At 33.3% G+C, this 53,468-nt stretch carries 52 protein-coding genes and 1 riboswitch (1 of these 53 only partly in view); of the genes, 15 read left to right on the top strand and 37 right to left on the bottom strand.

The features are described 5' to 3' along the window. Nucleotides 1–59, bottom strand: partial view of a YitT family protein gene (locus tag DWY01_RS03010; RefSeq protein ID WP_117992955.1) — the 5' end (the start) only. It extends 826 nt beyond the left edge of the window; only the first 59 of its 885 coding nucleotides appear in the window; the start codon lies at nucleotides 57–59; its stop codon lies off the left edge, out of view. A gap of 103 nt (nucleotides 60–162) precedes the next feature. Beyond that, nucleotides 163–260: riboswitch (purine riboswitch) on the top strand. 5 nt (nucleotides 261–265) lie between these two features. On the opposite strand from DWY01_RS03010, the gene DWY01_RS03015 reads away from it, so the two are divergent. From DWY01_RS03015 to DWY01_RS03030, 4 genes are all read left to right on the top strand, one after another. Beyond that, on the top strand, nucleotides 266–1,636 hold the full coding sequence (locus tag DWY01_RS03015) for an NAD(P)/FAD-dependent oxidoreductase (protein WP_117992958.1): 1,371 nt from the start codon (nucleotides 266–268) through the stop codon (nucleotides 1,634–1,636). Between the two features lie 102 nt (nucleotides 1,637–1,738). Further along, nucleotides 1,739–4,288, top strand: coding sequence for a PD-(D/E)XK nuclease family protein (locus DWY01_RS03020; protein WP_117992961.1), 2,550 nt, complete (start codon nucleotides 1,739–1,741; stop codon nucleotides 4,286–4,288). Beyond that, the gene (locus DWY01_RS03025; protein ID WP_117992963.1) at nucleotides 4,288–7,398 is read left to right on the top strand and encodes an exodeoxyribonuclease V subunit beta; all 3,111 of its coding nucleotides are present in this window, start codon (nucleotides 4,288–4,290) and stop codon (nucleotides 7,396–7,398) included. Before DWY01_RS03020 ends, DWY01_RS03025 begins: the two co-directional genes overlap by 1 nt. A gap of 48 nt (nucleotides 7,399–7,446) precedes the next feature. Continuing rightward, a complete protein-coding gene (locus tag DWY01_RS03030; protein ID WP_117992966.1) occupies nucleotides 7,447–8,778 on the top strand; it encodes an NCS2 family permease in 1,332 nt (443 codons plus the stop codon). Nucleotides 8,779–8,806: 28 nt separating this feature from the next. On the opposite strand, the gene DWY01_RS03035 is transcribed toward DWY01_RS03030, so the two are convergent. Beyond that, a complete protein-coding gene (locus DWY01_RS03035; RefSeq protein WP_117992968.1) occupies nucleotides 8,807–9,469 on the bottom strand; it encodes an AAA family ATPase in 663 nt (220 codons plus the stop codon). A 63-nt stretch (nucleotides 9,470–9,532) separates the two neighbouring features. Here DWY01_RS03035 and DWY01_RS03040 point away from each other — a divergent pair, with 63 nt between their 5' ends. After that, on the top strand, nucleotides 9,533–10,315 hold the full coding sequence (locus tag DWY01_RS03040; RefSeq protein WP_117992971.1) for a Cof-type HAD-IIB family hydrolase: 783 nt from the start codon (nucleotides 9,533–9,535) through the stop codon (nucleotides 10,313–10,315). Between the two features lie 23 nt (nucleotides 10,316–10,338). On the opposite strand, the gene DWY01_RS03045 is transcribed toward DWY01_RS03040, so the two are convergent. From DWY01_RS03045 to DWY01_RS03055, 3 genes are all read right to left on the bottom strand, one after another. Then, complete coding sequence (locus DWY01_RS03045) at nucleotides 10,339–10,647, bottom strand: hypothetical protein (protein WP_117992973.1); 309 nt, start codon at nucleotides 10,645–10,647, stop codon at nucleotides 10,339–10,341. A 100-nt stretch (nucleotides 10,648–10,747) separates the two neighbouring features. Beyond that, the gene (locus DWY01_RS03050) at nucleotides 10,748–11,650 is read right to left on the bottom strand and encodes an AEC family transporter (RefSeq protein WP_117992975.1); all 903 of its coding nucleotides are present in this window, start codon (nucleotides 11,648–11,650) and stop codon (nucleotides 10,748–10,750) included. Nucleotides 11,651–11,730: 80 nt separating this feature from the next. Continuing rightward, nucleotides 11,731–13,878, bottom strand: coding sequence for a Tex family protein (locus DWY01_RS03055; protein WP_117992978.1), 2,148 nt, complete (start codon nucleotides 13,876–13,878; stop codon nucleotides 11,731–11,733). Between the two features lie 135 nt (nucleotides 13,879–14,013). On the opposite strand from DWY01_RS03055, the gene DWY01_RS03060 reads away from it, so the two are divergent. Beyond that, nucleotides 14,014–14,448 (top strand): LytTR family DNA-binding domain-containing protein, encoded by a 435-nt coding sequence (locus DWY01_RS03060; protein WP_117992980.1) that lies wholly within the window; start codon nucleotides 14,014–14,016, stop codon nucleotides 14,446–14,448. Further along, complete coding sequence (locus DWY01_RS03065; RefSeq protein WP_117992983.1) at nucleotides 14,445–15,152, top strand: hypothetical protein; 708 nt, start codon at nucleotides 14,445–14,447, stop codon at nucleotides 15,150–15,152. Before DWY01_RS03060 ends, DWY01_RS03065 begins: the two co-directional genes overlap by 4 nt. A gap of 169 nt (nucleotides 15,153–15,321) precedes the next feature. On the opposite strand, the gene DWY01_RS11870 is transcribed toward DWY01_RS03065, so the two are convergent. From DWY01_RS11870 to prfA, 5 genes are all read right to left on the bottom strand, one after another. Further along, nucleotides 15,322–15,456, bottom strand: a complete 135-nt coding sequence (locus DWY01_RS11870) for a hypothetical protein (protein WP_256372080.1) — start codon at nucleotides 15,454–15,456, stop codon at nucleotides 15,322–15,324. Nucleotides 15,457–15,553: 97 nt separating this feature from the next. Continuing rightward, the gene (locus DWY01_RS03070; protein ID WP_117992985.1) at nucleotides 15,554–16,420 is read right to left on the bottom strand and encodes a methionyl aminopeptidase; all 867 of its coding nucleotides are present in this window, start codon (nucleotides 16,418–16,420) and stop codon (nucleotides 15,554–15,556) included. A gap of 106 nt (nucleotides 16,421–16,526) precedes the next feature. Next, a complete protein-coding gene (locus DWY01_RS03075) occupies nucleotides 16,527–17,096 on the bottom strand; it encodes a ferritin family protein (RefSeq protein WP_117572828.1) in 570 nt (189 codons plus the stop codon). A gap of 96 nt (nucleotides 17,097–17,192) precedes the next feature. Continuing rightward, the gene (gene prmC, locus DWY01_RS03080; protein ID WP_117992988.1) at nucleotides 17,193–18,041 is read right to left on the bottom strand and encodes a peptide chain release factor N(5)-glutamine methyltransferase; all 849 of its coding nucleotides are present in this window, start codon (nucleotides 18,039–18,041) and stop codon (nucleotides 17,193–17,195) included. Beyond that, a complete protein-coding gene (gene prfA, locus DWY01_RS03085; RefSeq protein WP_199519854.1) occupies nucleotides 18,041–19,108 on the bottom strand; it encodes a peptide chain release factor 1 in 1,068 nt (355 codons plus the stop codon). The genes prmC and prfA overlap by 1 nt, the downstream gene beginning before the upstream one ends. A 174-nt stretch (nucleotides 19,109–19,282) precedes the next feature. On the opposite strand from prfA, the gene DWY01_RS03090 reads away from it, so the two are divergent. After that, nucleotides 19,283–20,707: a glucosaminidase domain-containing protein gene (locus DWY01_RS03090; RefSeq protein WP_117992993.1), complete on the top strand. Its 1,425-nt coding sequence runs from the start codon at nucleotides 19,283–19,285 to the stop codon at nucleotides 20,705–20,707. Here DWY01_RS03090 and DWY01_RS03095 read toward each other — a convergent pair. The 5 genes from DWY01_RS03095 to DWY01_RS03115 form a co-directional block, all read right to left on the bottom strand. Beyond that, a complete protein-coding gene (locus DWY01_RS03095) occupies nucleotides 20,700–20,906 on the bottom strand; it encodes an MATE family efflux transporter (RefSeq protein WP_243001952.1) in 207 nt (68 codons plus the stop codon). The two genes, DWY01_RS03090 and DWY01_RS03095, sit on opposite strands and share 8 nt — an antisense overlap. Before the next feature lie 291 nt (nucleotides 20,907–21,197). Beyond that, nucleotides 21,198–22,229 (bottom strand): SIS domain-containing protein, encoded by a 1,032-nt coding sequence (locus tag DWY01_RS03100; RefSeq protein WP_117992997.1) that lies wholly within the window; start codon nucleotides 22,227–22,229, stop codon nucleotides 21,198–21,200. Between the two features lie 189 nt (nucleotides 22,230–22,418). After that, on the bottom strand, nucleotides 22,419–23,531 hold the full coding sequence (locus DWY01_RS03105) for an SIS domain-containing protein (protein WP_117992999.1): 1,113 nt from the start codon (nucleotides 23,529–23,531) through the stop codon (nucleotides 22,419–22,421). 83 nt (nucleotides 23,532–23,614) lie between these two features. Next, nucleotides 23,615–24,355, bottom strand: coding sequence for a GntR family transcriptional regulator (locus DWY01_RS03110; RefSeq protein ID WP_117993002.1), 741 nt, complete (start codon nucleotides 24,353–24,355; stop codon nucleotides 23,615–23,617). A 9-nt stretch (nucleotides 24,356–24,364) separates the two neighbouring features. Continuing rightward, the gene (locus DWY01_RS03115; protein ID WP_117993005.1) at nucleotides 24,365–25,069 is read right to left on the bottom strand and encodes a GntR family transcriptional regulator; all 705 of its coding nucleotides are present in this window, start codon (nucleotides 25,067–25,069) and stop codon (nucleotides 24,365–24,367) included. 364 nt (nucleotides 25,070–25,433) lie between these two features. Here DWY01_RS03115 and deoC point away from each other — a divergent pair, with 364 nt between their 5' ends. The 3 genes from deoC (at nucleotide 25,434) to DWY01_RS03130 (ending at nucleotide 28,846) form a co-directional block, all read left to right on the top strand. Then, nucleotides 25,434–26,090 (top strand): deoxyribose-phosphate aldolase, encoded by a 657-nt coding sequence (gene deoC, locus DWY01_RS03120; protein ID WP_117993007.1) that lies wholly within the window; start codon nucleotides 25,434–25,436, stop codon nucleotides 26,088–26,090. Nucleotides 26,091–26,174: 84 nt separating this feature from the next. Beyond that, on the top strand, nucleotides 26,175–27,509 hold the full coding sequence (locus tag DWY01_RS03125) for an MATE family efflux transporter (protein WP_117993010.1): 1,335 nt from the start codon (nucleotides 26,175–26,177) through the stop codon (nucleotides 27,507–27,509). Beyond that, nucleotides 27,506–28,846, top strand: coding sequence for an MATE family efflux transporter (locus DWY01_RS03130; protein ID WP_117993012.1), 1,341 nt, complete (start codon nucleotides 27,506–27,508; stop codon nucleotides 28,844–28,846). Before DWY01_RS03125 ends, DWY01_RS03130 begins: the two co-directional genes overlap by 4 nt. A gap of 16 nt (nucleotides 28,847–28,862) precedes the next feature. Here the strand turns inward: DWY01_RS03130 and DWY01_RS03135 are convergent, their stop codons facing one another. The 3 genes from DWY01_RS03135 to DWY01_RS03140 form a co-directional block, all read right to left on the bottom strand. Beyond that, the gene (locus tag DWY01_RS03135; RefSeq protein WP_117993015.1) at nucleotides 28,863–29,519 is read right to left on the bottom strand and encodes a Crp/Fnr family transcriptional regulator; all 657 of its coding nucleotides are present in this window, start codon (nucleotides 29,517–29,519) and stop codon (nucleotides 28,863–28,865) included. Nucleotides 29,520–29,662: 143 nt separating this feature from the next. Further along, nucleotides 29,663–29,839 (bottom strand): hypothetical protein, encoded by a 177-nt coding sequence (locus tag DWY01_RS11490; RefSeq protein WP_158553643.1) that lies wholly within the window; start codon nucleotides 29,837–29,839, stop codon nucleotides 29,663–29,665. A gap of 95 nt (nucleotides 29,840–29,934) precedes the next feature. Beyond that, nucleotides 29,935–30,387 (bottom strand): DUF3284 domain-containing protein, encoded by a 453-nt coding sequence (locus DWY01_RS03140; protein ID WP_117993017.1) that lies wholly within the window; start codon nucleotides 30,385–30,387, stop codon nucleotides 29,935–29,937. Between the two features lie 52 nt (nucleotides 30,388–30,439). On the opposite strand from DWY01_RS03140, the gene DWY01_RS03145 reads away from it, so the two are divergent. After that, nucleotides 30,440–31,192: a TatD family hydrolase gene (locus DWY01_RS03145; RefSeq protein WP_117993019.1), complete on the top strand. Its 753-nt coding sequence runs from the start codon at nucleotides 30,440–30,442 to the stop codon at nucleotides 31,190–31,192. A gap of 21 nt (nucleotides 31,193–31,213) precedes the next feature. On the opposite strand, the gene DWY01_RS03150 is transcribed toward DWY01_RS03145, so the two are convergent. The 15 genes from DWY01_RS03150 to DWY01_RS03220 form a co-directional block, all read right to left on the bottom strand. Then, nucleotides 31,214–31,567, bottom strand: a complete 354-nt coding sequence (locus DWY01_RS03150) for a Spx/MgsR family RNA polymerase-binding regulatory protein (protein WP_117993022.1) — start codon at nucleotides 31,565–31,567, stop codon at nucleotides 31,214–31,216. A 1-nt stretch (nucleotide 31,568) separates the two neighbouring features. After that, nucleotides 31,569–32,525: a ribose-phosphate pyrophosphokinase gene (locus DWY01_RS03155; RefSeq protein WP_117993024.1), complete on the bottom strand. Its 957-nt coding sequence runs from the start codon at nucleotides 32,523–32,525 to the stop codon at nucleotides 31,569–31,571. A 30-nt stretch (nucleotides 32,526–32,555) separates the two neighbouring features. Beyond that, complete coding sequence (locus DWY01_RS03160) at nucleotides 32,556–33,557, bottom strand: bifunctional N-acetylglucosamine-1-phosphate uridyltransferase/glucosamine-1-phosphate acetyltransferase (protein ID WP_117993027.1); 1,002 nt, start codon at nucleotides 33,555–33,557, stop codon at nucleotides 32,556–32,558. A gap of 90 nt (nucleotides 33,558–33,647) precedes the next feature. Beyond that, complete coding sequence (locus DWY01_RS03165) at nucleotides 33,648–34,997, bottom strand: hypothetical protein (protein WP_117993030.1); 1,350 nt, start codon at nucleotides 34,995–34,997, stop codon at nucleotides 33,648–33,650. Between the two features lie 28 nt (nucleotides 34,998–35,025). Further along, nucleotides 35,026–35,637 (bottom strand): ComF family protein, encoded by a 612-nt coding sequence (locus DWY01_RS03170; protein WP_147332152.1) that lies wholly within the window; start codon nucleotides 35,635–35,637, stop codon nucleotides 35,026–35,028. Then, complete coding sequence (locus tag DWY01_RS03175) at nucleotides 35,634–36,800, bottom strand: helicase-related protein (protein ID WP_117993035.1); 1,167 nt, start codon at nucleotides 36,798–36,800, stop codon at nucleotides 35,634–35,636. Before DWY01_RS03175 ends, DWY01_RS03170 begins: the two co-directional genes overlap by 4 nt. A gap of 38 nt (nucleotides 36,801–36,838) precedes the next feature. Beyond that, nucleotides 36,839–38,005 carry an aminotransferase class I/II-fold pyridoxal phosphate-dependent enzyme gene (locus DWY01_RS03180; RefSeq protein WP_117993037.1) on the bottom strand — a complete coding sequence of 389 codons (1,167 nt, stop codon included), beginning with the start codon at nucleotides 38,003–38,005 and terminating at the stop codon, nucleotides 36,839–36,841. Between the two features lie 241 nt (nucleotides 38,006–38,246). Then, a complete protein-coding gene (rpmE, locus tag DWY01_RS03185; protein WP_003865737.1) occupies nucleotides 38,247–38,456 on the bottom strand; it encodes a 50S ribosomal protein L31 in 210 nt (69 codons plus the stop codon). 114 nt (nucleotides 38,457–38,570) lie between these two features. After that, nucleotides 38,571–40,265, bottom strand: coding sequence for a M3 family oligoendopeptidase (locus DWY01_RS03190; RefSeq protein WP_117993039.1), 1,695 nt, complete (start codon nucleotides 40,263–40,265; stop codon nucleotides 38,571–38,573). Nucleotides 40,266–40,309: 44 nt separating this feature from the next. Further along, complete coding sequence (locus DWY01_RS03195; RefSeq protein ID WP_003865735.1) at nucleotides 40,310–40,501, bottom strand: hypothetical protein; 192 nt, start codon at nucleotides 40,499–40,501, stop codon at nucleotides 40,310–40,312. Then, nucleotides 40,501–41,484 carry an ABC transporter ATP-binding protein gene (locus DWY01_RS03200; protein WP_117571433.1) on the bottom strand — a complete coding sequence of 328 codons (984 nt, stop codon included), beginning with the start codon at nucleotides 41,482–41,484 and terminating at the stop codon, nucleotides 40,501–40,503. The genes DWY01_RS03195 and DWY01_RS03200 overlap by 1 nt, the downstream gene beginning before the upstream one ends. A 2-nt stretch (nucleotides 41,485–41,486) precedes the next feature. Beyond that, the gene (locus tag DWY01_RS03205) at nucleotides 41,487–42,506 is read right to left on the bottom strand and encodes an ABC transporter ATP-binding protein (protein ID WP_117993041.1); all 1,020 of its coding nucleotides are present in this window, start codon (nucleotides 42,504–42,506) and stop codon (nucleotides 41,487–41,489) included. A 15-nt stretch (nucleotides 42,507–42,521) separates the two neighbouring features. Continuing rightward, nucleotides 42,522–43,433 carry an oligopeptide ABC transporter permease gene (opp4C, locus tag DWY01_RS03210; RefSeq protein ID WP_117993044.1) on the bottom strand — a complete coding sequence of 304 codons (912 nt, stop codon included), beginning with the start codon at nucleotides 43,431–43,433 and terminating at the stop codon, nucleotides 42,522–42,524. Between the two features lie 13 nt (nucleotides 43,434–43,446). Next, nucleotides 43,447–44,430, bottom strand: coding sequence for an ABC transporter permease (locus tag DWY01_RS03215; RefSeq protein WP_117924511.1), 984 nt, complete (start codon nucleotides 44,428–44,430; stop codon nucleotides 43,447–43,449). Nucleotides 44,431–44,611: 181 nt separating this feature from the next. After that, nucleotides 44,612–46,324, bottom strand: a complete 1,713-nt coding sequence (locus DWY01_RS03220) for an ABC transporter substrate-binding protein (RefSeq protein WP_117993047.1) — start codon at nucleotides 46,322–46,324, stop codon at nucleotides 44,612–44,614. Nucleotides 46,325–47,104: 780 nt separating this feature from the next. Here DWY01_RS03220 and DWY01_RS03230 point away from each other — a divergent pair. Continuing rightward, the gene (locus tag DWY01_RS03230; protein ID WP_117993052.1) at nucleotides 47,105–47,626 is read left to right on the top strand and encodes a DUF5662 family protein; all 522 of its coding nucleotides are present in this window, start codon (nucleotides 47,105–47,107) and stop codon (nucleotides 47,624–47,626) included. Here DWY01_RS03230 and glmS read toward each other — a convergent pair whose 3' ends face one another. From glmS to rsmG, 4 genes are all read right to left on the bottom strand, one after another. Further along, entirely contained in the window at nucleotides 47,627–49,432 is a 1,806-nt protein-coding gene (glmS, locus tag DWY01_RS03235) for a glutamine--fructose-6-phosphate transaminase (isomerizing) (protein ID WP_117993054.1), read from the bottom strand. Between the two features lie 236 nt (nucleotides 49,433–49,668). Next, complete coding sequence (locus tag DWY01_RS03240; protein ID WP_117993057.1) at nucleotides 49,669–50,547, bottom strand: ParB/RepB/Spo0J family partition protein; 879 nt, start codon at nucleotides 50,545–50,547, stop codon at nucleotides 49,669–49,671. Nucleotides 50,548–50,550: 3 nt separating this feature from the next. Next, complete coding sequence (locus DWY01_RS03245; protein WP_117993059.1) at nucleotides 50,551–51,327, bottom strand: ParA family protein; 777 nt, start codon at nucleotides 51,325–51,327, stop codon at nucleotides 50,551–50,553. Between the two features lie 2 nt (nucleotides 51,328–51,329). Then, entirely contained in the window at nucleotides 51,330–52,031 is a 702-nt protein-coding gene (gene rsmG, locus DWY01_RS03250; RefSeq protein ID WP_117993062.1) for a 16S rRNA (guanine(527)-N(7))-methyltransferase RsmG, read from the bottom strand. A gap of 136 nt (nucleotides 52,032–52,167) precedes the next feature. Here rsmG and DWY01_RS03255 point away from each other — a divergent pair, with 136 nt between their 5' ends. Both DWY01_RS03255 and DWY01_RS03260 read left to right on the top strand, forming a co-directional pair. Then, nucleotides 52,168–52,755 (top strand): DUF4230 domain-containing protein, encoded by a 588-nt coding sequence (locus DWY01_RS03255; protein ID WP_117993064.1) that lies wholly within the window; start codon nucleotides 52,168–52,170, stop codon nucleotides 52,753–52,755. A 2-nt stretch (nucleotides 52,756–52,757) separates the two neighbouring features. After that, complete coding sequence (locus DWY01_RS03260; RefSeq protein ID WP_117993067.1) at nucleotides 52,758–53,402, top strand: GTP pyrophosphokinase family protein; 645 nt, start codon at nucleotides 52,758–52,760, stop codon at nucleotides 53,400–53,402. The last annotated feature ends 66 nt before the right edge of the window (nucleotides 53,403–53,468 follow it).

Genomic DNA, 53,468 nt, shown 5'->3' on the forward strand with positions numbered 1-53,468 from the left:
GCAACTATAAAGTTTCCAAGTAAAATCATTATCAATTCATGTATTTTATTTGTATTCATAAGCATACCTCTTCTCGCCTAAATGATTATAGCATTTTTTCCTATAACAACGCATTTTTAATATATACATTTTTTTAATTTATCGCTTGCAATAAAGATACTTTATCCGTATAATAGTCCGGGTTATATAAGTTCATGATATGGTTGAACGTTCATACCTACTACCGAAAACAGTAGACTATAGCTTTCAAGCAGGAGGAAAAAAGATGCAATACGATATCATTATTATTGGAGCTGGGCCTGGAGGAATCTTCTCAGCATATGAGTTATTAAAAAACAAACCTGAATTAAAAATTGGTGTATTTGAAGCTGGTGCACCATTAAACAAAAGAAAATGTCCAATTGATGGAAAGAACATCAAATCTTGTATTCACTGTAAATCATGTGCCATTATGAACGGTTTTGGTGGAGCTGGTGCATTTAGTGATGGAAAATATAATATCACAAATGAATTTGGTGGAAACCTATATGAATATGTAGGTGAACAGGAAGCTATTGATTTAATGGAATATGTCGATGAAATCAACTGCAAAATGGGTGGAGAAAAAACTCGTCTATACGCAAATTCTGATGCAGCTATCGCTAAAAAATGTCTTCAAAATGACCTTCACTTATTAAAGGCAAAGGTTCGTCACTTGGGAACAGACATTAACTATGTTGTTCTTGAAAATTTATATAATGAATTAAAAGAAAAAGCTGATTTCCACTTCTTTAAACACATTGATATGGTTAATAAAGTAGAAGATGGATTTGAAGTTATTTGTGGTGAGGAATCATATACAGGTAAACAATGCATCATCTCAACAGGTCGTTCAGGAAGTAAATGGATGGAATCTGTATGTTCAAATCTAGATATCGAGACAAAGAGTGATCGTGTAGATATTGGCGTTCGTGTTGAATTAAATGCCGATACATTCTCAGAATTAACAGATTCTTTATATGAATCAAAAATTGTATATCGTTCAAAGAAATACCAAGACCGCGTTCGTACATTCTGTATGAACCCTAGAGGAGTTGTTGTAAACGAAAATACAAACGGTATCATCACAGTAAATGGACATAGCTATGAAGATCCAGCTCGTTTTACAAACAATACAAACTTCGCTTTATTAGTATCAAATCATTTTACTGAGCCATTCTCACAAAGTAACCAATATGGTGAAAGCATCGCCCGTCTATCCAATATGCTAGGTGGTGGCGTTATCGTTCAACGTTTTGGTGATTTAATTCGTGGACAACGTTCTACTCCAAGTCGTATTGCACAAGGATTCGTAACTCCTACATTGAAGGCAACTCCAGGAGACTTATCTCTAGTTATTCCTAAGCGTCAACTAGATGACATTATCGAAATGATTTATGCCCTTGATAAAGTATGTCCATCAACAGCTAGTGATGATACATTACTATATGGTGTTGAAGTTAAATTCTACAACATGCAAGTAAAAGTTGATAAGAACTTAGAAACAAAACACAAAGGATTATTCGTTATTGGTGACTGCTCAGGTGTAACGCACTCACTAAGTCATGCCAGTGCATCTGGTGTATATGTCGCAAGACATATTGCAGAAAATCTATAATATACAAAGTGGATCGTGTGATCCACTTTTTTTCATTAACTCCACAGTTAATAACTCTCGAGTTAATCATAATAATGATATAATAATCTAGGTGATAATTTTATGATACAAATTCCAGATAACAGTACAATATTAGCTCCGGCTACCCTACATTTATCTTTATACAAAGAAATTCTAAAACAAAAAAAAGATTGCCTAGGCATACAAGTGTTAACTTTATCAAGCTGGCTATCTTCTTTTTATCATGGACAACCAAAATCAGATATTGAATTACTTTATTTATATAAAGACGCATTAAAAAATATATCTGTACAAAATGCCTTCTACTCAAGTAAAGAAGACTATGACTTTTTAAATGCTTGTTTAGACTTTATTAAAATGGCTAAAACCTACCAAATTCATGATTTTCCTTGTTCAACCCAAAAAGAAAAGGATTTAAATGAAATTTTAAATCTTCTTTATCCTATCGAAATAAAAGAAGACCAAACAAAAAACGTTCTTTCTAAATTACCAGATTTAGAAAATATTTATATTCTAAAGAAAGAATATTCCCAATTAGATAATTATTGGATTCAGACATTAATCTATCATGGGGCAAAGTGGCTAGGTGAAAAACAACTATTAAATACGCACTACTACAGTGTTGCCAATGCGCGAAAACAAATGGAAGTCATTGCGAATCTAATCATTGAAAATAATTATACAGCCGATGATATCTTTATCGCATTAAATAACGCCAATGATGAGAATGTTTTAACCCAAATTCTTTCCGCTCATAAAATTCCATTCACAACCATGCAAGAAGTTCATACAACATCTATATATAATGAATGGATCAGCTACTTAACATGGGCAAAAGACATGGATTTAAAGAGCTTTATCAATTTAGTTCAAATTTTATACCCAAACGACGACTATCTTATTCAATATTACACATTGTTTCCCGAACAATTCTTAAAATTTGAACCCCACCTAAGCATCCTTTCCTATGAAGAAAATGAAATTATTGATTCATATCAATTCACATCGTATCAAAGGCTTGAACAACAAACATTAGAATGGATACAAAACCATGCTTTCTTATTTAATGATTTAGATTTTATTCAAATCGCAAAACACATTCAAAATCTACATGAACAAGTTACAAGAGAAGATCTAAATGCTTTTAATGAAGTCATTTCTCTAGTTCAAGATATTCATACTTACATTCATAGTACAAATGATTTAAGTATCTTGATTCACCAGATTCAAAACCTTTCTGCAAACCAGAAGGCAAGCTTTATTGAAGGAATTTTAATCGGATCAAGACAAGATGTGACTTTTTTAAGACCCATTGTCTTTTTAACCGGAACAAATGCGAATTCATTCCCTTCTTTAAAACTGCATTCCGGCATTTTTGATGAAGCTTATGTAAAAAACACAGCACTTCCTGATTTGGAAACACGTATTCAGCATCAACAAACGCAAATCTTTGATTGTTTATCCTTATGCGAAACACTCTATGTTTTATATCCACAAAGCGACTATCAAGGAAAGAATTATGAGCCAAGCTCAGAAATAGAAAATTGGCTTAAAACAAAATCAACATTTATCACAACTCCAGATTCCTTTAATTGGATTACGCCAAACATTGATTTAGATACTAAAACAGCTCAATCTATATTCTTCAAGGATGATCATTTTAAAAGTTCCATTTCACGACTGGAATCCTATGCTCGCTGTCCTTTTTCTCACGCCCTTAAATATGGCTTATATTTAAAAGAAAAAGAGGATATTACTGATATTCGTATACGTGGAAGTATTTTACACCATGTGCTTGAGGTCATCTCTAAAGAAAAAAGTGATTACACTTCTTTATCTAAGGAAGAAATCCATGACTATGTTGAAAAAGAATTCTCATTCGCTAAAAAAGTACTTCTGCAACAAGTCACATGGTTTAATTCCCAAATAGAAGAGATTACAGAAAAGCTTGTTTTGATTTTCGAACAATTACACAATTTTGAATCCAACTGGCATATGAGTATTGATAAACAAGAACATAAATTTTCTTATTCCTATCCATGGAATGAATTTACGATTGATCTATATGGATATATCGATCGTATTGATAGTTCAAATACATCCTTCTGTATCTTTGACTATAAATCGAGTGACAAAGATATTAAGCTTACAGAATTTGAATCCGGACTTTCTTTGCAGCTAGCCACATATACCTTAGCTTATGAAAAGGAATCCCATTTAATTCCTGTGGGGTGCTTCTATATTGCCTTAAAAACAACACCAGAAGCATTGACATATGGTAAATTAAACTATCGTAAAAAGATTCCCGAATTGTCTGTTACAGATGAAAAAGAGGTTCTTGATACATTTAAAGTTAACCGCAGACTTAAAGGATGGCATTTTAGTGATGCGAGTATTTATTGTGATAACACCAAACAATATCTACCTACTAAAAGAGATAATCCAAGTCTAGAAAAGGTTAAAGATGAATGGACGCAAGTAGTTGATAGTTTACTAGAAGATATTTCCAGCGGACAAGCCTTGCCAAACCATGTGGCCGATGCCTGTAAATATTGTGCTTATAGATCCATTTGTAGAAATCTTGCAAATGAAGTTGAGCCGAAGCTTCGCGTAGAAAAGGAGGAAGAATAATGGATTTTTCTATACCCCAACAAAGAGCCATTGATATAAGAAATACAAATGTCGTTGTTTCAGCAAGTGCAGGAAGTGGAAAAACCGCTGTATTAGTCGAACGCTTATGTCAGCTGGTACTAAAAGACCATATTTCTATCGACTCTATCTTGGCCATGACCTTCACAAAGGATGCAGCAGCAGAAATGAAGGCTCGTTTACTTTCAAAATTAAAAGAACAACCCCAAACTGAATACATCCTGCAACAAATGGCTTTATTAGAAACTGCTAGTATTTCAACCATTGATAGCTTCTGTTTGTCAATTGTACAAAATTATTACTATAAAATCCCCATCTCATACACGATGTCAAAGCAAACCGCATCCAGTGCACAAACTCGTATTGCCTTTGAAAATGCCTATAAACATGCGATTGAAGCTCTAGATTTAAATGCGTATACCCAACTAAAAATGTATTTTCATTCTTTTGGCAAAACCGAAGAAGATATCCAAAGGTATATTGAAGATATTTTGGCTATTCTTAATTCAAAATCCGAAGACGATGCCAAAGTCTGGATCAAAAATATCCAAGCATCTTATACTTATTTAAATCCAACATTAATGGAATATGCCTTAAAATATTTTCATAACCACTGTCTAGCTATGTCCGAAATCTTAGATGAAGTTATTCCTATGATTACAAAATCTGAGGATTATGAAATCAAACAGGATTATCTATCGAAGTGTTTAAATGCTTCAACTTATTCGGATTTTAAAGCACAGTTCGAGCTTTATTTAAAAAATACAATTGTATTTAAAAAGACAATCGACAAAGTGGATTATTCTAAATATCAAACTTCTTTCAAAGATCACGAAACAAGTATTGTCGAAAATTTATTTGATGAAGAATTTTATCTTAAAGACATTCAAAGTCATAAACATTTAATTGATACCTTATTTGAATTAACTAATAAAGTTAAGTTGTACTTTCAATTAGAAAAGAAAAAAATGGAAGTCATTGACTTTAATGATATGGAACATTTTGCCTATCAACTCCTTCAAGATCCTATGATCAAAGAGGAAATGTACAATAAATATCAAATGATTCTTGTTGATGAATTCCAGGATACCAATGAGCTACAAGAAAAAATCATAGCGTCTTTCTGTCACGAGAACAATGTATTTCGAGTGGGTGATATTAAACAGTCTATTTATGGCTTTCGTCAGGCGAATCCTAAAATTATGCAAAATTGGATGAAAATGAAAGATATTAATAATACGCCTTTGTTGCTGCAAGAAAATTATCGTTCTAACGCAAGTGTGATTGAATTCAACAATGATTTCTATAGTAAAATCATGAACAATGAATTGTTAGGCCAGCAATTTGAAGATATCGATATTGCCAATGTAGGAACCGATGGACAAAAAGAACAACCTCAATATCCTGTGCGTTTCTTATATACGGAATATAAAGATGATGAAGGCAATAAAGCTACCATCAAAAAGAACCACAACGAAAATCGTTTTGATTTAATTGCCCATGATATCATAGAAAAACACAAAGAGGGAATTCCATATAAATCTATGTGTGTGCTAACACGTAATCATGCTCCACAGGAAAAATTAAAAGCTGTTTTTGAAGCCTACAACATTCCGGCTATGATTACTATTGATCATGGATTTTATACAAATCCTGCCATTCAAATCGTGATTTCTACATTAAAAGCCATAGAAGATCTTACAGACGACATTTCTTTATGTGCTTGTTTGATGTCACCCTTATTCAATGTACCTTTTTCTAAGATTGCGAATTGCTGCATTGACAAAGAAAAGGGATCATCGTTATTTGTAAGTATCAAAGAACAAGATTTTATGAAGTCTTTCTTTGAGTTATACGCAAATAAAAATAAAACAATTATGCAGCTTCTTCAATATATCTATGCCTACAATGATTTTTATTATGCATCCACAACAATTCAAGATAAAAATAATTTAGATTATTTATTAGAACTAGCAGGTCAATATGAAAATCAGAATGACATTCATGGTTTTGTCCTACAATTGTCAAAGGATGCCAACCAAGATCAAACACAAGAAGCAAGTTTATATGGTGAAGAAGATGATGTGGTTCAAGTAAAGACAATGCATCAATCAAAGGGTCTACAATTTCCTATTGTATATATTCTTTCACAACACGAACAAAGAGATAAGCATGGAAATTCGTGTATCTTACTCGATTCTACTTTAGGACTTTCTTTAAAGGGATTAAGCAATGACTATAAGTTAAAGTATAATTCAATTTATCATTTGGCCCTACAAACAAAAAAAGAATTAGATGATTTAGCCGAAGAAATGCGTGTATTCTATGTTGCGACAACGCGTTCTCAAAAAGAGCTTGTGATTGTGGATACAATACAAAGACTAGAGGATTTTTACAGTCCTTTAAATGCTTATACTTTATTAGAGGATGAAAGCTATACAGGATGGCTTTTGCATACTTACGCAAATCAAATTAATTCGTTAGTGGTTTTTGACAAAAAAGATGATTTATATGAAAGACCATTAAAGGTGCGTCAAAACAACAAATCCTATACGCTTCCTGTATACACAAAAACATCAAGGGCATTCTCAAGTCAAACAGCAAGCAGTGCCAAAATAAAATTGAATTGGAAAGAAGTAACATTGTCAAAGAATATAGGTACACTTCGTGGTACTTTATTCCATGAAATTGCTGCTCAATGTTCTTATCCCTATCAAGAAGAAGAAATTATTTCTTATGCGAATTCTTATGGCTATCCATTAAAGGATTATGATACCAAACAAATTCTTGCCTTAAATGAAGATTCAATGTATCAAGCTTGGATGAATGAAAAGCATGTATTTGAACAAAGCTATATTATCGAAGAAAAAAATCAAGTTGTTCATGGCTTTATGGACTTCGTTGTCTATAAAGAAAATGAGATTATTATCGTTGATTTTAAAACAGATACAGTAAACAACGAACAGGAACTCATTGAGTTATACACAATTCAGCTTCAAACTTACAAGCAAGCTATGAAAAAAATAACGGATTTACCTATAAAAACATATATTTACTCTTTTTCTCTATCAAAGTGCATCTATTTAGAATAACTTATGCTACAATGGTAAAGTCTTTGAAAAAAGAGAGAAGGAGAGAGAATCGTGGAAAAATTCTTTAAATTGAACGAAAAAGGTTCAAACGTTAAGACAGAGCTTATTGCTGGTCTTACAACATTCTTGGCCATGGCCTACATTCTTGGGGTTAACCCTGCTGTTTTAGCAGATGCTGGTATGGACAAAGCTTCTGTATTCCTTGCGACAGCAATTTCAGCTGGTGTTGCAAGTATTATTATGGGACTTGTTGCCAACTATCCTGTTGCCCTTGCTTCTGGTATGGGAGTTAATGCATTATTTGCCTACACAATCTGTGGTCAAATGGGATTTAGCTGGGCAGCTGCATTAAGTGCTGTATTTATTTCAGGTATTATCTTTATTCTTATTTCTGTTACTGGTGTTCGTAAAGCGATTATCAATGCGATTCCTGTACAATTAAAATTAGCAATTGGAGCTGGAATTGGTTTCTTCATTGCGTTTGTTGGTTTAAAAAATGCAGGTATCATCGTAGCGAGTCCTTCAACATTTGTAACAATTGGAAACTTAACAGATCCAACTGTATTACTTGCGATTATTGGTTTATTGATTACTATTGCGTTGGTAATTAAAAATGTACCGGCTGCCGTATTCGTAGGTATGGTTATCACAGCTGTGATTGGAATCATTCTTGGATTCATGGGAATGGCTGGCATGCCTACTTTACCTGAACATTTCATTTCGTTTGATTTTGAATTAAAAGCCGCTGGAGCTTGCTTCTCAGGAATTTCTGAATTATTCGCAAATCCATTCCAGGCTTTCGTTGTAATTTTCTCATTCTTATTCGTTGACTTCTTTGATACAGCCGGAACACTTGTTGCGATTGGAAACCGTATTGGTTTGATCAACGATAAAGGTGAACTAGAAAATGCTGAACAAGCATTGCTTGCAGATGCTATTGGTACAGTATTCGGTGCTGTTTTAGGTACAAGTACAGTAACAAGCTTCGTTGAATCTAGTTCTGGTGTTGGTGTTGGTGGACGTACAGGTTTAACTGCATGTACATCAGGTGTATGCTTCTTACTTGCTGTATTCTTATCACCATTAATTTTAAGTACAGTCACAAATGCCGTTACAGCTCCAGCTTTAATTGTTGTTGGTATTATGATGGCTCAACAATTAAAGGGCATTGATTGGGATGACATGATTTTTGCAGCTGCTGGATTCGTTACAATCATTATGATGATTTTAATGTATTCTATTTCAAATGGTATCGCATGCGGATTCATCGTTTATACAATCGCAATGATTGCTGCTGGTAAGGCAAAAGAAGTTCACCCAACCGTTTGGGCATTAATGATTATCTTCGTACTATATTTTGCTACACCTTATATTATGTAAAACAAGAAGTCGGAATTCCGACTTCTTGTTAGTACTTATTATCTTTTTCATATTGATTTTCAAAGGCGTTCTTAAATGTAAGGATGCCTTTTTTCGCATCATAGAACGATGCCAACAAACGAACCACATCCTCCGTACTCATCTTTGATGTATTGACCATCAATGTATAATTATGTGGATTGCCCCACTTTTGATTGGTATAGAATTCATAAAATCTAGATCTTTGCGTATCTTTTTCCTGTAATATCTTTTTCGCTTGTTTGGCCGGAACCTTGTATTCATCAATCGACCATTGAATACGTTCCTCAACATCGCTATAACAAAACACAGATATCACATCAGGATTATCTTTTAAAATATAATCTGCGCATCTTCCAACAATTACAGCATCTTCTCTTTGTGAAATTTTTTTAATAAAATCACTGGCCATATCATAGATTTGTGTATTTACACTTAATTCTGTAATATTTCGAAGTCCTAAAATACCTCGCGATTCGATAGTAAATAATCCATTTTCATCTTGATTCTGGTCCTTAAAAAAATCTGCACAGACTCCCATGTTTTCTGCGATTTTTTCTAAGATTTGTTTATTGTAATAACTAATATCTAAATATTCAGCCAATTTACGTGCAATTTCTCTTCCATTTGAACCAAATTGCCTAGATATTGTTATGACGACATTCTTTTCCATATCCAATCCCTCTTTTTCTTATATCATACAATAATATGTTAGAATAGTGTAGGGAGGAAGGATATGAAAAAAATTATTTTTTTAGATTTAGACGGAACACTTTGGACGTTTGAACAGATTCCTAGTTCTGCATTAGAAGCGATTGAACTAGCAAGAAAAAATGGTCATAAAATTTATATAAACACAGGAAGAACGCGTTGTGAAGTTCCTCAATTCTTACTTGATTTAAATTTTGACGGATATTGTTTTGGTGCTGGAAGTGAGATTATTATAGATAATAAACAAGTGCTTTTTAAACCTTTAGAAAAAAGAGACACAAAGTTTATTCAACACATTGCCAAAGACACTGGTCATTCTTTAGAAGGAAGTCAAATGACATTTACCAGCGAAAAAAACAGAGAAAGAATGCGTAAATTTCATGTAGACAATCGTATGGGGAATCGTTTCTTGTCTTTCCCTGACATTTCAGAAATTACAGATAATGATTATGAACAAATCATGAAAATCAGTATTCATTTTGATTCAACCGCACAACGCGAAGAAATCTTAAAACAAATTCCGGAATATTTAACATTCACAAATTTCATGCATTTAGGTGGAGAAATCACACACAAAGAATACAACAAGGCTACTGCTATCCAATTTGTCAAAGACTATTATAATGAAGAGTATGAAACTGTTGCGATTGGTGATTCAGAAAATGATTTAACAATGTTAAATTATGCCGATATTTCTGTTGCGATGGGAAACGGGGTCGATTGTGTAAAAGAAAAAGCCGACTATGTCACAGATAAGATTGACAATGACGGCTTGTATAAAGCATTTAAATATTTAAAGCTTATTTAGAATCAGAAATGATTCTATTTTTTTTACTGTTGTTGTTCCTTCATTACATCTGCGTATTTTCTACGACCTGGATGTAAATTGTCAACATAGTAACGAACTGTTAAAGTTCCAGCAACCTTAGTACGAATCTTAGGTTCTACGATAAAACCATCACCCTCTAACATTGCATCCAACATTGCTTTGCAGCAACTTGCTAAATTTTTTACCCCTGGTTCACATTCATTCATAAACTCTTTGGCATTCACTTCGATGTATAACCACATTTTATCATGAGCTTCTTGTTTCATTTCCTGTAAACGAGCCGCATACTGTTCTTGAGTCCATTTTTCCATAATCCACAACTTCCTTTCTTTACTAAATCATACATCATTCAAATAAATAACTCAAACTTTGACATTTATTTTAGTTTACATTTGTCACTTTTTTAACATTTTAAATCGTATGTATAATGAAAACAAGAGGAATTGTGACTACACAAGCCACACTTGTCATAAATATAGCCTTACTAGCAAGTGTTGCATCTTCGCCATACATAAGTGCATAGACACTCGAATTGCTCGCAACCGGCATGCACATGATCAAGACAAGCGTATTTTCAATCAGTGGATCAATATGAAACAGTGACAATGAAAACATATAAAACAATGGTAACAGAACCATCTTAAATAAAGTAAACTCCCATAGCTTCAAATCCAACAATTCCTTGATATCCATCTTAACTAATCCAGCTCCAATAACCATCATAGAAAGTGGTGTCGTAACATTACCAACATATGTACATGTCTGTCCTAAAATATATGGCAATTTAATATTAAGAATACAAAGAATAAGTGCAACTACAGATGCGATCATTGGTCCATTCATAAATTTCTTAAAGGAAAATCCTCCCTTACGAAATAAACTTTCTCCATATCCATACATCAAACAGTTTAATGGCAACAAAAATAATGCTCCATAAAGCATCGCTTTATCCCCTAGAATTGCTTGAATAGCTGGTAACCCCATAAAACCAGCATTGGTAAATAGAATCATAAATTGCCAAAGGGCTTTATTCTCTTTTATACGTAAGACTTCTACAATAATTTTAGAGACAATGCCTGTGAAAATCACAAATATTGAGAAAATAACAAGTACATTGAACAGTTCATTTCCTGTAAATGGTGATCCATTTTTCACTGAGCTTATAATTAAGCCTGGAATTCCAATTTTTAATAAGATATTGGATGTATATACATTTACTTCATCATTAAAAATATTCTTTTTAGCACCTACAAACCCGACAATCATCAATAATAATAGAATTGTCATTTGTGTTACAATCGTCGTAATATTCATATAATCCCTTCCTTAAAACAAAAGGACAACAACAAGTTGTCCTACTTTCGTATAGATAATAAACTCCTATTTGATGATTGTCAATTTGGATTAACCATCGTTAATTGAACCTTTTGTTTCTCCTGATCAATATTGTATACCCATACCGTAACAATATCTCCTACAGAAACAACATCACTTGGATGTTTCACTCTATTTGAACTCATCTTTGAAATGTGAACCAATCCATCTTCGTGTAACCCAATATCTACAAAAGCCCCGAAGTCAACGACATTACGAACCGTTCCTTCAAGCTTATCATTGATATGAAGATCTTCGATTTCCAAGACATCTTTTCTTAGTAATGGTGCATCATATTTATCACGATAATCTCTTAGTGGAAGACAAATCGCATCTAAAATATCCTTCAATGTATAACTATCTAATCCAGTGTCTTGCATCAATTGTTTTGTATCACAATTAGAAATTACATCCTTTGCCTTTTGTGTTCCCAAATCCGAAGTAGAAAGCCCCAATTCCTTTAATAATACTTTTGTGGCTTTATAAGACTCAGGGTGAATGCTTGTACGATCCAATGGTTCCTTTCCATCTTCAATACGCAAGAATCCAGCTGCTTGTTCAAAAGCTTTTGGACCGATTTTAGGAATCTTTTTAATTTGTGTACGCGATTCAATTTTTCCATTCTCTTCACGATACGACACAATGCTTGTGGCACTCGCATTATTTAATCCCGCAACATTTTTAAGCAATGAAACACTTGCTGTATTGATATTTACACCGACACGGTTAACCGCTTTTTCTACTACGAAATCCAAACGCTCTTTTAATCTTGCGGTTGGTAAATCATGTTGATATTGACCAACACCAATCGATTGAGGATCGATTTTAATCAATTCAGAAAGTGGATCCATCAGTCTTCTCGCAATCGAAATTGCACTTCTTTGTTCGACATGTAAATCAGGGAATTCTTCAATTGCTAATTTCGATGCACTATATACGCTGGCTCCTGCTTCAGAAACAATAGTATAGGATACTGGTAAATTAAATTTCTTAATTGTGTTGGCTACAAAAGCTTCACTTTCTCTACTTGCCGTACCATTGCCAATCGCAATTAAATTCACATGATATTCTTTACATAATTGAACTAATTTTTGTTCAGACTCTCTTACTTTCGCATTTGGCTGATGTGGATAAATTACATCTACAGTTAATTTCTTTCCAGATGCATCAATAACAGCCAATTTACATCCGGTTCTAAAGGCAGGGTCAAACCCTAGAATCACTTTATCTTTCATAGGTGGTTGAAGCAATAGTTTTTCTAAGTTCATAGAGAATACATCAATACTTGATTCATGTGCCTTTTCACTTAAGGCTGAACGCACCATTCTTTCAATCGAAGGATAGGCCAATCTTTTTAAACCATCTAATATTGCTGTACGAACATATTCACTTGTACCACTGTTATTAAAACGAATAAATCTTCGGCATACCCAGTTTTCAATATATTCTTCATTAAAAGAAATCGATACATTTAATACTTTTTCTTTTTCCCCACGATCAATCGCCATAACTCGATGTGGTGCTAATGTATTCACTCTTTCTGAATAATCATAATACATCTTATAAACTTTATGATCATCCTCATGATCCTTCTTTTCACTTGTAACAACACGCCCATAATTTGTCATTGAATCCAATATTTTATTACGCACATCCACATCGTCACTTACTTTTTCAGCAATGATATCACGTGCTCCTTGAATGGCAGCTTCACGATCTTTTACATTTTCATTGATGTAGGCATCTAATTCTGTTTCCTTAAAATAACGCGGAAAAGACATGAATGTATCAGCTAATGGCTGTAGACCATTCGCAATCGCAACGCTGGCACGCGTCTTTTTCTTTTGTTTGTAAGGACGATAAATGTCTTCTACTTGTGATAATTTTGTACATGCGTTGACATTCTTTACAATTTCATCATCCAATTTACCTAATGTTTCAATACGTGCCAAGACTTCTTCCTTACGCTTAGCTAAGTTTACTTGATATGCATAATTTTCTTGAATAACACGAATTTGTTCTTCATCCAAACCTTTTGTACGTTCTTTACGATAACGTGCAATAAAAGGAACAGTAGCTCCTTCTTCTAATAATTCCAATGTATTCTTAACTTGCGAAATTGAAATATTCAATTCTTTCGCAATTAAGGAAATTATATTTTCATCCATAATAAAACCTCATTTCAACTCTATTATTATACCAAGAAAACTCTTTAGAATACAGAATTTACCACTTAGCCTTTTATTTTAACCACTTACTTTTCAAGACTATACTTTTAAATATTCATATGAAATAATAAGGCCATGAAAGTAAGACTAGAAATTGATGATTCATTAAATGAAGATGAAATCGTCATACATACAAAAGAATATACTGAGGAATTGAAACAATTACTTTCTAATTTTAAATCAAAGCCGAGTATACAATTCTTTAAACAAGATACAGAGTATTATCTAGATTTAGATGCGATTCTATTCTTTGAAAGTGACAATGGAACGGTATATGCACACACAGTCAATGATATGTTTTCTACAACACAGAAATTGTATGAATTAGAAAATATATTGCCGAATTCCTTTTTAAGAATTTCTAAATCTACAATAGTGAATATTCAAAAAATTTATTCTCTGTCGCATTCTGTATCGAGTCATCTCATTACTTTTCAAAACAGTCATAAACAAGTCTATGTATCGAGAATGTACTACAAAGTATTAAAAGAAAGAAGGAATCATTTATGAAAAGAAATTGGTTTTGGGGCATTATTTGTATTCTAGGTGCCATATTAATTTTTGGGAATCTATTTGGTTTTCTACAATTTACATTCAGTCTATGGAAAATCATTGGAACTCTAATCTGTCTATCTGTTATTATCGATGGAATCAAAGAAAGAAGCTTCTACAGTCCTTTATTTGGGATTGCGATTATTTTCTATTTATTCAGAGAAGATTTAGGTTTTGAAAATATTTCTTTATGGCTTCTATTATTAGCTACTTGGCTATTAGCTTGGGGATTAACTAGTATTTTCCATCCTGAAAAAAGCCATATTAAAGTCAACAAACAAATTGAAATCAATTTTGGTGATGACGATACAGAAAATGTAGAATACTCAACAAATTCTATCATCAATATTACTTCTAATTTTGGTGAAAAAGTTCAATATATTCAAACCAATGATTTACAATATGTGACCATTGATTCAAAGTTTTCAGGATTGAAGCTCTATTTTGATCAGGCTACCATTCAAAATCAAGCTACGATTGAAATCGATGGAAATTTTACAGGTATTGAACTCTATGTACCTAAAGAATGGAATGTACAGAGTCATGTTCGTTCCTTTTTTGGTGGTGTTGATGAAAAAGGACAGCCATCATCTAGTGGCTATCCTACATTAAATATCACAGGTCACATTCATTTTGGTGGAATTGAAATCCATTATATTTAAGAAAGACAATCAACGTCTTTCTTTTTTATATATTAAGATTTTGGTTTCGGAACAGGGAAATGCAATATGTGAAATAGCACTAAAATATCACAAGATATGAATTATCAGGAACGACAAAAAGGACTATTGAAAAATAGCCAACATTTTGTATTCGTCTTTAATTGTTGAATTATTTTTTTACAATCATCTTATGATCACATTCAGGGCAGTGCATCATATAGTTTTCTTCAGATTCATTTGGAAATAATTCATCAATCAACCATCTAGATACTTCTTCTTTGTAACCGCATTTTGTACATTTCATTAATACATCTTTTTCTGATGATCTCTTTCCTTAATTAAATCAAGTGTATGTGAAAAAGAAATTAAAAGTCAAAAAAAGAAGTCATTTTATTGACTTCTTACCAAGCTAATACTTCAATTCCTTTTTCTGTAACTAGAATCGTGTTTTCCCATTGCGCCGATAACTTTCCATCTTTTGTATAAGATGTCCAGCCATTATCTTTATCAATATATAAATCACGCGTTCCTTGATTGATCATAGGCTCGATTGTGAATACCATACCCGGTGCCATAACCATACCTGTATTACGGATTCCTACATGATGTACATATGGATCTTCATGGAAAGCATTACCAACACCATGTCCACAAAAATCAACAACGACACTGTAGCCATTTTTATGTGCATGTTCTTGAATAGCAGCACCAATATCGCCAATATATCCCCAAGGACGTACAGCTTCTTTACCTATTTCTAGACATTCTTTAGTAACATCGACTAAACGTTTTGCCTCATCACTTACATTTCCAATACAAAACATTCTAGATGCATCCGCAAAGTGTTTATGTACAATGGTAGTACAATCTACATTTATAATATCGCCATCTTTTAATACGACTTTTTCACTTGGAATACCATGACAAATTTCATTATTAATAGATGTACAAACACTCTTAGGGAATCCTTCATAGCCTAGACATGCAGGAATTCCACCATGACTTGTTGTATAATCATATACTAATTTATCGATATCTTCTGTAGTCATACCCGCACAGATTTTTTCTCCAACTAAATCAAGTACGGCATTATTGATTTTAGCTGCTTTTTTGATCCACTTAATATCTTCTTCCGACTTAATTAAATTATGACTTGGAACTATTTTACCTTGTAGTTTTAATACATTAATTGTATTGTCCCATTCTTCATGACAATGTTTATATTTTTTACCAGAACCACACCAACATGGACTATTCTTACCAATCATTTTGATCCTTCTTTCTATATATTCGTTAGACACAACTTATTATACACGAAAACTACGATTCTTAAAGAAAAAAAGCTTCTGATCAATTCAGAAGCTTCTAAATGCATTATTCACCAAAATAACGTTTTAATAATCCAGCAAATGCCTTACCATGACGAGCTTCATCACGAGCCATTTCGTGTACTGTATCATGAATTGCATCTAAGTTTGCCTTTTTAGCACGAGTTGCTAAATCAACCTTACCTGCAGTAGCTCCATTTTCTGCTTCTACACGCATTTCAAGATTTCTCTTAGTTGAATCTGTAACAACTTCACCTAATAATTCAGCAAATTTTGCAGCATGTTCTGCTTCTTCCCAAGCTGCTTTTTCATAATACAATCCAACTTCTGGATATCCTTCTCTGTGAGCGACTCTAGCCATTGCCAAGTACATACCTACTTCTGAGCATTCACCTTCAAAGTTAGCACGTAAGTCATTTTTAATGTCTTCAGCAACATCTTTTGCGACTCCTACTACGTGTTCAGCAGCCCAAGTCATTTCGTCTTCTACTGGAACAAATTTTTCTTTTGGTTGTTTACAAGTTGGACATTTCCAATCTGCAGGAAGATCAGCGAATTTTACGCCTTCCTTTTCCTCATCATAAATGTGTCCACAAATTAAGCATCTATATTTCATAAATAATCCTCCTCTTGAAATATATTATTTCCTCTTACGCATATACTATCGCATATTCATTTCAATATTTCAAAAGTATTGCTCAAGAAATTTTAATTATAATTCAATCGTCAACATACGATCTTTTCCTGACATATCCTTATGTACAGTAATCGTTGCAGATTCAAAGTATTCACGAGCTAAATTTGATAAAGCTTCACCTTGATCCCATCCCATTTCAAAGGCAAGAAAGGCTTTTTCATTCAATACAAGATGTGCTTTTTCAAATACATCACGATAGAATTTTAATCCATCATTACCACCAAATAAAGCTACATGTGGTTCATAATCTACAACACTTCGTTCCATCTTTTCTTCACTTGGAATATATGGTGGGTTACAAACTAAAATATCACAATGTAAATCTCGATCAATAAATGGATCTAACATACTACCACAAATGAAGTTTACGTTTGCGCCTAGCTTTTCATTGTTTTTTTGTGCAACCACTAAAGCTTCTTTAGATATATCAGATGCGATTACATCCATTCTTGGTTCTTCAAGATTTAAAGTGATTCCAATTGCGCCTGATCCAGTTGCCACATCAAATACATTGACATGTTCTCTGTCTGAAAAATAATCATCAAATTTAGATAACACAAGTCCTACTAACTCTTCTGTTTCGGGTCTAGGAATTAAAACATCTTCATTCACAATAAAATCATAACCATAGAAGCATTCATATCCTAATACATATCCTAGTGGTTCTCCATTTTCCATTAGATGAATACCTTCTAAATAATCCGTCTGAATTTGTTCATCCGCCTCTTCATCCATAGAAATATATAGATTTACATCCTTTTGACGACATAATTCCACCATGTAAAGTTGAGCAGCCTGTTCACCTTGACCAGCTTTGTAAAGACGTTCTTTACCTTCATTGATCAATGAATGATATGTACTCATTATTCTTTTTCTCCAGCAATTTTTGCCTGTTGATCTGCAAGCTGTAATGCAGCCATCAAATCATCTAAACGACCATCCATAATACGATCTAACTGATTCACTGTATATCCAATACGGTGGTCTGTTACACGGTTTTGAGGATAGTTGTATGTACGAATCTTTTCTGCACGATCTCCCGTACCAATCTTTGTACGACGTTCTTTTTCATTCTTTTGATCCAATTCACGTTGTCTTTCTTCATATACACGTGCACGAATTGTCATTAATGCAGTTGCACGGTTTTCATGTTGACTACGACCATCCTGACACTTAACTACAATACCTGTAGGTTTGTGGACAATACGAACCGCTGAATCGGTTTTATTGATGTGCTGTCCTCCAGCTCCACTTGAACGCATTGTTTCGATTTCTAAATCGTTCATATCAATATCGAAATCTTCGGCTTCAACTTCTGGCATACACAACACAGTAGCTGTAGAAGTGTGGATACGACCTTGTGATTCTGTCTTTGGCACACGTTGTACACGGTGAGATCCAGATTCGAACTTCAAAGTTCCATAAGCACCTTCTCCATTGACTTTAAATGAAACTAATGAGAATCCTCCAGCTTCACTATCTTCAGTTTCGATAACTTCTGTTCTCCAGCCTTTTGCCTCAGCATATTTTGAATACATTCTGAATAAGTCTCCGGCAAAGATATTTCCTTCGTCTCCACCAGCGGCTCCACGAATTTCTAGAATCGCATTGTGTGAATCATTAGGATCCTTTGGTACCAAAAGCAATTCTAAACGATCTAAATACTCTTGGATTTTTGGTTCTAACTCTTCCACTTCCATTTGTGCCATTTCACGAATTTCTTTATCTTCTTCTTTAGAAAGGACTTTTGCCTCTTCTAATTCTTCAGTTGCCTTTTTATATTCTTCGTATGTTTCGACAATAGGCGTTAACTCATTTTGTTCACGACCCAATTTTGCCATGGTCTTACGATCTGATACTACATCACTTTGCATCATTAAATCATTGATTTCGCGATAACGTTCAACCATTTTTTCTAAACGCTCATCCATTTTTGCCATAAATATACTTCCTTTCTCCATATTCTTTATATCTTGAGTGTTTTGCCACTTAAAAAACGCTTTATTTTAGCGATATACCCCATCTATTTTAATATAAAGTACACTTATTGTCGATGGAAATTGTCCTATTACGCAATTTTTGAAGATAAGAGTATAATATAAGGTATGAAACAGAAAAGAAAAGTTAAAAAGATTCCATTTACTATGGTCTTAATATTGCTCATTCTCGTATTTGTAGTCATCCCCTTCACCATTTTAAAAATCACTGAAGACGGACAATACTATGTAGAAGATTTAAGTACAAGTGAAGTACAAGCTTCCTATAAACATTATATCTTCGCATCTTTTAAGATGGATACAATTGATTCTAAGTATGTTTGTATAAAAGATGAAAACGGAAAAATCTTACGGCTTCAATCTGGTATCGTTAATTTAAAGACGAAAGACATAACTGAAAATACAGAATACACAACAGATACAGATGAAACTGGATATGTAAATGGCAATTATGGAGCTGATGCTCAATATTTAGGCACAAGCTTTAATGGAAAAGAAGTACACTTCAAAATCAGTGGTGTGCAGGCATGGACAGATATCAACAATGTTGAATTATGCTTTTATAATGATTCCTACACTTTATCTACCTATTCCGTATATAATAGCTCCCTCATTCATACGATTTCGACAGATATTGTACATGGAGGTGTAAATTCTATATCGATTGGTCCTGCTCCAAAATTTCTAAAAAAAGACACCATCTACTATTCATATGATGGACATTATTTCTATTCGAGCTTTAAAGATTTAATAGAAGATAAGAAAATAAATGAAGAGCCTTATTACAATTATTATCAATACACACCTCATAGAACTACATCGTATTTAAACAATATAGTCTACAATGATTTTTTATCTGAATATGGAATCAACAAAACAGCAGAAACCTATCCTTGTATGGATAATGAATCTGTACTCTATAATCAAGCTAATGTCTTCTTAACAACACAAAAAAATTATTCAATCAATGCTTCCATGATGTTTGCGCTAGCCTTAAATGAAAGTGGGTTTGGACAAAGTCAATATGCGATTGAATACAATAACTTATTTGGGCATGCTGCCATAGACGAAAACCCAGACAATGCCAACCTATACAATTCTTTAGCAGATTGTATTCAACAGCATGCCTATAATTATTTACAAAAAGGTTACTTAAATCCAGAAGATTCTAGATACCACGGCTCTTGGTTTGGAGATAAGGCAAGTGGTATCAATGTCGATTATGCATCTGATCCATACTGGGGAGAAAAAGCGGCTAGTTTCTACTATCGCTTAGATAAAAATAGTATAGATAAAGAAAAGAATCCAATTAGAACAGTTCAACTATCTAAGGATTTAAAAGTTTATGCTCCAAATAAAAAAGATGTTCTTTATTCCTATAAAAAAGGCAATATCATATCTATTCATATATTAAAGGATGAGCATGGATACTATAAAATATCAAGTGAAGCTCCAGTAAAAAAGAATCATTTAGAGATAGATTCTAAATACAAAAATAGCTATGCATATATTAAGAAATCAAATTTTAAATAAACAATCCAACTCCATTTGTGAGTCCAAAAATGGCTAAATTATAGATTAAGAAGAACTTATTAGCAACAGTTATGGCACTGATCGCATTCTCTGAAATTCCCCCAACCATAATCGTATCCGTAATAGCAAATAGATTGACTAATAATTGTTGAATCACAACTGGGATTGCTAAACCAATAAATGATTTATCTTTTTTCATCTGCATCCCCCTCTTTGTTTCTATGAACCAAATATAAGAACTTACTTTTATTTTTCTTGATATCTTATAGATAAGTAGTTAAAAATATAAGAACTTACTTTTATTTTTCTTGATATCTTATAGATAAGTAGTTAAAGAGGTTTTGCCAACAAAATGTATCAGCAGACCAGGAACACCTTAAATCACTATATGAATTCCTTCTAAAAAAAGCCCATATCAAAATTTTCAGGGCTTTTGTTCTACAATTATACATTCCATATTTTAGCTTTTTTATACCACTAAATCCTTTTTTTAATAATCAAATTGATGATAGTAACGACGATATTCTAAATTATGTTTTGTGTAAACTTCATAGTGTTTTGCTAATCTTTCAGTCAATAAAGCCGTTACGATCCAAGGAATGACAAATGGTCTAAATTCTGAATCTACATCTAATGCAAATTCCTGTGTATCTAACACTGTGTATTCTGCATTAATTTTTTTACAGAAATCTTCTACACGTGTATCTTGTTTACGGAATTCATCTTCTCCCTTAACAATAAATACAGGCACATCCTTTTCAACCAATTCTAAAGTTCCATGGAAGAATTGTGCACTTGTAACTGGACGTATTCTTACCCATTGCATCTCTTCTAGAATACACATTGCGAATAATAGTGTTTCACCCCATAGCGCACCTGACCCTGTAAAAATTGTGTATGGTTTATTGTAGAACGTTTTTGCGATTTCATCCGCCTTAGGCTCATATACTTTACGGATATCCACTAAATTTTTGAAGATTGTTTTGATTTGATCCGCAAATTTAGTGTAATTAGGGAAGAATCCTTTTTTATTCAACAAGCTATAAATCAAGAAAGATTGTAATACATAAGAATATTCACATTGTCCTGTTGTTACTTTAGCTTCAATAACAGTTGTACATAATCTTCCTACTGGACAATCCTTTTTTGTGAATCCTACAATATGAGCTCCTGTTTTTTGAATCCATTCTAACGCTTCAACAATTTCAACCGTAGTACCACTTGCACTAGCCGTAATAACAAGAGAATCTTTTGTAAGATTTTTTGGATGCACTGTATTCGCGTCTGCTGCATTGATTGCATATAATTCGATATCTGAGTATTTCTTAACTAAATAATCAAATTGAGCGAATTCAAATTCGGTACCACCAATACCCAACAAGAAGATATTACTATATCCTGCTTTATCAATTGCATCTGCAATTGCCTCTACTTCTGCTCTTTGAGCGTAAACTGCATCGCCTTCTTTTAGATACTGTTCCTCATTAAATTTAATTAATTCAATTTTTTCACTGACTGCCATTTGTCTTACCTCCTGATGTTTTGAAATATGAAATACAGAATATAAACAAGTGGTTTCTTATATATTCCACTTTACATATTTAATATACCAGAATTCAAGTATAAATGCAACCACTTTATTATATTTTTATACCAATATTTTTACTTATAAAAAAGACTGTAACTCTCCGTTACAGCCTCTTACCTATTTCTAAAGCTTATCATATCCCTCTTTATATTTTGAACTTTTGATTTTAATAACCGTATCTTCCACTACCTTTGCCAATGGATGATATTGCCATTTATTTAAATCTGTAGTTATCTTATAAGCTAAATATTCAAACACTACCACCTTATAAAGCATCGATACATCTTCACATGTTAAATCGTCAATTCGAAGCACATGATCTCCCTGTATTCTTTCACTATTTGATATAATAAAGCAACGATCTGTAACTGTACTATATCCTTCATAAATATCTAACAAGCGATCACTAGTTTCATCCTCATTATCAATAAAAAATAATGTGTAATTTGGAGTTAGCTGAAAGTTTGGTCCATGTAAAAACTCTTCTAATTCATATGCTACAGAAACAACCTGAATTGTTTCACTAAATTTCAGCGCTCCTTCTAAAGCCGTACCAAAATTTGGTCCCATACCTACTACATAACAGTTTTGCATAGAAAGAAGATTTCGTTTATTCAACTCATAGAAATCTTTGACCTTCCCCTGAACATCTTCATGACATTGTGCTGCTTTATTTAACTCTTCTAAATAATATGTATATTTTTCTTCTGTAAGTGTTTTTCCTCTAGCTACATTTAATGCGAATAACATAAAATATAGAACTAGTCCAACCATGCCTAATGTAACATAGCCCACTGTCTCAATACCAATTCCATAATCAACAACCACATCACAAATGCCATCACCAAAATCGCTATTCACATTAGATGTAATTCCGATTGCACGATGTCCCATCGCCTTTAATTTTTTTAATGCTGAAATTGAATTTGTTGAACATCCACTTTGACTCACCACCACAACAAAGGGATTTCCATAAAGTTCACTTTCATAATGTTCAAATGTAAAAGGAGTAATAACATCTACATTCATTTTCGTTATCTTTTTTAGGAATGGACGTGCTCCCATACTCGCATTATAGCTTGATCCACTCGCTATAATTAAAATTGAATCAAAATGATCCCTGTTAAATTCATCAACTAACACTTTCGTTAATTCTTCATTTTTTTGAACATTTTTTCGAATCATATCAGGTGTTAATTCAATATAATCCTGCATTGTCTTTTTTTTCTTTTCCATTTTTCCTCCTTACCGTTTATATTGCATACCATATTTCTTTTTTACTATACCACTTATTAAAGACAAAAAAAGCACATTTGTGCTTATTTCGATTCTATTGCGAATGTATAAATTCCATATTCACATTTCAAAAAGGTTTTTGTGAATTCTACAATGTTATTATCTGCATCTCTACCAATGTGTTCCATCGCGTATACAAAATCATCATCTTGTAAATCCATCACTTTTTTAAATGGACGTCTAGGTTTTTCTACAATCATTTTTTGTTCAAATTGAACAGGACAATGACCCAATGTATCCATATATGCATATAGACTCGCATTTTTGAAATTATGCTCATCAATTCCAGGAAAATATTTATAAGGTAAATAGCTAAATTCCAACGCCAAAATATTCCCTTCTATTTTACGCAATCTATGTAAGGCATATGCCGATTCTCCCGGTTCTAAGTCAAGCTTATATTCTATGTACTTACGTCCTGAAACAATTCCTTTTTCAAGAACATCAGATTCAACGGTATGACCACTTAACTTTAAGATGGCACCTAAACTTGTACTCGATATTTCATTCGAACTATTTTTAAAATAATACATTCTTTGGTTATCTGACTTTGTTACATACACCCCTGTATTTTTTACTTTGTAGAGAATCCCTTCTTCAACCAGCGCATTAATCGCATTTTTAACTGTATTTCGATTAATTTTATAAATCGCCGCCATTTCCCTTTCACTCGGTATTTTTTCTCCTGGCAAGTATTCCCCATCTGCAATTCTTTGAAGAATCATCTCTTTAAGTTGTATATATAACGGAATTTTATAATCCATATAAACCTCCTAACATGCCACATATTCAAATGCACCTATTCTTGAATATGTCTCTGAAAATTCGACCAACTCACCATTCTGATCATACACAATTCCACTTTGTAGAACGACATGATCTTCTGTAGTGAGACCTAAATCTGTACAATAATTTTCTTCTGCACGCACTACGATAATATTTTGAATACTCTTTTTTAAGATAATTCCATACTCACTTTCTAAAATTTCATAAAGCGATCTATTTTCTAAATTAAATTTATCTAGATTAGGCGTTGTATATTTCGGAATAAATGAATAATCCATACTGACTGGTTTATCATCGATAATTCGAAGTCGCTTAATTTCATACAACCTTGTTCCTAGTGGAAGCTTCATTTCACTATATAAATATTTATCAATTTCTCTTTCCACAAATTTAATTATTTTCGTTTCCATTTTATGATTAGAAGTCTGAATCTCACTTGTTGTAGAAACAATGTTATCGGCCGATTTTTGAATTCGATTATTCGCAACATAATATCCATTTCTTGGTATTGAATATATTAATCCTTCTTCCTCTAACATTTGTAAACCGGATCTTAATGTCAATCTTTGCACATTAAAACGCTCACATAATTCTCTTTCACTAGGAAGTTTATCCCCTATACTCAATGTACCATCTTCAATCATACACTTAACTTCATCCGCAACAATTAAGTCTAACGTCATTAATTTCATTATTATTCTTCCTTCTTATCCAAACAACCATTTTTCGATATGATTATACCATATATTTTTCACCTAAAACGACAAGAAAACCATTCTAGTGTTGGCATCTAGAATGGCTTCTTTTTTTGTTTATTATTTTTAGGAGAGAGATATGAATATTGGTTTATTTTCTATATTCATTTGTCTTATCTTTAAGACATCTATAGAATAACATTCCATGTTGTCATAAATTTAGTATAACTTTGGTAAATATTGTGAAAATCAAACCAATTATGTGAGAATCTCACATTATTCAATGCGATAAAACTTCTTCTGTTTATCTTTTAATACAGTATATAATATATCTAGATATCGGCAAAAACAGGAGGGTAATATGGAATTTAACAAATATTTCGATCACACATTTTTAAAGGCATTTGCCACAAAACAAGATATTGACACGCTTTGTCAACAGGCAAAAGAATTAAACACCGCAAGCGTTTGCGTTAACGAAGAATGGGTAGCGTATTGTAAGAACGTACTTAAAGATACAGAGGTAAAAGTATGCAGCGTTGTTGGTTTTCCATTAGGACAATGTGGTTTAAACACAAAAATCTACGAAGCAAAAGAAGCTTTAAAGGATGGTGCTGATGAAATTGACTACGTTTTAAATGTTGGTGATGTGAAAATGGGTAACTTCGACAAAATCAAAGAAGAAATGGAAATACTGACAAAAATCTGTCACGACCAGCATAAGGGAATCAAAGTTATTTTTGAAAACTGTTATTTGACAAAAGAAGAAATCAAAAAATGCGCCAAGATAGCCAAAGAAGTAAAACCAGATTTTATCAAGACAAGCACTGGATTTGGAACTAGCGGAGCTACAGTAGAAGATGTTAAATTAATGAAGGATACAGTAGGTAAAAATGTTGAAGTCAAAGCAGCTGGTGGTATTCATTCATATGCTGAAGTAAAAGAAATGATTAAGGCTGGCGCTACTCGTATTGGTGCTAGTGCAACAGTACAAATCATTGAAGAATTTAATCGATAATATTTATCTTTCAAAGGGAATTTAAGTTATTCTTAAATTTCTTTTTTTGTTTTATATATAAAAAATTGATACAATACTTCTTGTATGAAAAAAAATCAAAGTATTGACCTTTTACATGGCCCTATATTTCAATCGTTAAGTTTATTAGCTATTCCTATTATGGCAACCTACTTTATTCAAATGGCTTATAATCTAGTCGATATGTTGTGGATTGGATATTTAGGTTCTGGAGCCGTTGCTAGTATTGGTGTATCTGGTAATTTTATGTATTTGGCAAATGGACTTGTCAATATGCCTAAAATCGGTTCTCAAGCCTTAGTTGGACAAAGTCTAGGTGCTAATAACAAAGAGGAAACAAAAAATTATATTCAATCTGCCTTTCAAAGTGCTATTTTATTTGCGATTGTATACGGAATTATTATTATTCTTTTTCAAAAGAATTTAATACAACTCTTCAACCTAAATGACTCCTCAATCATTCAGGATGCACAAAATTATTTATGGATTACATGCGGATTTATTATCTTCTCATTCGTAAATCAAATTTTCACAGGAATCCTAACAGCGGCTGGACATTCTAAAAGTACTTTTATCGCGACGACAACAGGTCTAGTATTAAATTTAATCTTAGATCCTATATTAATTTTTGTCTTCGATCTTAAGGTGGTCGGTGCTGCCCTTGCGACAATTATTGCTCAAATGGTTGTTACGATTGTATTTATATGCGATGCCAAAAATTTTGATTTATTTAAAAATCTAAACTTGTTATCGAAACCCGATAAAACTCATATATCTAGAATATTAAAAATAGGCTTTCCTTCTTCTGTTCAGAGTATGTTATTTACATGCATATCCATGTATATTGCACGCTTAATTTCTGCTTTTGGTGCTATTAGTGTCGCCGTTCAAAAAGTTGGTTCGCAAATTGAATCTATATCGTGGATGGCTGCCGATGGATTTAGTGCTTCCATCAATGCCTTTACATCACAAAACTATGGTGCTAAAAATTACGAGCGTGTCCATAAAGGATACAACACAGGAATGCTTGTGGTAGGGCTTTGGGGATTATTTACTACATGCATCTTGGTCTTTCTTCCTGGACCTATTGTTTCATGCTTCATCCATGAAACAAATATCTTGCCATATGGAATTGACTATTTAAAAATACTTGGATATTCTCAACTCTTTATGTGCATAGAAATTGCTACACAAGGAGCTTTTAACGGATTAGGTAAAACTCTACCTCCAAGTATTGTTTCCATTGTATTCACGTCTGCACGAATTCCTATGGCCATTTTATTTTCACTTTATCTAGGTGTAAATGGTGTATGGTGGGCTATCTCTGTTTCTAGTATTATCAAGGGGACTGTTTTAGTTTCTTGGTTTATTTTATATTCTAAAAGGAGGCTGGTCGTATGAAAAATCATTCACTAATACAAGGAAGTATCGCAAAAGGACTCTTATTCTTTGTGATTCCACTTTTCTTTTCAAATCTATTTCAACAACTATACAATACCATCGATACACTGTTAGTTGGTCATTATTTAGGTGATAATGCATTAGCTGCTATGGGTGCTACAGCTGCTGTTTTCGAACTGATTGTTCAATTTTCTAATGGATGCGGAACCGGATTTAGTATTGTTGCCGCCCGTTATTACGGATCTAAAGATGAAACTGAATTAAAGAAAAGTGTGGCTACCTCTTTAGTACTAGGACTCATTATTTCATTGGCCATCACAATCGTTTCTTATTTGTCTTTACCAACTCTTTTGCGTGTTTTACACACACCTAAAAGCATTTATACTGATTCATTAAATTACATTCGTTGTATATCTGCTTTCTTAATTATTACCATGTTCTATAATCTAGGAGCTGGTATGTTACGTGCTATTGGTGACAGTCTTAGACCTTTAATTGTACTTTTCTGCTCTTCTATCATCAATATTGCACTTGATATATTTTGTATCACAATACTCGATATGGGCGTTTTGGGGGCTGCCGTAGCTACTGTTGTTGCACAAGGTATATCAACCATCATCTGTTTTCTTTTGATTCTAAAAAAAGCTAAAATATTAATCCCTCATAAAGAACACTTTCATATTAAATCCTATATGGTCAACGATTTACTAGGACAAGGTTTCTCAATGGGATTTATGTTTTCTATTGTATCCATTGGAACCATTATTCTTCAGTCTGGAATCAATGGTCTAGGAACGCAAATTATAGCTGCTCATACTGCTGCTAGAAAACTAATTTCATTATTTTGCCTGCCTCTTTCTACTTTGGCAGCGTCTATGGCAACCTTTGTTTCTCAAAATAAAGGCGCTCAAAATTATGATCGTATTCTAAAAGGGGTTCGACTCGCAAATACATGTGGTGTTATCTACCCTATATTTCTAAGCATATTTATTTTTCTTACAGCTAGATATTTAGTACATTTCTTATCCGGATCTACCAATCCAGTTGTATTAAATAATGGAGCCATGTATTTAAAAATCAACATTCCATTCTGTATGGTTCTTAGCATTCTTTTAAATTTAAGAAACGCTATTCAAGGCTTTGGCTATAAAATAACACCACTGATATCAAGTATCATTGAGCTTGTTGGAAAAATAGTCTTTACCGTTTTACTTGTTCCAAAATTAAAATATATAGGTGTGTGTTTTTGTGAACCTGTTATATGGTGCTTAATGACATGTCAATTAGTATATTCTTATCGAAAAATCACAAGTATATATAAAACGCAGCAACTTTAATAAGTGCTGCGCATTTTTATGCCTGTATATATTGTTTTAAATAATCCACATCCAAAATTAATATTTTTTGATAAACCATTGTGATTACATTTGCTTCACGTAATCCACGTAAAATACGATTCACACTATTTCTTGTCGAAATACCACAGAAACCTGCAATATCATCGTTCGTGATTTGAAAATCGATTAAGATACCATGTTTCACTTCACGCCCAAACAAAGGAATCAATTGATAAATAAAAGCACATACCGCTCCATTTTTACCATTCATAGTCATTAACTGCTGTCTATAAATAGCTTCTGATAGTTTGTTTCGATAATATGCATTTACACATTCTTGTAATTCTTTATCATTATTCACAAATTCCCAAAATAAAACTCTTGGAACACGATAAAAAGTTGCTGTATCACTTTCAACACGAACATTAAATGGTGCTGAAGTATATTGACTAACTTCATCTTTTAAAAGTGAAATGATATCAGGAGCTTTGATATAGGATATATTAAACTCTCGACCATCTCTTAAAATTATACTTGTTTTAATAATGCCTTCCTTTAATATATACGTATCTTGTTGCTCTAACCCATAATACGTTAAATAAGTGTGTCTTTTTTTTGTGATTGTAGGCATATCTTGATTTTCAAGAAATTTTAATAAGTAATTATCGCCCATAACTTAACCTTCCTTTATCAGTTAAACAAGTATAACACAATCTATAAAATAATTAGGTAACATATGTTATTGTCATCATCGGTTAGAAAAAGAAAAAGGGCAACAGTCCTAAAACTAACCACTGCATACCCATTTTTCTATTATTATTCTTTCCCGTGTTTTGAACAAATTGCTACACCAACACCAATTGTTGCCATACAAATCACAGAGAACCATCCAGTATGTGTAAAAATTTGATTACTTGAATTGATTCCTGCGGCATATAGAGGCATTGGAACAAATAACAATGATGCCCCTGCTAAATAACCTAACTTTTTCATATCCAATTCCTCCTTCTATCGTTGGGTTAAAGCTTTTCTACAACAATTTTATAACGCATCTTCATATAAAAAGAAACCAAGCTGGAAAACTTGGTCTATTTTTTGGAAGAATTAGTTTTTTTCTTTCGCTCATTCAAAATGAATTTTTCGACTTCTTTTAACATCTTTTTTGCTTTTTTAGCCGATTGCTTCTCAGCCATTTTTTGTCTCCAGGCAGGAACTTCTCGAGAAGATACATTTTCATATTCTTCTTCATAAGTCACTTTTATTTTTGATTCATTTAGAGATTCAATTTTATACGTAATTTGCGTATGATCAATAGCCGTTGTAAATGTCGCTACATATAATTGATTTGGAACCAATCTTTTTATATGAACCGTTATCTCTGATCCAACACCTTTTCTTTGCGTCGATTTCTTCTTATACTTTAATCCTTCCTTAAGTTCTAAAACTTTCTTATTTGAATTTTTAAGGTCTTCATTTAATGAATTTACCATCATATCATAAAACTCTTTATCACTTACATTTAATTCAATACTTACTTTCATGTTGCACCTCTTTTAACACAATTATATACTAATTTAAGAAAGAAGGTTATTTATGTTTACAGATAGTCATTGTCACATTACTTGTGACCGTTTATATATGCGAATTGATGAAATTATTGAAAATATTAAAAATAAAAATATTACTTCATGCATGATCATGTGTACAAGTCCTGAGGAGTTAGATCGTGCAAAGAAATTAAAGAAAAATTATCCATTCTTTAAAATTGCATTTGGTTGGTTTCCTTCCGATGCAAAAGAAATTGGGAATAAAGAAATCCAATATTTAATTGATCAAACCTCATATTTAGATTGTTTAGGAGAAATTGGTCTAGATTATTATTGGGATACTAGTTTTAATGATCTTCAAAAAGAATTGTTTATTAAACAAATTCAAATTGCGAATGAACACAATCTTCCGATTTCCATTCATATGCGTGAATCTACAAAAGACTGTATGGATATCCTGAAACTATACGCAAAGACAAAAATCATATTTCATTGTTTTAGTGGAAGTAAAGAAACAATGATGGAATGTTTAAAGATGAATTCCATGATTTCTTTTGCCGGACCCATCACTTTTAAAAATGCTAGACACGCACCTGAATGTATCGAAGCATGTCCAATTGAACGAATCATCACAGAAACAGACTCTCCTTATTTAACGCCTGTTCCATATCGTGGAAAAGAAAATGAACCTATGTATGTAGAATATGTTGCAAAGAAGATTTGTGAAATTAAACAATTGGATGAAACAAGTGCATGCAGACAAATTGAAGATAATTTTAATTCAATATTCTCAAAGTAAAAGACCTGTCATCTGACAGGTCTATTTTTGTAATGTTTCATATTCAGAAACCTTATTTCCTATTATAATTTTATCCCCTTGAATCACAATGGGTCTTTTAACTAACATACCATTTGATGCAAGCAAATCTATCAATTGTTCCTGTGTATATGTTTCACGTTTTTCCTTAACATTCAATTCACGATACAACATACCACTCGTATTGAACAGTTTCTTCAATTCCACACCTTTATCAATCCAACTTTGAATTTCTGCCTTTGTTGGATTTTCTTCTTTAATATTTCGATATGTAGCTTCAATCCCTAAATCCTGTAAAGCTTTATATGCCTTTTTACAAGTGGAACAAGGCGGATAACCAATAAACAATGTTTCCATTTTAGTCATCAAAAGCGTGAGCTAAAACTTCAGACAATGAAGAATTTTCTTCAACCGCATGAATTAATCCAGCTAATAATGGTGCCATTGAAAGAACAGTCATTTCTGGATACTCTTTTTGGTGCTCTGTTTGATCAATTGTATTTGTACAAACGAATCCAGCTAATTCAGCGGCTTTTAAACGCTCAATAGCAGGACCTGAAAGGATACCATGTGAACATGAAGCATATACAGCTTTTGCACCTTTGTCTTTTAACATTTTGATACCAGCAGTCAATGTTCCAGCAGTATCTACCATATCATCGATGATAACTGCAGTTTTACCATCTACATCACCAATTAAATTCATAGCTTCAGCTACATTTGGTCTAGGACGACGTTTATCAATGATTGCGATTGGTGCACCTAATGCATTTGCTAAATTACGAGCACGTACAGCTCCACCATGGTCAGGAGAAACAACTACGATTTCACCTAATCCTTTTTGGTGTTTAAAATAATCTGCAATTAATCCATTTGCAGTAATATCATCTGCTGGAATATCAAAGAATCCTTGAATCTGTGTAGCATGTAAGTCAACTGTTACAACACGATCAGCTCCAGCTCTTTCTAATAAACTAGCTACTAATTTAGAAGTAATTGGTTGACGAGGTTTTGCTTTACGATCCTGACGTGCATATCCAAAATATGGAATGATTGCAGTAATACTAGCAGCACTAGCACGTTTACATGCATCAATACCAATTAGAATTTCCATTAAATTTGCGTTTACAGGTTTACTTGTACTTTGTACAAAATATACGTGTTTTCCACGAACAGATTCACCTAATTCAACTAAAATTTCTCCATCCGCAAAATGTTTAACTTCACATTTCCCTAATTCTAATCCTAATTCCTTACAAATATCTTCTGCTAAACCAACGCTTGATGATAAAGCAAATACAATAGTGTTTTTCATGATTTATCCTTTCTCCATACCCTATCAGGTTTATTTTTTGATTTGATTATTGCTTACATAAGACATAGGTCCGACATAAGAACCTTCTTTTATGCAAGAATTAACGACTTTACTTGAATCTACAACCGCATGAGCTTCAACTTTTGAATCACTCAAATAGGTACCTGGTAAAATTTCAACGAAATCACCAATTTCAGTATTTCCCAAGATTTCAACATTTGGATGAATAATTACATCGTGACCAATCTTGACATCTTTTCCAACAACTGTACGCATAGGATCTACAATCTGTACTCCTTCTTTCAACCAGTTATTGTTGATTCGATTTCGCATCCATTCATACGCTTTATGTAATTCTACACAATCATTGATTCCCATAACTTCATCACGATCCTCAACAACTAATCCCTTAACAACTTTTCCTTGATTTGCCAAAATTTTAACTAGATCTGTTAAATAATATTCATTTTGGGCATTGTTTGTTGTTAATTTATCAAGATTATCAAATAAATCTCTGTTTTTAAAACAATACATACCTGCATTGATTTCACAGATTTGTTTTTGTTCTTCTGTACAATCTTTTGCTTCTACAATCGCTTGAACATGACCATTTTCATCACGAACGATACGACCATAGTGAGCTCCATCATCCAATACAGAAGTCAATAATGTTAATGATGCATCTTGATTTGTTTGGAATAATTTTTCCAACGTCTCAGGCTGAATATATGGTCCATCTCCATTGATAATTAAAGTGTCCCCATCTTCATCCTTTAATTGTGTAGCTTGCATAACCGCATGACCTGTTCCTAATTGTGGTTCCTGCAAAGCAAATTCAACATCTGGAAAAGCTTCCTTAATGCTTTCTGCCTGATATCCAACAATCACTACAATTCGTTGTACAGACACCGCTCTTAAAGCATCAATGATATAAGCCAACATAGAACGATCAATAATCGTATGCATGACCTTGCTACGATCTGATTTCATTCGAGTTCCTTTTCCTGCCGCCAGAACAATCGCATTACGCATATTTTCACCTGACTTTCCGTATCTATTCTAACAAAAATCGTAAGATTTTAAAAGGTTACACATAGAAAAAGACAATACAAATTGTATTGTCTATCCTAATTGATCCAATTGATTCTGATAATCTGTAATCTGTGAATTGATAGAATCCACTTTTGACTGTGCATTCGTTACATCCAAATCTGCAGCATCATATTTTTTCTGTGCCGAATTCAACTTATTCTGTAAAGAAGTTGTATCCGATCCCTTTTCTGCCGTTGCCAAAGCCGCTTTCGCATCATCCAAATCTGTTTTTGCAGAATTCACTTGATTTACCAATCCCTGATGTTCAGCATACAACTGCTGTAATTCTGTATATTGATCTTGTGTTAATTGATCATTTGGAATATTTTCAAGTTCACTTCGACGATTTTCACATGCCTGCAATGCACTTTGCGCACTATCATATGCAGACTGAGCATTAATAACTGCGCTCTGTGCTTCTTTAACCGACCCACCAGCTGATTCAATTTGTTTGTTCAATGAATCTATATCACTTTGTGCATCCGATCGTGCCTTTTGTGCACTTTCCAAATCGGATTGTGCATTTTTAAGCTGGGTTTTTAAGTTGCTAATTTTTTGTTTCAACTCAGCCTTCTTCTCTGCAATTTCCGTGTTGTTGTTTGATTTATGTGAATGTGTTTTCTTATTCGCACTCGCAAGTAATTCATTAAAGTTTTTACCCGTTGAGCCCTCTAAAATCTCATCGATTTTTTCTCTTTGTTTATGCGTTAAACTGTTATACTTACTTTCCAAATCCACAATATCCTTCTTCCCACTTGAAGATAATGAATTGTAGCTGTTTGCGAAATCTAATAATTCCTGATAATTTTTCTTTTGGACTTCTTCTGTTTTTTCGTCTGAACCAGATAATCCTCCAGTAAATAATTTCATACCACCAAAAATCAACATAGAAACCAACAAAACACCTACTACACCTAAAACAATGTACAATCCTGTTTTAGAATTGTTTTTCTTAGATGAAACTTTCTTTTTAGATGATTCTTTTTTCTTGTTGATTACTTCTCGTTTTAATTGAGGACCCTTACCCTCTTCTAACAATGACTGTATTTCATCATCATCAATCACAACTGTTTTATTTGTGGAATCTGCTTCCTGTTTTAAATCATCCGCATTCCACATTACAGTGCGTGTTGCAGACAAATCTTCTTTAGGTTCATCTAAATCTTTTGACCCAACAACAACCGTATCCCCCAATGATGGCTCTGATCTTTTAGATTGAAACGGGATTTCAGGTTCAGGTTTATTTCTCTCTACTCGACTACGAGTTTGATTTTTTGTGAACTGATCCATTTTTTGTTCTAATGTATCTTCCTCATTGGTTTGAAATGAATCTAGTAATTGAGAAATCTCATCATTCTCATGTTTTCTTTTCTTATCCATAAGCTTCTATCGCCCCTTCGAGACTATTTTACCAAAACCACTTTGATTTGACCACTACGTTTTCTTGATTTGCCTGAATCCATAAAGGATGTGCTGCCAACACAAACATACAATCTGCATGCAGAAGCTTTTGAGCCGCATATAACGTATTTCCAGTTGTACATACATCATCCACTAATAAAACCTTCTGTTGTGGCAAGGGATACAATTGTTTCAATGCCAACACATCTTTAATATGCGATCTTTGAATTTTAGATTGTGAAGACTGCTTAATATTCTCTTTTTTATAAAAAGGAGAATGCACAAAAATATCTAATGTTGAATATATCTCTATTGTGGCTTCAAAACCTCTTTCCATACGTTTTGCATCTGCACTACATAAACCACATACGCAAAACTTTTTAAAATGTTTTTTTAAGTACATATGCTGATTTAAAAATACGTCCTTTAGTACAATGTCTTTTTGTTCTTTATACTGGAAAAACAATCGCTCTAGGAATTCATTATATTCATACAATACATATAATGGTATTCCATCAATATTATAGACATGCTTATGAAGTTTAAAGTTTTTCAAGCAATCTGGACAAACCAACAGGTCATCATAAAAGAAAATATCAAAATTTCGCATTTTACTCATTGGTTTGTGACAGCATAAACAGTATCGTTCATTTTTGATATTTGACTGACACAATCCTTGATAGACTTGTTTAAAGCCTGACATAAACACACTCCTTTTCCATCTGGATCCTTAAAGCTTCTTCCCACACGTCCAAAAATCTGAATCAAGCTTGCCGTGGTAAAAACAGAGTGATCTCCTTTAAAAACTACGACCTGCACACTGGGAATTGTGATTCCACGTTCTAATAATGTTGTACAAACTAAGGCACTCATTTCTTTATTACGGAAACGATCTAATATTCTGTCTTTATCTTTTGTGGATGAATGAATAAAATCTGTTTTCACAAAAATATTTAAGAGTAACTTTAACCATTTGCCATCACTTTTTCTTGGTACAAACACCAATATTTGTTTCCCTTCCCGCTTAAACTTCATACACAAATACAGGACGATCCATACTTGTATAAAAACAGATACTTGTATGACCTTAGGAACAATTAAAGGATGTTTATGTGGTCTTTCAAACAAGCATACAAGCTCCATTTTCTTTTGTTTGACTAATTCCATACTCAATTCATCTGGAGTTGCACTCAACAATAGCTTTTGACCAACACACGCCTGATTTGCGATTGCCTGAAGAACTTCATTGCCAACAAAGGGAAAGGCATCTAATTCATCCAAAATCAATAAATCAAAGGCATATGGATAACGATACAATTGATGTGTTGTACAAACAATAATATCGGCATCCGTAATTTGCGTATATCCTTGTGCAACTTCACAAATACTTAATTCAGGAAAAGCTATTCTTAATCGTCCTGCAATCTCAAGTACAACTTGTCTTCGACTAATCGCAAAAGCCACCTTCTTTCCCTTCGATAAATATCCACAGATGCTCTCAAAACATATTTCAGTTTTGCCAGCACCTGTTGCAGCATACAACATAACATCCTTCCCCTCACATAAATGATGATATACTGTATGACTTGCTTCTACTTGTGAAGGTGTTAAGCTATAATTCAATTTAGGCTCTCCAACCCATGTCCTATGCGTTAATTTCGCCGGTTCTATTTTTTCATTAACCTCCAACCGAGAAAAATCAATGCACTTACGACAATAATAAACTCCATGGTCATACGTAAACAATTTTGGATTTTCATTTTGACATCGATTACACTTCATATACTCTTATACGAAAAAAAAGTGCAATTTTTTGCACTTTATTTAAATATTTCTGATTTTTCAATACGCATAGCCGCTCTTTTTATATCTTCAATATCTTGAACCAAAGCTAAACGAACATATCTTGTACCATGAACTCCAAAAGCTTGTCCTGGAGTAACTACAACACCTGCTTTTTCTAGCAAATCCTTTGTGAATGCATATGAATCTTCATATTGATCAGGTATTCTTGCCCATGCAAACATTGTTGCAGGGCTCTTATCGATATGCCACCCTACTGTATCAAAGATTTCACATAACGCATCTCTTCGATCTTGGTATGCCTGACAAGTCGAATGAATACTTGCACCACCATGTCTTAAGGCTTCAATACCTGCATATTGAACAGGCAAGAAAATTCCGTAATCCATATTTGATTTTAATGTATTATAACATTCAATAACCTCTTTATTTCCTACACATACACCAAGTCGTGCACCAGCCATTCCATAGGTCTTTGAAAATGAATTTAATTCTATACCCACTTCTTTTGCGCCATCAAAGGATAAGAAGCTTTTACCAACTTTTCCATCAAATACAAGTTCACTATATGCATTGTCATGAAGAACCACAATATCATATTTTTTCGCAAACGCAATCAAATCCTCATAAAAAGAATCTGGAGCTATAGCACAAGTCGGATTATTTGGATAAGAAACAATCATCATTTTTGCCTTTTTTGCGATTTCCTCATCAATTTGATCCAATTGAATAACATAATTATATTCCTGTAATAAAGGCATATATTCGACCTTTGCACCTGCAATTTTTGGCCCATCGCTAAAAATTGGGTAATAAGGATCAGGTACTAGCACAATATCTCCAGGATCACATATAGCTAAAAACAAAGTGCTTAGAGCCTCTTGAGACCCTTGTAAACAAATCATTTCATCATTTGTAAGTTCTACATTGTATCGATTCTTATACCAATCATGAATGGCAGCCTTCATTTCAGGTAATTCATTGATTGCATATTTATAATTTTCAGGAACCATGATAGCATCTTGTAACGCCTTCATAATTGAAGGTTCTGGTGCAATATTAGGAGATCCAACTGAAAAATCAATTGTTTCCTTTCCTGTTCTATTTGTATAATCCAATTTCATATTCTTCAATTCTGTAAATATAGAAGACTGAAACAAATCCATTCTCTTCGCTCTTTTCACGTCAATACACCTCACACATTTCTTCATATTATTATAAGCAACTGAAAGAAAGGTTTCAAATCCTTTTCAAATCTTTCATAGCAACCAAACGATTATTGTTAGATTTCATTTATAAAACTTAAAAAATATATAACCATACATATCTTATGTCCTTTGTTTATAGGAAATTTAAAAAATATACTCTTATTTTTTTATAACCAAAATAAAAAACAGTGCCATTTCTGACACTGTTATTATATTACTACTTCAAACCATATTTCTTGTTAAATTTCTCAATACGTCCCTGAGCAGCAGCGAAACGTTGACGACCTGTGAAGAATGGGTGGCAGTTACTGCAAGTATCTACACGTAATTCATCACCTTTGATTGTACTACCTGTTTCGAATTCTGCACCACAAGATGTACAGATACATTTAACTTTATGATAATTAGGATGAATTCCTTGTTTCATATTGTTGTATCCTCCTTCCGCCTTAAGTCATATCGACCCAAAGTAAGTGCTATACAATTATAGCAAGGCTTTTTTCAAATCGCAAGATGTTTTAAGTAAATTCAATAAATTTTTTTAAAATTTAGAATCATCTGCTTTTTCAAACCATTCACGAACCAATTGCACTGTATCTTTTAAGCAACCAGATTCAAATGGAACCTTTAATCCAGCTTCCTTAACAATCTTTCTAAATGGTAATGTTCCACCAATTTTGCAGATATGTTTATAGTCTTCAAAAGCTTTTTCATCCTTCTTTTGAATACGAGCCCAGAATTGTAAAGCGCAGACTTGAGCTAATGTGTAATCAATATAATAGAATGGATCCATAAAGATGTGAAGCTGACGCATCCACCATCCACCTTTTTCTAGAATATCAATTCCATCATAATTTTTGTGTGGTAAATATTGTTTTTCTAATTTACGCCAAGTAGCCAATCTTTCCTCTGGTGACATTTCTGGCTTTTCATATACCTCGTGTTGGAAGTGGTCAACTAAAACTCCATAAGGTAAGAACTTGACAGCTCCAGATAAGTGATTGAAATAATATTTATCAACATCTTCTTCAAAGAATGATTTCATCCATGGATATGTAAAGAATTCCATTGACATAGAATGAATTTCACAAGATTCATATGTAGGCCAAACACAATCAGTTGGGAAAACATTTTTACTTGAATACACCTGGAATGCATGTCCTGCTTCATGTGTTAACACTTCTGCATCATGACTTGTTTTATTAAAGTTTGCGAAAATAAATGGAGATTGATAATTTGGAATAAATGTACAATATCCACCAGCCGCTTTGCCTGGTTTTGAATCTAGATCCAACAATTCTCTATCTGTCATAAATTCAAAGAATTCTCCTGTTTTAGGATCCAATTCTTGATACATCTTTAATGCTCGTTTTACAAGTTCTTCACGATTATATTTAGGTGCAGGATTTCCAGATAAGAATTCAAACTTTTCATCCCATGCATGCAAAGTATCATAACCTAAGCGTTTTTGTTGACGAGCATATAATTCATTATCCAATGGAACCACATCTTCCAATACTTGTTTACGATAATTTTCTACATCGTCTTTATTGTAGTCAAAACGCATCATACGATAATAGCCAAGTTCAATATAATTATTATATCCTAGCTTTTTAGCCATACGTGTACGAACTTGAACTAATTGATCGTATACTTCTCCAATTTCTTTAGCGTGTTCGTCATACCATCCCCAATAAGCCTGCATAGCACGCTTACGTGTATCACGATCTTTATCGTTTGTCTTAACTTCCAATGCAGCTAATGTATAGGTTTCACCATCAAATTCAATTTGAGCACTCGCGATAATAGCTTGATATTTTGAAGCCAATTTATTCTCTTCCTGCATTTCAGGAATAATACATGGATCAAATGATTTTTCTTCCATTTCTCTTTGTAAGAAATATGTTTCTGGCACTTCCTTTTTTAATTCAGATACAAAAGAACTTGCCATTACTGCCTTGTTACAATTCACAACGTCTTCTTTTAATACTGGAAGCATTTCATTTAAAAAATCATTTTCCTGTGTATAATATTCATCTCTTGTATCTACTGTATGGCGCACTTCTACTAGTGTTTGGTTTGTATTGATATATTTATTTACATCATCCAACTCAACAAAAGCATTTTTAAATTCTTCATATGAAGCGGCATTTTTTAGCTTTTCACAAATCCCTTTTAGTTGTGCCTGCAATGCTTCAATATCCATATGTTCATATTTATAATCTGTAAATTTCATATTTTTTCTCCTAAAAAAAACAGAGAAGCATAAAGCTTCTCATATTATGCAAAGATGGCATTCCATCCAAATATTAATAAAGCTAAAATGACAATCGCACCTAATAATATTGGCCAGAATGTACTACTAGCAGCTATTAACAAGGCAAGAAAATCACCCTTTTCAAGACGATCCTCTTTACCTTTTTGTTTGTCTTTTTTTTCTAACATCTCACGCATTGATGGGCGCTTAGACACTAGAATTCACCTCCAAAGTGACACTTAACGAAGTGATTTGGTTTAACCTCTTTTGTTGCTGGTTCTTGTTCACGACAGATATCTTTCGCAAATGGACAACGAGGGTTAAATTTACATCCCTTAGGAATATTTACGTTACTTGGAATTTCACCTTGAATAACTTGCATTTCTTTACGTTTTGTAGGATCTGGTAAAGGAATTGCACCAATCAACGCTCTTGTATAAGGATGTTGAGGGTTAGAATAAATTTCATTCTTATCTGCAAGTTCCATCATACTACCTAAATACATTACACCTACACGGTCAGAAATGTGTTTAACAACTGACAAGTCATGTGAAATGAAGATATAAGAAATGTTCTTTTCTTCTTGCATATCTTTCATTAAGTTGATGATCTGTGACTGAATAGAAACATCCAATGCACTTACTGGCTCATCACAAATAATGAAGCTTGGATCTAATGCCAAAGAACGTGCGATACCAATACGTTGTCTTTGTCCACCTGAGAATTGGTGAGGATAACGATAGCAATAGTAGCTTGGCAAACCACAACGGTCCATTAGGTTTTTAACATATGCATCTAGTTCTGGACCACGTTTGAATTTTCCGTGAGCAATCAATGGTTCAGCCAAAATATTGAATACAGTCATACGAGGATTCAATGATGAATATGGATCCTGGAAGATAAATTGCATTTCTTCACGTAAAGCACGCATTTCTTTACGAGATTTTTTTGCGACATCTTCACCTTCGAAGATTACTTCTCCACTAGTTGGTTCATAAAGACGAATGATTGTACGACCTAATGTAGATTTACCACATCCAGATTCACCTACTAGTCCTAATGTTTCACCTTCATATAAATCGAAAGTAATATCATCTACGGCTTTAACACATGGGTCGCCTTCTTTAAATTTACCTTTTTTTAGAGGGAAGTATTTTTTTAAATGTTTTACTTCAAGAATTTTTCTTTTTTCTGCCATGACTATCCCTCCTGTTTCATTTCTTCTTCAACTTTGAAGCACCATACATGGTGACGTGATTTAACTTTTGTATCTGTTGGTTGACCTTGTTTACAACGTTCGCTTACAAATGGACAACGATCTGCAAAGTAACATCCTTCTGGTAAATACAATGGGTTAGGTACACTACCTTCAATTGTATTTAAACGTTTTCCTTCTTCAGCTAATGAAGGCATTGAGTTCATTAATCCAATTGTATATGGGTGTTTAGGGTTGCTGAACAATTCTTCTACTGGAGCTGTTTCAACAACTTTACCTGCATACATAACGTTAACGTTATCAGCAACCTGAGCAACTACACCTAAGTCGTGTGTAATCAACATTATAGATGTACCTGTTTCATTTTTTAATTTATTCATCAAAGATAAAATTTGAGCCTGAATTGTAACATCTAGAGCTGTTGTCGGTTCATCGGCAATCAATAATTTTGGATGACAAGATAAAGCCATCGCAATCATAACACGCTGACACATACCACCTGACAATTGGAATGGATAGTTATCAACAACTTTTTCTGGACGAGAAATACCAACTTCTGCCAACAAATCGATTGCACGTTGTTTTGCTTCTTCTTTAGAAACTTCTTCGTGAGTCAAAATGTTTTCCATAATTTGATCACCAACTGTAATAACTGGGTTCAAACTTGACATTGGTTCCTGGAAAATCATAGAAATTTCGTTACCACGAATGTGACGAATTTGTTCATCTGTAGCTGTTGCTAAGTTCAAGCCTTCTTCATCACGATCTACATTTCCCATATATACGATTTTTGATCCAGGCATAATTTCTCCTGGTTCACTTACTAAGCCTAAAATAGACATGGCAGTTACTGATTTACCACAGCCTGATTCACCTACGATTGCAAGTGTTTCATTTTCATACATTGTAAAGTGGTTTCCATCAACTGCTTTTGAATCACCTTTTTTTGTATGGAAGTATACACGAAGGTCTTCCACTTTAATTACTTTTTTATTTACAGACATTGTGTATCCTCCTTACTACTGTAATTCCTTAGGGTCGAATGCATCACGCAATCCTTCACCAATCAAGTTGATAGAGATTACTGTTAATAAACACATTAAACCTGCAGGCATCCATTCCCAAGGATAGTTTTGGAACACGTAAGAATCACGTGCTAAGTTCATTAAGTTACCCCAAGAAGGAGTTGGTGCAGTCACACCCATACCTAAGAATGATAAACCAGCCTCAGTTAAGATAGCACTTGCCATTTGTAGTGTAGCATTTACGATTACTAATGAAATAACGTTTGGAAGTAAGTGTTTAAAGATTTTTGAGAAATCTGAAATACCCAAAGCTTCACAAGCTTGCATAAATTCTTGTTCACGCAAAGTCAAAATCTGTCCACGAACTAAACGTGCTAGTCCTGGCCATGATAGTAAACCAATTAATAATGATACAGTATACATTTTTTGGCTTTGTGGAACCCACAACATAGTTGAGGCAACCGCAATAATCATTGGTGTAAATGGTAATGAATAAACGATTTCTGCAAAACGCATTAATACGTTATCCAATTTTCCACCATAGTAACCTGAGATACCACCAATTGTACATCCTAAGATGACAGTAATAACAGCAGCAATAATACCAACCATGATAGAGATACGTCCACCTAAGAATAAACGGAATAAGCAGTCACGACCTTGTTTATCTGTACCTAATAAGTGTTCTCCACCTGGAGCTAAGTTAGGATTTGATAAATCATAGTCATTAACGCTATATCCAAGCATTGGTGGTATAACAATAACAGCAACAACAATTAATACAAAAATAATCAAACCAGCCATGGCAACACGGTTTTGTTTGAACTTACGCCATGCTATGGTCCAAGGACCTATAGATTCGATTTTTTCGCCAGATTCTAATACTACAGCATCTTTTTTAGCCATCTATAGTTCCCTCCTATTCATCTACCTTGATACGTGGGTCAACTAATGTATAACAAATGTCAGACAATAAGTTACCTAACAACATCAATAAGGCACTAAACATCAAACAAGCCATAACTAAAGAGTTATCACGTTGGTTGATCGCATCAATTAACACTTTTCCAATTCCTGGCCAGATAAATACAGATTCCAAGATTACGGCTCCTGAGAATAATGATGGAATGTATAATCCTAATAATGTTACTAAAGGAATTTGAGCATTTTTAAATGCATGTTTGTAGATAACAGTCTTTTCTTTAAGACCCTTTGAACGTGCTGTACGAACATAATCCATGTTGATAACTTCAACCATAGAGTTACGTACATAACGTGAGAATGACGCAAATGAACTAAACGCCAATACGATTACAGGTAAAATTGAGTGTAATGCGATATCTCCAATTTCTTGGAAAATACTTGAGTAACCAAAGCTTGATAGCATTGTGTCACGCATTCCGTTGATAGGCATACCTGGAATCTGCAAACCAACGAAGAAAATTAATACTAAGGCAAAGAAGAATGTTGGAACACTTATTCCTAACAATGAGAATACAGTCCAGAAGTTATCAAACACTGTACCTTTCTTTACTGCCTGTTTTATTCCAACTGGAATGGCAAAAATCAAAGCCACAATTAATGATACAACATTCAAATAGAATGTATTCCATACATAGTCACCAATAATTGTTCCAACTGGCTTTTTAAGGGTAATACTTGATCCTAAATCTCCTGTACACATACGTCCAACCCAACGTACATATTGTTCAGGTAACGATTTATCCAATCCTAACAACTCACGAACGTGATCACGTTGTTCTTGTGTAACCTTTGAACCGGCTCCAAAATAAGCTGTTACCTCATCACCTGGCATCGCCTTTACAGTACCGAAAATAACGATTGAAATGATGAAAAGGACAGGAATCATCGCTAAAATTCTTTTAAATACATACTTTAGCATAGTTATCGATCCTTTCTATCCACTAAATGCATATAAGAGCAAGTCAATACGGCTTGCCCTTAATTTTATAAACAATCCACGAGTTTTTCATGCAGACTATTTAACGTTGCCACGTTTCTGTTAATGAACATTTGTCCTTTAACATCCACTATTTTAACACATCTTTGTGCAATTTTTAAATTTATTTTACAGTAATTGTATCCATTGATTGAGACCAGTTACGTAATGTTCCTGTTCCAGTCAAGTCAACTTTCTTATTGTAAAGGTTGAATTGCATACCTGAGTAAACTGACATGTATCCTGCATCATCAGCAGCCATCTTCATAGCTTCAACATAATCAGCTTTTGATTGTTTTTCATCAGAATCAGTACGAGCTTTTGTCAATTGATCAACCAATGCTTGATCATTGATACGAGAGTAGTTATTTACAGCCATGTTAGCTGGAATATTTGTATATGAATCATTAGCTGAAGTATCTTGGTTACTTGTAAATGAAGTAGCTAAGAAACACATATTCCATTCACTATCGTGACTAGTATCTTGAATATTACTTAATAATGTAGAGAAGTCAACTGTAGTTTGTTTTAAGTCAACACCTAAATCTCCCCAAGTTTTCTTAACCATAGGAATTAAAGTATCAAGTACTGAGTTACCTTCTGAACATAAGAATTTGATTTCTAGTTTTTGTCCATCTTTTTCACGGATTCCATCAGAACCTTTTACCCAACCAGCTTCATCTAATACTTGGTTAGCTTTATCCATGTCAAATGCATAAGTATTTAATCCATCAATTGTTTCTTCGTTACGAACAACGGCACCAAGACTTTCTGATGCTGGATTCCAGTATGCAGCTGGTACATATCCACCTTTAACTTTTTTAACTTCGTCACTTGCTTTTTTATCCCATCCGAAGTAAGAATCACAGAATCCTTGACGATCTGTCGCATACATCAATGCTTGACGTACAGCTTTGTCAGCTGTAGCTCCATTGTTAGCGTTCATAGCTACAAAACCAATAGCACTACGAGTATAGTCGTTGAATGCCATGTTTTTATCTTGACTCGCTTCACTTACTTTATTTGTTTCAATTACATCTGGAATTAAATCAACTGTTCCTTTTTTCAATTCAGAAACTTCTGTAGTTACATCTGTTTTCTTAATAATGATTTGATCTACTTGGTATTGTCCTTTTTCTGGTTTGAATTCTTCATTACGAACAAATGAAGCTCCACTTGCTTTGTCATATTTCTTTAATTGGTAAGCACCAGAACCACAAGTTTCTTCTTGGTTCTTTTCTACAACACTTACTTTACCTTGTTTGTATTTTGAGTAGTGATCTGCACTAGTGATTCCCATTGCACCAAATGTTGAGACTGCATCGATTTGAGGTGATACTAAGTGGAATACTACTGTGTAATCATCTGGAGTTTCAATACCAGTTAATTCTTTAGCAGCTCCGCTATTATATTCTTTATATCCTACTAGGTTTTCCAATCCACCACCATTAGGACCAGCATAGCTTGGGTCAGCTAATGTTGCGAATGTAAATTTAACGTCTTTTGCAGTTACTTCAGTTCCATCACTGAATTTGTGTCCTTTTTCCAATTTGTAAGTTAATGTTAAACCATCTTCACTTACTTCTGGTAAATCTTTAGCCAATACTGGCTCCAATTCGTTATCAGCATTGTACTTTAACATTGGTTCGTAGCATAAGTTTACTACATATTGATCATAAGCACTTGATGCATATTGAGGTGTAAACTGTCCAGTTAAACTTTGGTTTACAGATACTGTTAATGTTTTTGCGTCACTGTTAGATCCGCCTGAACATGCTACTAAAGTAGAAGCCATTGCTACAGATGCTAAACCAGCAACAATTCTTTGTTTGTTCATTTCTCTTTCCTCCTATAGTTTGCTCACTATGTGTGATGAAATTATACTATATTAGAAAGTTGTTTTCAAGGGTTTAAGAAAATAATTTACATGCAATTTTACATGAATGTATATTTTTCATGAACTAAACACGTAATTTTGTCTTTAAATCATGCATTTTCATTGAATTCGCTTACATTGATATTTTCGTGCCATTATTTTAAACATTTGTCCATGAATACTGTATTTTTGTGAAAATAATGAAAAAAGGCTCAAACTATTGAGCCTTGTTGCATTGTTTAAAATAAATTATGAATGCTTTGTTTTAGATTTTCAATTTTGCATGGACGACTATAGTCATATCCTTGAACAAAATCTGTATGTAGTTTTACATATGCATCATATTCTTCTTGAGTTTCAATTTCTTCAACACATATTTTTACATTCACCAGGAATAGCAATGTTGATCTGAATATTGTTCATTCCAGGTCTAGGCATGATATCAACTCCGAACTATTTTTACATATATTGTAAATTTTTTTATCAAATGATACTATTTGTTAATTTCACATAATTCAATCTGATTTCACAATATTTACCAAAGTTATACTAAACTTATGACAACATGGAATGGTATTCTATAAGTGCCTTAGAGATAAGGCAATGAATATAGAAAATAAACCAATATTCATATCTCTCTCCTAAAAATAATAAACAAAAAAAGAAGCCATTCTAGATGCCAACACTAGAATGGTTTTCTTTCGTTTCGTATGGTAAAATAGCCAAGAAAGAAGTGAATCTATGAACAAAGCATTATCTCATTTACATACAATCAACAGGCATAAAATAAAAGTGACATACCTATGTTTTCGGTGTCATTTATATAAACAAGGAATTCTTCATGATTTAAGCAAGTATTCCTATGTTGAATTAAAAACAGGTTTTCATTATTATCAAGGATTCCGTTCTCCAATTGATGCTGAAAAAGAAGAAAAAGGCTATTCTCTAGGATGGTTGCACCACAAAGGTAGAAATAAACATCATTGGGAATACTGGCTTGATTTTGGAAAAGATGGTATATATGCATGTAAAATGCCTATAAATTACGTCATTGAAATGTTTTGCGATAGAGTCGCAGCCAGTATGATTTACCAAAAAGACAAATACACGGATTCAAGCGCACTTGAATATTATGAAAATGGACGAGGTAAAATTCTGATTCATCCTGAAACAGACGCCCTCATCCATCATTTATTAAAGTATTTATCTGAAAATGGTCTTGATCAGACCATTCATTATATTGTCACTGAGATTAAAGAATAATTATTCTACAGTTACACTTTTCGCAAGGTTACGAGGTTTATCTACATCGCAGCCTTTTTCTTTTGCGACATAATAAGCAAATTCCTGTAACAATACAGTTGCTGGAATACAACTTAGCATTGGATCCACATCAGGAATACGAATTACATATTCAAATCCTTCCACGTTTTGGTTTTGTGAAGCAATTAATATAACCTTAGCTCCACGAGCTACTGTCTCTAAAATATTCGAAATTGTTTTTTGTGCAACACTAGGCTGTGTGGCAAGCGCAATCACAACTGTATCTTTTTCAATCAATGCGATAGGGCCATGTTTTAATTCTCCAGCCATATAAGCATCCGCATGTACATAAGACACTTCTTTTAGCTTTAACGCACCTTCAAGAACACTTAAATAATCCAATTGTCTGCCGATAAAATAAGCATCCTTTTGATTCGTTAATAATTTCGCAAATTTTGCCATCTGATCTTCTTGTTGAAGCATTTCTTCTACCACTTTTGGCATTTCCTTCAACTGAGTAATCATATATTTCTTATTCTCTACATTACCATTAAATAATGAAGTTAATTTCAAACATAAACACATCAATAATACAAGCTGTGTTGTATAAGCTTTTGTACTTGCGACCGCAATTTCTGGACCTGCACAAGTATACAACACAAAATCAGATAAACGAGCTAAACTAGAACCTAACACATTCGTAATTGATAATGTTTGTGCACCTTCTTCCTTGGATAATTTTAAAGCCGCAAGTGTGTCTGCTGTTTCACCAGACTGAGAAACAAAAATACATAATGTTTTTTCGTTTATGCGGTAATTTCCATATCTGAATTCACTTGCACTTATGCAGTGAATTGGAAGATCAACCCAAGTACGAAGTATATATTGTGCATATAAACTAGCGTGATATGCGGTTCCACAAGCCACAAAATAGATTTGATTGACATTTGAAACGTCTAAACCATCTAATTCTGGCATTGCCAAGTTATTTTCAATATGAGCACGCAATGTTTCTTTTATTACATATGGCTGTTCATGCATTTCCTTCTGCATAAAAGTATCATATCCACCTTTTTGAGCTGCACATGCATCATATGAAATGTGTATCCATTGCATATGTACTGGATCTCCAAAAAAATCATAAACCTCAATGTTTCCAGGTTTCAAAACCGCCATCTGCCCATCTTCTAAAGCACAAATATCTTTTGTATAATCCAAAACAGCTGGAATATCACTGGCACAAAATGCAGCTGTAGCTGTCTTTCCAACAATCATTGGACTTTCTTTTTTAGCTACAAAAACACAATCTGGATAGTCTGTACAAACTACGCATAACGCAAAACTTCCTTGAAGATATTGTACACATTTTTTTAATGCGTACATAATATCCCCTTGATAATAGTAATCTAGCATATGAACAATAACTTCACTATCTGTCTGTGATTGAAATGAGTATCCTTGCTCTAATAAGCATTCTTTTATAGATGCATAGTTTTCAATAATTCCATTATGCACAATTGAAATCGTATTACTCTCATTTGTATGTGGATGTGAATTCATATTACTTGGGACGCCATGAGTAGCCCAACGAGTATGACCGATCCCTGTATGTTCAGAATGCTCTTTTTCGGTCAACAATTCTTTTAAATTCGTTAGACGTCCTTTTGCCTTATACGTTTCTAAATGATGTCTTGAAACTAAAGTAACTCCTGCAGAGTCATATCCTCTATACTCGAGTTTTTCCAACCCCTGCAATAAAAATGGTAAAGCACTCTCTTTACCTGCGTACGCTGTGATTCCACACATTATAAAAATCCTCCTATTTATTATTATCATGGAGGATACCAAATGGCTTTGTTCAACATTCACACATTGTTTTTGTCCATCGTTAAAGGTTGTATCAACCTCCAGACTACCCGCCGAATTTTTCGATAAGTCTGGTCCTCGTCAACTAATCACTAGTCCTGGCGCTATTTTTTTACTACAACTCCATGAATAATGAATATTATACAAAAAATGATACATTTGTCAAAAAAGAAGACTTACTCTTCTTCGACTAGATTCAATAATTCTAATACCCGATTTAAGTCTTCTTTGTTTTCATAATGAATTGAAATGGAATTTTTACTGATAGATACCGATGTTTGAAAATATTCCTGCAACTTTTCTTTTGCGGCTTTTACATAAATATCTTCTTTTGGTTTTTCAACCGTTTTCTTGTTGTTGATATCCTTAACAATCTGTTCAACTTTACGTACAGATAACCCTTGGTCTATAGCCTGCTTTGCGACTTTACGCATACCTGCTTCCGTTTTTAATCCTAATAAGGCACGGACATGCCCCATACTCAATTGCTTATTTACAACATATTCTTGAACATCTTCTGGAAGTTTTAATAAACGCAGTAAATTCGTAATATGTTCACGTGATTTTCCTACGCGATGAGCCAATTGCTCTTGTGTATAGTTTAATCTCTGAATCAATTTTTCATAGGCCTTCGCCTCTTCGATTACATTTAAATCTTCACGTTGAATATTTTCTAACAACGCAATTTCCATCATTTCCTGATCATCGAAATCAACAATGATGGCTGGGATATCCTTTAATCCAGCTAATTTTGAAGCTCGAAGTCTTCTTTCACCGGCAATCAAATCATATCCTTGAATGCTCTTTTTAACTAGAATTGGCGTAAATACTCCATGCTGCTTGATTGATGAACTTAATTCTTTTAGAGCATCCTCATCAAACACTTTACGTGGCTGATATGGATTGGGACGAATTTCATCGACAGGAATCTTTGATTGTTCCTGGCTCTCGACTTCCATATCTCCATTCTGAATATCATCTAATACTTTAGAAACATCCTGTCCAAAAATGCTAGATAAGCCCTTTCCTAATCGAGCATTGTTTTTGTTTTCCATAAACTACGCCTCCTTTGAGTTGCGCTTTAATACTTCTTCCGTTAAACCAGCATATGCCTTAGCTCCTGTACTTTTAGGATCATACTCAAAAATAGATAAGCCGCGGCTAGGTGCTTCCGACAATTTTACGTTTCTTGGAATAGAATTCTGATAAACAAGCTTTCCAAAAGTCTGACGAACATCTTGGGACACTTCAACACTCAATCTTGTACGAATATCAAACATAGTCAAAAGGATACCCTCAATTTTAAGATTACGGTTACTTGTTCTTTGTACTAAACGAATTGTAATCAATAACTGAGTTACTCCTTCCAATGCATAATATTCACATTGTACAGGAATTAGAATACTATCTGCTGCTGTTAGTGCATTCGTATTTAATAATCCAAGTGATGGTGGACAATCAATAATAATATAATCGTATTGATCACGAATTGGCGCAATTGCCTTTTTTAACAATTCTTCTTTTCCTGCTTCCATTTTATCCATATCCAAATCGGCACCTGCTAAATTGATATTTGCAGGAACAATATCGATTCTTGGATTCATTTTAGGAACGATTGCTTGCTGAATCGGAACACCTTCCATTAAAACAGAATGAATTGTTGCTTGAGAATTATTCTGATTCGCATTTAAACCCTGTGAAGCATTTCCCTGTGAATCAAAATCAATCAATAATACTTTTTTACCTACATGTGCAAGTCCACTTGCTAAATTTATAGATGTAGTCGTTTTACCGACACCACCTTTTTGATTCGAAATTGCTATTACTTTTCCCATATTCAACCCTCCAAAGGCTTTTTCTTGATTTGACCATACGCTCTTGGATATTTATTAGGCGTATGTTTTACTTTTTTAAAATATAAATTAATGCGTGTTGCATCTTCCTCAATCATGAATTTCTCTTCATCTATTAATTCAACACCCAATATATCAATGGCTTTTTGTGCGTTTAAAAGCTCCTCATGCCCATTTTTTCCTTTTAGTGCTACCATAGTATGATTCATTTTCACAAGTGGCACGCAAAGTTCTAATAAAATCGATAATTTTGCAACGGCACGCGCACTCACAACTTCAAAGCATTCACGCTTTTCTTTTGCCAAATCCTCTGCTCGCACATTCAAAATATCTAAATTGCTTAAATTCAATTGAGTTTTCACTTCATTTAGAAAACGACAGCGCTTTTGTAAAGGCTCCACCAAAGTCATATGAACATGTGGAAACGCAATCTTTACAGGAATTCCCGGAAAACCGGCACCTGATCCAATATCGCACATTGTTTCAAAATCAATATTTGAAAAAGGCATGATAGAATCATAAAAATGTTTCTCCCACACTTCTTCTTCCTGCGTAATTGCAGTTAAATTCATCTTCTCATTCCATTCAACAAGAAGTTGCATATATTTTACAAATTGATTCATTTGTTCTTCATTTAATTGGATACCAGCTTCTAAACAAGCCTTTTGAAATTCTATTTTAGTCATGAAAACCCTCCACGATATCCATTATATCATATATTCGATCCACTCGTATTTTTACTATACGCAATAATTTGACATTATGTATGTCAGTTTATTTATTTTATTCATTTATGATACAATTTTAACAAGGAGGTAACTTATGAAAAATTTAAAGAAAGTTTTATTTATTGTTGTCTTTATCTTAATTGCCTTTGTAGGCGGTATGTTCTTTGCGAATAAACAAACAGAACCAGAAATCACATCGACATTAATTCAGAATAGAATCGAACAAGCGAGTGATTTAGTAACCACAAAATATCATTATGCAAAAGTAGGAAAATTCGAAAATTCACTTTCATTAAATGGATGGTCGATTCCTTTAACAAATAAAAATTTCATTTTAACATTTGAAGGAGAAATTCAACTTGGTACAGATTTGTCAAAGGCAAAAGTAGATATTAAAGATTCTACAATCTACGTCACAGTAGACAAACCTACCGTTATTTCTAATTCAATTGATGAATCAAGTATTGAAGTCTATGATGAAACAAAAAACATATTTAATCCAATTAGTGTCAATGATTATAAAAAATTCGCGGTAGAGCAAAAAGAAACAGCTTTATCTGAAGCCAAGAAAAAAGGATTAATGAAAACAGCTCAAGAAAATACTAAGAAAAGTGTTAAGGATATTATTTCCATTATTCCAGATACAGACGAGTATACTATTGAAGTATCCTTTAAGGAGTAGTTATGGCAAATTTAAAATTAGTTGATGCTTTTACAGATTTTGTAGAAGAAAGCACATTACCCTATCGTCAAATGATGACATATTATAATTGTGCTCTTATGGAAGTAGAAACAAAATTTAAAGTTCTTAATGAACAATTTTCCTTATTTTATGATCGTAATCCCATTGAGTCAATTCATACACGAATTAAATCACAATCGAGTATCTTAAAGAAGCTTCAAAAAAAGAATCTTCCACTAACAATTCCTAATATCGAAAACAATCTATTCGATATTGCTGGTGTTCGTATAGTATGTTCTTTTACTGAAGATATCTATTCTTTAGCCAATTCCTTTCTCAACCAAGATGATGTTCGTTTGATAGAAAAAAAGGATTATATTAAGAATCCAAAAGAAAATGGATATCGTAGTCTTCATCTTATTATTGAAATACCAATCTTTTTATCAGATGAAAAAAAATGGGTCAAAGTAGAGGTACAATTTAGAACCATTGCGATGGATTTTTGGGCGAGTCTAGAGCATAAAATTCGCTACAAGAAAAATCTATCTAAGGATAGATTAGATGAAATTGATAAAGAATTATTAGAATGTGCAAAGATATGTAAAGTATTAGATGACAAAATGGAAGAAATAAAGACGGGAAATTAATTTTCCCGTCTCAGACTGTTGACAAAGTGACTGTCGACAGTCTTTTTAAAATCTGATAGAATATCT

The sequence above is a fragment of the Eubacterium sp. AF22-8LB genome (genome assembly GCF_003458715.1).
Taxonomy (GTDB): domain Bacteria; phylum Bacillota_I; class Bacilli_A; order Erysipelotrichales; family Erysipelotrichaceae; genus Holdemanella.

Coding starts and splice junctions, on each gene's coding strand:
- DWY01_RS03015 (WP_117992958.1), top strand. CDS start 266: ATGCAATACGATATCATTATTATTGGAGCTGGGCCTGGAGGAATCTTC.
- DWY01_RS03020 (WP_117992961.1), top strand. CDS start 1,739: ATGATACAAATTCCAGATAACAGTACAATATTAGCTCCGGCTACCCTA.
- DWY01_RS03025 (WP_117992963.1), top strand. CDS start 4,288: ATGGATTTTTCTATACCCCAACAAAGAGCCATTGATATAAGAAATACA.
- DWY01_RS03035 (WP_117992968.1), bottom strand. CDS start 9,469: ATGGAAAAGAATGTCGTCATAACAATATCTAGGCAATTTGGTTCAAAT.
- DWY01_RS03040 (WP_117992971.1), top strand. CDS start 9,533: ATGAAAAAAATTATTTTTTTAGATTTAGACGGAACACTTTGGACGTTT.
- DWY01_RS03045 (WP_117992973.1), bottom strand. CDS start 10,647: ATGGAAAAATGGACTCAAGAACAGTATGCGGCTCGTTTACAGGAAATG.
- DWY01_RS03050 (WP_117992975.1), bottom strand. CDS start 11,650: ATGAATATTACGACGATTGTAACACAAATGACAATTCTATTATTATTG.
- DWY01_RS03055 (WP_117992978.1), bottom strand. CDS start 13,878: ATGGATGAAAATATAATTTCCTTAATTGCGAAAGAATTGAATATTTCA.
- DWY01_RS03060 (WP_117992980.1), top strand. CDS start 14,014: ATGAAAGTAAGACTAGAAATTGATGATTCATTAAATGAAGATGAAATC.
- DWY01_RS03065 (WP_117992983.1), top strand. CDS start 14,445: ATGAAAAGAAATTGGTTTTGGGGCATTATTTGTATTCTAGGTGCCATA.
- DWY01_RS11870 (WP_256372080.1), bottom strand. CDS start 15,456: ATGAAATGTACAAAATGCGGTTACAAAGAAGAAGTATCTAGATGGTTG.
- DWY01_RS03070 (WP_117992985.1), bottom strand. CDS start 16,420: ATGATTGGTAAGAATAGTCCATGTTGGTGTGGTTCTGGTAAAAAATAT.
- DWY01_RS03075 (WP_117572828.1), bottom strand. CDS start 17,096: ATGAAATATAGATGCTTAATTTGTGGACACATTTATGATGAGGAAAAG.
- prmC (WP_117992988.1), bottom strand. CDS start 18,041: ATGAGTACATATCATTCATTGATCAATGAAGGTAAAGAACGTCTTTAC.
- prfA (WP_199519854.1), bottom strand. CDS start 19,108: ATGGATGAGCGTTTAGAAAAAATGGTTGAACGTTATCGCGAAATCAAT.
- DWY01_RS03090 (WP_117992993.1), top strand. CDS start 19,283: ATGAAACAGAAAAGAAAAGTTAAAAAGATTCCATTTACTATGGTCTTA.
- DWY01_RS03095 (WP_243001952.1), bottom strand. CDS start 20,906: ATGAAAAAAGATAAATCATTTATTGGTTTAGCAATCCCAGTTGTGATT.
- DWY01_RS03100 (WP_117992997.1), bottom strand. CDS start 22,229: ATGGCAGTCAGTGAAAAAATTGAATTAATTAAATTTAATGAGGAACAG.
- DWY01_RS03105 (WP_117992999.1), bottom strand. CDS start 23,531: ATGGAAAAGAAAAAAAAGACAATGCAGGATTATATTGAATTAACACCT.
- DWY01_RS03110 (WP_117993002.1), bottom strand. CDS start 24,355: ATGGATTATAAAATTCCGTTATATATACAACTTAAAGAGATGATTCTT.
- DWY01_RS03115 (WP_117993005.1), bottom strand. CDS start 25,069: ATGAAATTAATGACGTTAGACTTAATTGTTGCGGATGAAGTTAAGTGT.
- deoC (WP_117993007.1), top strand. CDS start 25,434: ATGGAATTTAACAAATATTTCGATCACACATTTTTAAAGGCATTTGCC.
- DWY01_RS03125 (WP_117993010.1), top strand. CDS start 26,175: ATGAAAAAAAATCAAAGTATTGACCTTTTACATGGCCCTATATTTCAA.
- DWY01_RS03130 (WP_117993012.1), top strand. CDS start 27,506: ATGAAAAATCATTCACTAATACAAGGAAGTATCGCAAAAGGACTCTTA.
- DWY01_RS03135 (WP_117993015.1), bottom strand. CDS start 29,519: ATGGGCGATAATTACTTATTAAAATTTCTTGAAAATCAAGATATGCCT.
- DWY01_RS11490 (WP_158553643.1), bottom strand. CDS start 29,839: ATGAAAAAGTTAGGTTATTTAGCAGGGGCATCATTGTTATTTGTTCCA.
- DWY01_RS03140 (WP_117993017.1), bottom strand. CDS start 30,387: ATGAAAGTAAGTATTGAATTAAATGTAAGTGATAAAGAGTTTTATGAT.
- DWY01_RS03145 (WP_117993019.1), top strand. CDS start 30,440: ATGTTTACAGATAGTCATTGTCACATTACTTGTGACCGTTTATATATG.
- DWY01_RS03150 (WP_117993022.1), bottom strand. CDS start 31,567: ATGGAAACATTGTTTATTGGTTATCCGCCTTGTTCCACTTGTAAAAAG.
- DWY01_RS03155 (WP_117993024.1), bottom strand. CDS start 32,525: ATGAAAAACACTATTGTATTTGCTTTATCATCAAGCGTTGGTTTAGCA.
- DWY01_RS03160 (WP_117993027.1), bottom strand. CDS start 33,557: ATGCGTAATGCGATTGTTCTGGCGGCAGGAAAAGGAACTCGAATGAAA.
- DWY01_RS03165 (WP_117993030.1), bottom strand. CDS start 34,997: ATGGATAAGAAAAGAAAACATGAGAATGATGAGATTTCTCAATTACTA.
- DWY01_RS03170 (WP_147332152.1), bottom strand. CDS start 35,637: ATGAGTAAAATGCGAAATTTTGATATTTTCTTTTATGATGACCTGTTG.
- DWY01_RS03175 (WP_117993035.1), bottom strand. CDS start 36,800: ATGAAGTGTAATCGATGTCAAAATGAAAATCCAAAATTGTTTACGTAT.
- rpmE (WP_003865737.1), bottom strand. CDS start 38,456: ATGAAACAAGGAATTCATCCTAATTATCATAAAGTTAAATGTATCTGT.
- DWY01_RS03190 (WP_117993039.1), bottom strand. CDS start 40,265: ATGAAATTTACAGATTATAAATATGAACATATGGATATTGAAGCATTG.
- DWY01_RS03200 (WP_117571433.1), bottom strand. CDS start 41,484: ATGGCAGAAAAAAGAAAAATTCTTGAAGTAAAACATTTAAAAAAATAC.
- DWY01_RS03205 (WP_117993041.1), bottom strand. CDS start 42,506: ATGTCTGTAAATAAAAAAGTAATTAAAGTGGAAGACCTTCGTGTATAC.
- opp4C (WP_117993044.1), bottom strand. CDS start 43,433: ATGGCTAAAAAAGATGCTGTAGTATTAGAATCTGGCGAAAAAATCGAA.
- DWY01_RS03215 (WP_117924511.1), bottom strand. CDS start 44,430: ATGCTAAAGTATGTATTTAAAAGAATTTTAGCGATGATTCCTGTCCTT.
- DWY01_RS03220 (WP_117993047.1), bottom strand. CDS start 46,324: ATGAACAAACAAAGAATTGTTGCTGGTTTAGCATCTGTAGCAATGGCT.
- DWY01_RS03230 (WP_117993052.1), top strand. CDS start 47,105: ATGAACAAAGCATTATCTCATTTACATACAATCAACAGGCATAAAATA.
- glmS (WP_117993054.1), bottom strand. CDS start 49,432: ATGTGTGGAATCACAGCGTACGCAGGTAAAGAGAGTGCTTTACCATTT.
- DWY01_RS03240 (WP_117993057.1), bottom strand. CDS start 50,547: ATGGAAAACAAAAACAATGCTCGATTAGGAAAGGGCTTATCTAGCATT.
- DWY01_RS03245 (WP_117993059.1), bottom strand. CDS start 51,327: ATGGGAAAAGTAATAGCAATTTCGAATCAAAAAGGTGGTGTCGGTAAA.
- rsmG (WP_117993062.1), bottom strand. CDS start 52,031: ATGACTAAAATAGAATTTCAAAAGGCTTGTTTAGAAGCTGGTATCCAA.
- DWY01_RS03255 (WP_117993064.1), top strand. CDS start 52,168: ATGAAAAATTTAAAGAAAGTTTTATTTATTGTTGTCTTTATCTTAATT.
- DWY01_RS03260 (WP_117993067.1), top strand. CDS start 52,758: ATGGCAAATTTAAAATTAGTTGATGCTTTTACAGATTTTGTAGAAGAA.